At 55.2% G+C, this 57,406-nt stretch carries 57 protein-coding genes (1 of these 57 running past the window's edge); 17 read left to right on the top strand and 40 right to left on the bottom strand.

The genetic code is table 11. From position 1 onward, the window contains the following. On the top strand, nt 1-539 hold the final stretch of the coding sequence (locus CTZ24_RS08075) for a ribosomal protein uL16 3-hydroxylase (protein ID WP_208725260.1). It extends 583 nt beyond the left edge of the window; only the last 539 of its 1,122 coding nucleotides appear in the window; its start codon lies beyond the left edge, outside the window; its stop codon occupies nt 537-539. Between the two features lie 51 nt (nt 540-590). Here CTZ24_RS08075 and pepT read toward each other — a convergent pair whose 3' ends face one another. Beyond that, entirely contained in the window at nt 591-1,817 is a 1,227-nt protein-coding gene (gene pepT, locus CTZ24_RS08070) for a peptidase T (protein ID WP_021185635.1), read from the bottom strand. A 306-nt stretch (nt 1,818-2,123) separates the two neighbouring features. On the opposite strand from pepT, the gene potA reads away from it, so the two are divergent. The 4 genes from potA to potD are packed head-to-tail and all read left to right on the top strand — an operon-like array spanning nt 2,124 to nt 5,907. Further along, nucleotides 2,124-3,239: a spermidine/putrescine ABC transporter ATP-binding protein PotA gene (gene potA, locus CTZ24_RS08065; RefSeq protein ID WP_208725259.1), complete on the top strand. Its 1,116-nt coding sequence runs from the start codon at nt 2,124-2,126 to the stop codon at nt 3,237-3,239. Beyond that, nucleotides 3,232-4,083, top strand: a complete 852-nt coding sequence (potB, locus tag CTZ24_RS08060; RefSeq protein ID WP_200864680.1) for a spermidine/putrescine ABC transporter permease PotB — start codon at nt 3,232-3,234, stop codon at nt 4,081-4,083. Before potA ends, potB begins: the two co-directional genes overlap by 8 nt. Next, the gene (gene potC / locus CTZ24_RS08055; RefSeq protein WP_036627384.1) at nt 4,080-4,853 is read left to right on the top strand and encodes a spermidine/putrescine ABC transporter permease PotC; all 774 of its coding nucleotides are present in this window, start codon (nt 4,080-4,082) and stop codon (nt 4,851-4,853) included. Before potB ends, potC begins: the two co-directional genes overlap by 4 nt. A gap of 10 nt (nt 4,854-4,863) precedes the next feature. Further along, nucleotides 4,864-5,907 carry a spermidine/putrescine ABC transporter substrate-binding protein PotD gene (gene potD / locus CTZ24_RS08050; protein WP_021185631.1) on the top strand — a complete coding sequence of 348 codons (1,044 nt, stop codon included), beginning with the start codon at nt 4,864-4,866 and terminating at the stop codon, nt 5,905-5,907. A gap of 78 nt (nt 5,908-5,985) precedes the next feature. Here the strand turns inward: potD and cobB are convergent, their stop codons facing one another. From cobB to lolC, 4 genes are read right to left on the bottom strand one after another with little or no spacing between them, the layout of a single operon-like run. Continuing rightward, nucleotides 5,986-6,819: a Sir2 family NAD+-dependent deacetylase gene (gene cobB, locus CTZ24_RS08045; protein WP_021185630.1), complete on the bottom strand. Its 834-nt coding sequence runs from the start codon at nt 6,817-6,819 to the stop codon at nt 5,986-5,988. A gap of 52 nt (nt 6,820-6,871) precedes the next feature. Then, nucleotides 6,872-8,116, bottom strand: coding sequence for a lipoprotein-releasing ABC transporter permease subunit LolE (lolE, locus tag CTZ24_RS08040; RefSeq protein ID WP_208725258.1), 1,245 nt, complete (start codon nt 8,114-8,116; stop codon nt 6,872-6,874). Continuing rightward, on the bottom strand, nt 8,116-8,817 hold the full coding sequence (gene lolD, locus CTZ24_RS08035) for a lipoprotein-releasing ABC transporter ATP-binding protein LolD (RefSeq protein WP_021185628.1): 702 nt from the start codon (nt 8,815-8,817) through the stop codon (nt 8,116-8,118). The genes lolE and lolD overlap by 1 nt, the downstream gene beginning before the upstream one ends. Next, the gene (gene lolC, locus CTZ24_RS08030; RefSeq protein ID WP_021185627.1) at nt 8,810-10,009 is read right to left on the bottom strand and encodes a lipoprotein-releasing ABC transporter permease subunit LolC; all 1,200 of its coding nucleotides are present in this window, start codon (nt 10,007-10,009) and stop codon (nt 8,810-8,812) included. Before lolC ends, lolD begins: the two co-directional genes overlap by 8 nt. Nucleotides 10,010-10,239: 230 nt before the next feature. Between lolC and CTZ24_RS08025 the strand changes: the two genes are divergently transcribed. The 5 genes from CTZ24_RS08025 (at nt 10,240) to CTZ24_RS08005 (ending at nt 18,072) form a co-directional block, all read left to right on the top strand. Beyond that, nucleotides 10,240-10,449 carry a hypothetical protein gene (locus CTZ24_RS08025; RefSeq protein ID WP_021185626.1) on the top strand — a complete coding sequence of 70 codons (210 nt, stop codon included), beginning with the start codon at nt 10,240-10,242 and terminating at the stop codon, nt 10,447-10,449. Between the two features lie 94 nt (nt 10,450-10,543). Beyond that, nucleotides 10,544-13,987, top strand: a complete 3,444-nt coding sequence (mfd, locus tag CTZ24_RS08020) for a transcription-repair coupling factor (RefSeq protein WP_208725257.1) — start codon at nt 10,544-10,546, stop codon at nt 13,985-13,987. A gap of 218 nt (nt 13,988-14,205) precedes the next feature. After that, nucleotides 14,206-15,492: an HlyD family secretion protein gene (locus CTZ24_RS08015; protein ID WP_208725256.1), complete on the top strand. Its 1,287-nt coding sequence runs from the start codon at nt 14,206-14,208 to the stop codon at nt 15,490-15,492. After that, complete coding sequence (locus CTZ24_RS08010) at nt 15,479-17,596, top strand: peptidase domain-containing ABC transporter (RefSeq protein ID WP_244634029.1); 2,118 nt, start codon at nt 15,479-15,481, stop codon at nt 17,594-17,596. Before CTZ24_RS08015 ends, CTZ24_RS08010 begins: the two co-directional genes overlap by 14 nt. 260 nt (nt 17,597-17,856) lie before the next feature. Further along, nucleotides 17,857-18,072: a hypothetical protein gene (locus CTZ24_RS08005; RefSeq protein ID WP_021185622.1), complete on the top strand. Its 216-nt coding sequence runs from the start codon at nt 17,857-17,859 to the stop codon at nt 18,070-18,072. Nucleotides 18,073-18,260: 188 nt separating this feature from the next. On the opposite strand, the gene CTZ24_RS08000 is transcribed toward CTZ24_RS08005, so the two are convergent. The 8 genes from CTZ24_RS08000 to hinT all read right to left on the bottom strand — a co-directional run bounded on the left by CTZ24_RS08000 (nt 18,261) and on the right by hinT (nt 24,393). Next, nucleotides 18,261-18,803, bottom strand: coding sequence for a glycine zipper 2TM domain-containing protein (locus CTZ24_RS08000; protein ID WP_021185621.1), 543 nt, complete (start codon nt 18,801-18,803; stop codon nt 18,261-18,263). 283 nt (nt 18,804-19,086) lie between these two features. Further along, entirely contained in the window at nt 19,087-20,391 is a 1,305-nt protein-coding gene (locus CTZ24_RS07995) for an NAD(P)/FAD-dependent oxidoreductase (RefSeq protein ID WP_152521908.1), read from the bottom strand. A gap of 213 nt (nt 20,392-20,604) precedes the next feature. Continuing rightward, nucleotides 20,605-21,147 carry an alpha/beta hydrolase YcfP gene (ycfP, locus tag CTZ24_RS07990; protein ID WP_021185619.1) on the bottom strand — a complete coding sequence of 181 codons (543 nt, stop codon included), beginning with the start codon at nt 21,145-21,147 and terminating at the stop codon, nt 20,605-20,607. Nucleotides 21,148-21,186: 39 nt separating this feature from the next. Then, nucleotides 21,187-22,230: a beta-N-acetylhexosaminidase gene (nagZ, locus tag CTZ24_RS07985; RefSeq protein ID WP_208725519.1), complete on the bottom strand. Its 1,044-nt coding sequence runs from the start codon at nt 22,228-22,230 to the stop codon at nt 21,187-21,189. 18 nt (nt 22,231-22,248) lie between these two features. Next, nucleotides 22,249-23,064, bottom strand: a complete 816-nt coding sequence (thiK, locus tag CTZ24_RS07980; RefSeq protein ID WP_208725254.1) for a thiamine kinase — start codon at nt 23,062-23,064, stop codon at nt 22,249-22,251. Further along, entirely contained in the window at nt 23,051-23,647 is a 597-nt protein-coding gene (gene lpoB / locus CTZ24_RS07975; protein WP_021185616.1) for a penicillin-binding protein activator LpoB, read from the bottom strand. Before lpoB ends, thiK begins: the two co-directional genes overlap by 14 nt. A 10-nt stretch (nt 23,648-23,657) precedes the next feature. Beyond that, nucleotides 23,658-24,023, bottom strand: coding sequence for a YcfL family putative periplasmic lipoprotein (locus tag CTZ24_RS07970; protein WP_021185615.1), 366 nt, complete (start codon nt 24,021-24,023; stop codon nt 23,658-23,660). A 19-nt stretch (nt 24,024-24,042) separates the two neighbouring features. After that, nucleotides 24,043-24,393 (bottom strand): purine nucleoside phosphoramidase, encoded by a 351-nt coding sequence (gene hinT / locus CTZ24_RS07965; protein ID WP_013508671.1) that lies wholly within the window; start codon nt 24,391-24,393, stop codon nt 24,043-24,045. A gap of 352 nt (nt 24,394-24,745) precedes the next feature. Here hinT and CTZ24_RS07960 point away from each other — a divergent pair, with 352 nt between their 5' ends. Together CTZ24_RS07960 and bglB are read left to right on the top strand one after the other, a co-directional pair. After that, nucleotides 24,746-26,338 carry an MFS transporter gene (locus tag CTZ24_RS07960; RefSeq protein WP_208725253.1) on the top strand — a complete coding sequence of 531 codons (1,593 nt, stop codon included), beginning with the start codon at nt 24,746-24,748 and terminating at the stop codon, nt 26,336-26,338. A 9-nt stretch (nt 26,339-26,347) separates the two neighbouring features. Then, nucleotides 26,348-27,487 (top strand): beta-galactosidase BglB, encoded by a 1,140-nt coding sequence (bglB, locus tag CTZ24_RS07955; RefSeq protein WP_208725252.1) that lies wholly within the window; start codon nt 26,348-26,350, stop codon nt 27,485-27,487. 49 nt (nt 27,488-27,536) lie between these two features. Here the strand turns inward: bglB and ptsG are convergent, their stop codons facing one another. The 14 genes from ptsG to yceD all read right to left on the bottom strand — a co-directional run bounded on the left by ptsG (nt 27,537) and on the right by yceD (nt 39,771). After that, nucleotides 27,537-28,970: a PTS glucose transporter subunit IIBC gene (ptsG, locus tag CTZ24_RS07950; RefSeq protein WP_021185612.1), complete on the bottom strand. Its 1,434-nt coding sequence runs from the start codon at nt 28,968-28,970 to the stop codon at nt 27,537-27,539. A gap of 288 nt (nt 28,971-29,258) precedes the next feature. Next, entirely contained in the window at nt 29,259-30,050 is a 792-nt protein-coding gene (locus tag CTZ24_RS07945) for a metal-dependent hydrolase (RefSeq protein WP_021185611.1), read from the bottom strand. An 18-nt stretch (nt 30,051-30,068) separates the two neighbouring features. Beyond that, entirely contained in the window at nt 30,069-31,058 is a 990-nt protein-coding gene (holB, locus tag CTZ24_RS07940) for a DNA polymerase III subunit delta' (RefSeq protein ID WP_208725251.1), read from the bottom strand. Further along, entirely contained in the window at nt 31,055-31,690 is a 636-nt protein-coding gene (gene tmk / locus CTZ24_RS07935) for a dTMP kinase (protein WP_208725250.1), read from the bottom strand. The genes holB and tmk overlap by 4 nt, the downstream gene beginning before the upstream one ends. Next, the gene (gene mltG / locus CTZ24_RS07930; protein WP_208725249.1) at nt 31,680-32,699 is read right to left on the bottom strand and encodes an endolytic transglycosylase MltG; all 1,020 of its coding nucleotides are present in this window, start codon (nt 32,697-32,699) and stop codon (nt 31,680-31,682) included. Before mltG ends, tmk begins: the two co-directional genes overlap by 11 nt. Continuing rightward, nucleotides 32,696-33,511: an aminodeoxychorismate lyase gene (gene pabC, locus CTZ24_RS07925; protein ID WP_208725248.1), complete on the bottom strand. Its 816-nt coding sequence runs from the start codon at nt 33,509-33,511 to the stop codon at nt 32,696-32,698. Before pabC ends, mltG begins: the two co-directional genes overlap by 4 nt. Before the next feature lie 120 nt (nt 33,512-33,631). After that, nucleotides 33,632-34,873: a beta-ketoacyl-ACP synthase II gene (fabF, locus tag CTZ24_RS07920; RefSeq protein WP_208725247.1), complete on the bottom strand. Its 1,242-nt coding sequence runs from the start codon at nt 34,871-34,873 to the stop codon at nt 33,632-33,634. An 87-nt stretch (nt 34,874-34,960) separates the two neighbouring features. Further along, nucleotides 34,961-35,197, bottom strand: a complete 237-nt coding sequence (acpP, locus tag CTZ24_RS07915; RefSeq protein WP_208725246.1) for an acyl carrier protein — start codon at nt 35,195-35,197, stop codon at nt 34,961-34,963. A 153-nt stretch (nt 35,198-35,350) separates the two neighbouring features. Beyond that, complete coding sequence (fabG, locus tag CTZ24_RS07910) at nt 35,351-36,085, bottom strand: 3-oxoacyl-ACP reductase FabG (RefSeq protein WP_021185603.1); 735 nt, start codon at nt 36,083-36,085, stop codon at nt 35,351-35,353. Nucleotides 36,086-36,095: 10 nt separating this feature from the next. Then, nucleotides 36,096-37,028, bottom strand: a complete 933-nt coding sequence (gene fabD / locus CTZ24_RS07905) for an ACP S-malonyltransferase (RefSeq protein ID WP_208725518.1) — start codon at nt 37,026-37,028, stop codon at nt 36,096-36,098. A gap of 15 nt (nt 37,029-37,043) precedes the next feature. Continuing rightward, nucleotides 37,044-37,997 (bottom strand): beta-ketoacyl-ACP synthase III, encoded by a 954-nt coding sequence (locus tag CTZ24_RS07900; protein WP_208725245.1) that lies wholly within the window; start codon nt 37,995-37,997, stop codon nt 37,044-37,046. Continuing rightward, on the bottom strand, nt 37,998-39,038 hold the full coding sequence (gene plsX / locus CTZ24_RS07895) for a phosphate acyltransferase PlsX (protein WP_021185600.1): 1,041 nt from the start codon (nt 39,036-39,038) through the stop codon (nt 37,998-38,000). It abuts the gene before it with no gap. Nucleotides 39,039-39,064: 26 nt separating this feature from the next. Beyond that, nucleotides 39,065-39,235 (bottom strand): 50S ribosomal protein L32, encoded by a 171-nt coding sequence (rpmF, locus tag CTZ24_RS07890; RefSeq protein ID WP_013508656.1) that lies wholly within the window; start codon nt 39,233-39,235, stop codon nt 39,065-39,067. Nucleotides 39,236-39,249: 14 nt separating this feature from the next. Next, on the bottom strand, nt 39,250-39,771 hold the full coding sequence (gene yceD, locus CTZ24_RS07885; RefSeq protein ID WP_208725244.1) for a 23S rRNA accumulation protein YceD: 522 nt from the start codon (nt 39,769-39,771) through the stop codon (nt 39,250-39,252). A 140-nt stretch (nt 39,772-39,911) separates the two neighbouring features. On the opposite strand from yceD, the gene CTZ24_RS07880 reads away from it, so the two are divergent. Continuing rightward, nucleotides 39,912-40,496, top strand: a complete 585-nt coding sequence (locus tag CTZ24_RS07880) for a Maf family protein (RefSeq protein ID WP_208725243.1) — start codon at nt 39,912-39,914, stop codon at nt 40,494-40,496. Nucleotides 40,497-40,507: 11 nt separating this feature from the next. Here the strand turns inward: CTZ24_RS07880 and rluC are convergent, their stop codons facing one another. Continuing rightward, entirely contained in the window at nt 40,508-41,464 is a 957-nt protein-coding gene (rluC, locus tag CTZ24_RS07875) for a 23S rRNA pseudouridine(955/2504/2580) synthase RluC (RefSeq protein ID WP_208725242.1), read from the bottom strand. A 573-nt stretch (nt 41,465-42,037) separates the two neighbouring features. On the opposite strand from rluC, the gene rne reads away from it, so the two are divergent. Continuing rightward, on the top strand, nt 42,038-45,250 hold the full coding sequence (rne, locus tag CTZ24_RS07870; protein ID WP_208725241.1) for a ribonuclease E: 3,213 nt from the start codon (nt 42,038-42,040) through the stop codon (nt 45,248-45,250). 205 nt (nt 45,251-45,455) lie between these two features. Here rne and flgL read toward each other — a convergent pair whose 3' ends face one another. The 11 genes from flgL to flgB form a co-directional block, all read right to left on the bottom strand. Next, a complete protein-coding gene (gene flgL / locus CTZ24_RS07865) occupies nt 45,456-46,418 on the bottom strand; it encodes a flagellar hook-associated protein FlgL (RefSeq protein WP_021186014.1) in 963 nt (320 codons plus the stop codon). Between the two features lie 19 nt (nt 46,419-46,437). After that, nucleotides 46,438-48,081, bottom strand: a complete 1,644-nt coding sequence (flgK, locus tag CTZ24_RS07860; RefSeq protein ID WP_208725240.1) for a flagellar hook-associated protein FlgK — start codon at nt 48,079-48,081, stop codon at nt 46,438-46,440. A 120-nt stretch (nt 48,082-48,201) separates the two neighbouring features. After that, on the bottom strand, nt 48,202-49,143 hold the full coding sequence (gene flgJ, locus CTZ24_RS07855; protein WP_208725239.1) for a flagellar assembly peptidoglycan hydrolase FlgJ: 942 nt from the start codon (nt 49,141-49,143) through the stop codon (nt 48,202-48,204). Next, a complete protein-coding gene (locus CTZ24_RS07850; RefSeq protein WP_021186017.1) occupies nt 49,143-50,249 on the bottom strand; it encodes a flagellar basal body P-ring protein FlgI in 1,107 nt (368 codons plus the stop codon). Before CTZ24_RS07850 ends, flgJ begins: the two co-directional genes overlap by 1 nt. 9 nt (nt 50,250-50,258) lie before the next feature. Beyond that, on the bottom strand, nt 50,259-50,969 hold the full coding sequence (locus CTZ24_RS07845) for a flagellar basal body L-ring protein FlgH (protein WP_021186018.1): 711 nt from the start codon (nt 50,967-50,969) through the stop codon (nt 50,259-50,261). Between the two features lie 62 nt (nt 50,970-51,031). After that, entirely contained in the window at nt 51,032-51,814 is a 783-nt protein-coding gene (flgG, locus tag CTZ24_RS07840) for a flagellar basal-body rod protein FlgG (RefSeq protein ID WP_013508646.1), read from the bottom strand. Nucleotides 51,815-51,830: 16 nt separating this feature from the next. Next, nucleotides 51,831-52,589: a flagellar basal body rod protein FlgF gene (locus tag CTZ24_RS07835; protein ID WP_021186019.1), complete on the bottom strand. Its 759-nt coding sequence runs from the start codon at nt 52,587-52,589 to the stop codon at nt 51,831-51,833. 20 nt (nt 52,590-52,609) lie between these two features. After that, a complete protein-coding gene (gene flgE, locus CTZ24_RS07830) occupies nt 52,610-53,830 on the bottom strand; it encodes a flagellar hook protein FlgE (RefSeq protein WP_021186020.1) in 1,221 nt (406 codons plus the stop codon). 26 nt (nt 53,831-53,856) lie between these two features. Continuing rightward, nucleotides 53,857-54,531, bottom strand: coding sequence for a flagellar hook assembly protein FlgD (gene flgD / locus CTZ24_RS07825; protein ID WP_021186021.1), 675 nt, complete (start codon nt 54,529-54,531; stop codon nt 53,857-53,859). Nucleotides 54,532-54,543: 12 nt separating this feature from the next. Then, nucleotides 54,544-54,948 carry a flagellar basal body rod protein FlgC gene (gene flgC / locus CTZ24_RS07820; protein WP_013508642.1) on the bottom strand — a complete coding sequence of 135 codons (405 nt, stop codon included), beginning with the start codon at nt 54,946-54,948 and terminating at the stop codon, nt 54,544-54,546. Nucleotides 54,949-54,950: 2 nt separating this feature from the next. Continuing rightward, the gene (gene flgB, locus CTZ24_RS07815; RefSeq protein WP_021186022.1) at nt 54,951-55,364 is read right to left on the bottom strand and encodes a flagellar basal body rod protein FlgB; all 414 of its coding nucleotides are present in this window, start codon (nt 55,362-55,364) and stop codon (nt 54,951-54,953) included. A gap of 154 nt (nt 55,365-55,518) precedes the next feature. Here flgB and flgA point away from each other — a divergent pair, with 154 nt between their 5' ends. The 3 genes from flgA (at nt 55,519) to flgN (ending at nt 57,026) form a co-directional block, all read left to right on the top strand. After that, nucleotides 55,519-56,178 carry a flagellar basal body P-ring formation chaperone FlgA gene (gene flgA / locus CTZ24_RS07810; protein WP_021186023.1) on the top strand — a complete coding sequence of 220 codons (660 nt, stop codon included), beginning with the start codon at nt 55,519-55,521 and terminating at the stop codon, nt 56,176-56,178. A gap of 105 nt (nt 56,179-56,283) precedes the next feature. After that, nucleotides 56,284-56,589 carry a flagellar biosynthesis anti-sigma factor FlgM gene (gene flgM, locus CTZ24_RS07805; protein ID WP_021186024.1) on the top strand — a complete coding sequence of 102 codons (306 nt, stop codon included), beginning with the start codon at nt 56,284-56,286 and terminating at the stop codon, nt 56,587-56,589. A 5-nt stretch (nt 56,590-56,594) separates the two neighbouring features. Next, entirely contained in the window at nt 56,595-57,026 is a 432-nt protein-coding gene (flgN, locus tag CTZ24_RS07800) for a flagellar export chaperone FlgN (RefSeq protein WP_021186025.1), read from the top strand. 102 nt (nt 57,027-57,128) lie between these two features. On the opposite strand, the gene CTZ24_RS07795 is transcribed toward flgN, so the two are convergent. After that, a partial coding sequence (locus tag CTZ24_RS07795) for a transposase (RefSeq protein WP_208723593.1) occupies nt 57,129-57,406 on the bottom strand: 278 nt, incomplete at its 5' end.

Genomic DNA, 57,406 nt, shown 5'->3' with positions numbered 1-57,406 from the left:
CGCTGAACTACTCGGTAGGCTTCCGTGCCCCCAGTGGCCGTGAACTGATCAGCGGTTTTGCCGACTATGTGCTGGCGCATGAGCTGGGCAGCTATCGTTATAGCGATCCTGATGTCCCAACGCGTGATTGTCCGTCGCAAATCCTGCCATCAGAAGTGGAAGGCATCCGTGCGGCGATGTTGGATGTGATCAATCAGCCGGAACAATTTAACCAGTGGTTTGGCGAATTTATTTCCCAGTCACGTCACGAACTGGATATCGCGCCACCCGAGCCGCCGTATCAGCCAGATGAGATCTACGACGCCCTGCAACAGGGGGACGCCCTGACCCGTCTTGGCGGTCTGCGTGTGTTGACGCTGGGTGATGTGGTGTTCGTTAACGGTGAAAGCGTGGCTTGTAGCCACCCGGAAGTGCTGGCGGCGCTGGCCAATCGTCAGGTGTTGACGCTGGAAGATTTTGGTACTGCGTTGGATGACCCATCGCTGCTGGCGCAGCTCGCTGCACTGGTCAACAGTGGCTACTGGTTCTTCGCGGACTAACAACAGTATGCACTGAACCGTCACGGCGCGATAAACGCGCCGTGACGGACGTTATTTCTTCTCTGCCACCAGCGCTGCAAGGCGCACAATCACATCCACCGCCTGGGCCATCACGTTGAGTGAAGCAAACTCATGTTTGCCGTGATAGTTGTAGCCACCGGTAAACAGATTCGGGCACGGTAAACCTTTCCACGACAACGCTGAACCGTCAGTACCGCCGCGAATCGGTTTCACGTTTGGCTCGATGCCGCAATCACGCATCGCCTGCAACGCCAGCTCGATAATATGCGGGTGTGGCTCCACCTTCTCCCGCATATTGCGATAGCTGTCGCTGATCTCGACTTTTACCGAACACTCGCCGTGTAATCCCTTGCTGACCCGACGGCCAATCTCTTCCAGCAGCTGTTTACGTTTCGCGTAGTTGTCGGCGTCAAAGTCACGGATGATGTATTGCATCTCGGCATGTTCTACCGTGCCTTTGATGTTGTGCAGATGATAGAAACCTTCATAACCTTCGGTAAACTGGGGTTTTTCCTGCGCCGGGACTTCAGCATGGAAACGCATCGCCAACTCCAGCGCATTCACCATCACGCCTTTCGCGGTGCCGGGATGCACATTGTTACCGACGATTTTCACCACGGCTGACGCGGCATTAAAGTTCTCGAATTCGAATTCGCCAAGGTCGCTACCATCAACGGTATAAGCCCAGTCGGCGGCAAAATTCTCAATGTCGAAGTACGACGTACCACGACCAATCTCTTCATCCGGCGTAAAGGCGACACGAATCGCACCGTGCGGGATATCCCCTTTGGCAAGGCGCGCCATCGCCGTCATAATTTCCGCCACCCCGGCCTTATCATCGGCACCCAGCAGGGTTTTACCGTCGGTAGTAACCAGCGTATGACCAATCAATTTATGCAATATCGGGAACATCACTGGCGAAAGAATTTCGTCCCCATTGCCGAGGGCAATATCCCCGCCACGGTAGTTCTCAATAATCTGCGGATTGACATTCTTCGCGGTGAAATCCGGCGAGGTGTCCATATGCGAGATAAAGCCAATCACCGGGGTCGGCCAGTCAACATTCGCCGGTAAGGTGCCCATCACGCAGCAATGGTCGCTTAAGGTCACATCAACAAAACCCAGAGCCAGCAGTTCTTCCTGTAACTGACGTGCCAGCGTCCACTGCCCTTCGCTGCTTGGCACCTGTCGTGCCTGCGGTTTTGATTGGGTTTCTACCGCCACATAACTGAGAAAGCGCTCAAGTAATTGATCCATCGGTCATCCCTCTAAAGAACCTGCATTATTATCATAGGTCGCTGGTGACGCGATGTTGCGTCAAATCATTATCCATCAGGTTAGTCCCGTCCTGATGATTTGCTTAATCATCAAATAAAGAAAGATGACTTCCCTGCCAGCGTGTGTCCGTACAGCATACTCCGATTTTTTTCAGACTTTTCAAGGTAATTCCTCACTGAAACATGGCATTGGTGCTTTTTTCAGGTATTATCCCGCCCTTCATCACGGCAGGCCGTTACCAACGACTATGCTGTAATCAGATCATTTTCAGACTGAGTGACTAAAATGACGCAAACACGCGCGCAACAGGCGCTGGTTACGCTTTCTGGCATCAGTAAAGCTTTCGATGGTAAATCCATCATCTCCGACTTTCAGCTGACTATCCGCCACGGCGAATTTATCACCCTGCTGGGTCCCTCCGGCTGTGGCAAAACCACGATCCTGCGTCTGATTGCCGGACTGGAAGAGGCCGATAACGGTCGCATCATCCTTGATGGCAACGATATCACCGACACGCCCGCCGAGCACCGCCATATCAACACCGTGTTTCAGAGCTATGCGCTGTTTCCGCATATGTCGGTATTTGAGAACGTGGCTTTTGGCCTGCGGATGCAGAAAACCCCGGCGGATGAGATAACCCGGCGCGTCAACGAGGCGCTGGCGATGGTGCAGCTGGAAAGTTTTGCGCAGCGTCGCCCTCAGCAGCTCTCTGGCGGCCAACAGCAGCGCGTGGCAATCGCCCGTGCGGTGGTGAATCGGCCAAAAGTCTTGCTGCTTGACGAGTCGTTGTCAGCACTGGATTACAAACTGCGTAAGCAGATGCAAAACGAACTGAAAGCGTTGCAGCGTAAGCTGGGTATCACTTTTGTCTTTGTCACCCATGATCAGGAAGAAGCCCTGACCATGTCGGATCGCATCGTGGTGATGCGTGATGGACGGATTGAACAGGATGGCACGCCCCGCGAGATTTATGAAGAACCCGCCAATCTGTTTGTCGCCCGATTTATCGGTGAAATCAACGTGTTTGATGCCGAGGTGTTGAACAGCGATAACGCCCCCGGTGTTCGCGCACGCGTGGAAGGTCGGGAATGTGAGATCCACTGCCCTTTCCCGGTCGTCGCGGGTGATAAATTGCATGTTCTGCTGCGCCCGGAAGATTTACGTGTGGAAGAGATAGCAGACGACAGCCCCAGCGACCAGCTGATCGGCTATGTTCGCGAACGCAACTACAAAGGCATGACGCTGGAATCTACCGTCGAACTGGAAAACGGTAAGTTGCTTACGGTGAGTGAGTTCTTTAATGAGGACGATCCCGATTTTGACCACTCGCTAAACCAAAAAATGGCGGTGAGCTGGGTGCAAAGCTGGGAGGTGGTGCTGCCGTATGAAACTGATGCGTAATCGCCTGCAAAATTTTATTGTGGCAATGATTGTCGGCTGGCTGGCGCTGTTCGTGTTGCTGCCAAACCTGATGATCTTTGTCACCAGCTTTCTGACGCGTGACGATGCGCATTTCGTCAGCATGGTGTTTACCCTCAGTAACTACAGCCGTCTGGTCGACCCGTTATATGCCGAGGTGCTGCTGCATTCGCTGAATATGGCGGTGATTGCCACCCTCTGCTGCTTGCTGCTGGGTTATCCCTTCGCCTGGTGCCTGACCAGGCTGTCGCCCCGCCTGCGGCCGCTGATGTTGTTTCTGCTGATCGTGCCGTTCTGGACCAACTCGTTGATCCGCATCTACGGCCTGAAAATTTTTCTCAGCACCCGCGGCTGGCTGAATGATTTTTTGTTGTGGCTCGGGGTGATCGATGAACCTTTTCGCATTATGTACACGCCGCAAGCGGTGATCCTCGGGCTGATTTATATCCTGCTGCCGTTTATGGTGCTACCACTCTACTCCAGCCTGGAAAAACTGGACCGATCCTGTCTTGAGGCGGCGCGGGATCTCGGCGCGAATACGCTGCAACGCTTTATCCGCATCATTTTGCCGCTTACCATGCCGGGGATTGTTGCCGGTTGCCTGCTGGTGTTGATCCCGGCAATGGGTCTGTTCTACGTCTCCGATTTGATGGGTGGCGCCAGAAATCTGCTGATTGGTAACGTGATTAAAAGCCAGTTTCTCAACATCCGTGACTGGCCGTTTGGGGCCGCCACCAGCATCGTAATGACGCTGCTGATGGGGCTGATGCTGTTGTTTTACTGGCGCGCGGCGCGACTGCTGAATAACAAAGTGGAGCTGCAATAATGGCACGCTGGTTACGCGGCAGCTTTATGGCCGTCATTTACGCCTGGTTTTATATTCCGATCATAATCCTGATCGTCAATTCGTTTAATGCGTCACGCTTCGGCATCAACTGGCAGGGATTCAGTACCCAGTGGTACGGGTTGCTGATCAACAACGACAGTTTGCTCCAGGCGGCACAACATTCGCTGCTGATGGGGGTGCTCTCCGCCAGCTGCGCCACGATTATCGGTTCCCTGACGGCAGTCGCGCTGTATCGTTATCGTTTTCGCGGCAAACCTTTCGTCAGCGGCATGTTGTTCGTGGTAATGATGTCACCCGACATTGTGATGGCGATTTCGCTGCTGGTGCTGTTTATGTTGCTGGGCATCTCACTCGGCTTCTGGTCGCTGTTGTTTTCGCATATCACCTTTTGCCTGCCGTTTGTCGTCATTACCGTGTATTCACGTCTGAAAGGGTTTGATGTGCGTATGCTGGAGGCCGCCAGGGATCTCGGCGCCAGTGAAATCATCATCCTGCGCAAGATATTGCTGCCGCTGGCGCTGCCCGCGGTGGCTGCCGGGTGGCTGTTGAGCTTTACCCTGTCGATGGACGATGTAGTGGTTTCCTCCTTCGTCACCGGCCCAACGTTTGAAATTCTGCCGTTGAAAATTTACTCGATGGTGAAAGTCGGCGTCTCGCCCGAGGTGAACGCGCTGGCGACAATTTTGCTGCTACTGTCGCTGCTGTTGGTGGCAGCCAGTCAGCTGTTATTGCGCGATAAAACTAAATAGAGGACAACCCATGAATAAATGGTCTCACTGGCTGGCGGCTGGGGCGCTGGCACTGGGCATGCAGAGCGCACAGGCTGACGACAGCAACACGCTCTACTTCTACAACTGGACCGAATATGTGCCGCCGGGGCTGCTGGAGCAGTTCACCAAAGAAACTGGCATCAAGGTGATTTACTCCACCTACGAGTCTAACGAGAGCATGTATGCCAAGCTGAAAACCTGGAAAGATGGCGCGTATGACCTGGTGGTGCCCTCCACTTACTTTATCGCCAAAATGCGCAATGAAGGGATGTTGCAGAAAATTGATAAGTCTCAGTTGAGCAACTTTCACAACCTCGATCCGAATCTGCTCAACAAACCGTTCGATCCCAATAACGATTACTCGATCCCCTATATCTGGGGCGCAACCGCGATTGGCATCAATACCGACGCCATTGACCCGAAAAGCGTCAGCGGCTGGGCCGACTTGTGGAAGCCGGAATATAAACAAAGCCTGCTACTGACCGATGATGCACGCGAAGTGTTCCAGATGGCGCTGCTTAAGTTGGGATACTCGGGCAACACCCGTGACCCGAAGGAGATCGACGCGGCTTATGAAGAGTTGAAAAAGCTGATGCCGAACGTGCTGGCCTTCAACTCCGATAACCCAGGCAACCCTTATATGGAAGGGGAAGTGAATCTCGGCATGATCTGGAATGGTTCCGCCTATGTTGCGCGTCAGGCCGGCACACCGTTGCAGGTCATCTGGCCAAAAGAAGGCGGTATTTTCTGGATGGATAACCTGGCGATCCCGGCCAATGCCAAAAACAAGGCCGGCGCGCTGAAGTTGATAAACTTCCTGCTACGCCCGGAAGTCGCCGCAAAAGTGGCGGAAACCATTGGTTATCCGACGCCAAATCTGGCGGCGAAGAAATTGTTGCCAAAAGCGGTGGCGGAAGACCCGTCGCTGTATCCCTCAGCAGACGTGATTAACCACGGCGAGTGGCAGAATGATGTCGGCGATGCCAGCGTGCAGTACGAGACATTGTTCCAGAAACTCAAAGCGGGACGTTAACAAAAATGCGCGATAAATCGCGCCGCTACGAAACATGCACATATGTGTAGCGCCGTGATTTATCGCGCAACTTGTTGTTTATTTATACAACCCACGCAGAAAGGTGTGCACAAACTCCGGCACCACTACGCTCGCCAGGCCGTACTGACCTTCAGCAAATTCGTTACCGATATGGCTGGGTTCCAGATTCAGTTCCACTGTATGCGCGCCCTGTATTTTCGCCTCATGGACAAAACCGGCCGCCGGATAGACATGACCAGAGGTGCCAATCGCGATAAAAAGGTTGGCGCTATCGAGTGCCTGATAAATCTCTTCCATCCCCAGCGGCATTTCGCCAAACCACACCACATGCGGACGCAATGCGGAAGGGAACTGACAGCAGGTACAGCGGTCATCCGGGGTGAGATCGTCGGTCCAGTCAATCACCTGGCCGCTGCTGACACAGCGCACTTTCAGCAATTCACCGTGCATATGCAGCACGCGTTGGCTACCGGCGCGTTCGTGCAAATCATCGATATTTTGCGTCACCAGCAGGAAGTTATCGCCCAATACCTGCTCCAGCTCCGCCAGGGCCAGATGCGCCGCATTGGGTTGGATGTCAGGTTGTTGCAGTTGACGCCGACGTGCATTGTAAAACGCCTGTACCAGCGCCGGATCGCGGTGAAATCCTTCCGGGGTGGCAACATCTTCTACCTGATGTTCTTCCCACAGGCCATCCGCCGCGCGGAAGGTGCGAATGCCCGATTCCGCTGATATTCCCGCCCCGGTTAACACCACCACACGCGGTAAGGGATGCGCGGCCAGCTCGGCTTTACGATCGCGTTCAAAAATACGCTGGCGAAAGCGCTGATGCACTTTACGACGCGTTTTTTTATAGCGGGCGAGTCGTAAGCGACGACGGGGTGTGCGCATAAAGGCTCCTTAATCTGCGCAGCCGCGATACCGCCGCTGCGCCTGTTTGCGGTTACTGCCCGCTCAACACGCGGGCCGGGTCGATGCGGCTGGCGCGACGGGCCGGATACCAACTGGCGAGCAGGCTCAGAATTATAGCCGTGGCCAGGACGGAAATCACATCCAGCCAGTGCAGCTCTGACGGCAGGAAGTCGATAAAGTAGATATCTCCGGCCAGCAATTGATGGCCGGTAAGATGTTCCAGGCCGCGCATAATCGGTGTCAGATTCAGTGCCACCAGCACGCCAACCACCACGCCACTGACGCTGCCCAGCAACCCAGCGAGCAGCCCGTACCAGATAAAGATGGCGCGAATCAGGCCATCCTTCGCCCCGAGCGTGCGCAGCACCGCGATATCGCTACTCTTATCCTTCACCGCCATCACCAGCGTCGAGACGATGTTGAAGCAGGCGACGCCAATCACCAGCACCATCGCCAGATACATAATGGCGCGGATCATCTGAATATCACGGTACATATAACCGTAAGTCCCAATCCAGCTACGGATATAGACGTACGAATGGGTCACTTCACCGGCGTCACGCACCAGTTTCTGCGCCTTGAAGGGATCGCTCATTTTCAGCGCGATACCGCTGACGCTGTCACCCATATCCAGATACGTTTGCGCATCAGCCAGCGGCACCAGCGCCAGGCTGTGATCCAACATGCCGCTGAGTTGCAGAATACCGCTCACCTGCAAACGGATGCGTTTCGGCTGAAGCAGCTTATTTTCGCCATCATTGTTGGGGATCATGATGGTGATCCAGTCACCCTGCTTCACGTTTAGCGACTTAGCGATACCACCGCCCAAAATGATTTGCTGTTTTCCGGCCGCAAATTGTGACCAGGCATCACCAGCAACAAAACGCGGCAGCGCACTGAGGCGCGGCTCCTGTTGCGGATCCACCCCTTTGACCTGGAGCGCCTGTAACTTCGCGCCGCTCTCAATCAAGCCGGTAAAGTTGATGTAAGGGGCGGCGGCGGCAATACCCGGCACCTGCTCGATCGGCGCAATCATCGGCTGCCAGTTGCGAAACGGCTGGTTTACCGGCTCGATTTCACCGTGCGGCACCACCGCCAGAATGCGGTTATTCAATTCCCGTTCGAAGCCGTTCATCGCACTCAGGCCGATGATCAACACCGCCACGCCCAGCGCGATACCGACGGTGGAGATAATCGAAATCAGCGACACCATGCCGCCACGCCGACGGCCACGGCTGAAGCGCAGCCCCAGCAGTAGGGATAACGAAGGCGTCATTACTGCGCTCCCAGCGTTAAATGTTCGCTCAACTGACCGTCGCGCATCTCCATCTGACGGCTGAGACGTTTCGCCAGCTGTAAATCATGTGTCACCACCAGAAATGCGGTGCCCTGGCGGGTATTGAGTTCACCCAGCAACTCAAAGATCGCATCAGCGTTGCGGGCATCGAGGTTGCCGGTTGGCTCATCCGCCATTACCAGACGCGGGCGATTCACCAGCGCACGGGCAATCGCCACACGCTGCCGTTCACCACCGGATAACTCGGAAGGACGGTGCGCAGCGCGTTTCTCCAGCCCAACGGCCGCCAGCATCTCACGGGCGCGCGCTTCCGCTTCACCTTTGGCCGCTTTACCAATCAGCAGCGGCATCGCCACGTTTTCCAGCGCGGTGAAATCCGGCAGCAGGTGATGGAACTGATAAATAAAGCCCAACTCACGGTTGCGCAGCTCAGCTTTGGCCGAAGAGGACATCGCATTCAGGGATTTACCATCAAAGATCACATCGCCAGAGGTTGGCGCATCCAACCCGCCCAGCAGATGCAGCAAAGTACTCTTACCGGAACCGGAGCTGCCGACAATCGCCGTCAGTTCACCGGGTTGCAGGCTGAAAGCCACGTTGCGCAGCACATCGGTCTGCACGCTGCCTTCCTGATAGCGTTTGCACAGGTCACGACACTGCAACAAAGGGGTGTTACTCATAACGTAAGGCCTCAGCGGGTTGAACGGCGGCAGCGCGCCATGACGGATAAAAAGTAGAAAGCAGCGCCACGGCCATCGACACCAGCGCAATGGTGACCACCTGCCAGACATTGATGTCCACCGGCAACGCGGCACCATCGAGGAACAGGCCAATCACCGGCAGCAAATGGTTGAGCTGGCTGGCGAGCAACACCCCCAGCAGCGTGCCGAGCAACGCACCGATAATACCGGCGCTGGCGCCCTGCACCATAAACACCGCCACAATCTGCCGACGGGTTAAGCCCTGGGTTTGCAGAATCGCCACTTCGGCCTGCTTTTCCATAATCAGCAGGCCCAGCGAGGTAATGATGTTAAACGCGGCGACAGCAATGATCAGACTGAGCAGCAGCCCCATCATATTTTTCTCCATGCGTACCGCCTGGAACAGATCGCCTTTGCGCTCGCGCCAGTCTTTCCACACCAGGCCATCGGCCAGTTTTTGCTGGCTGAGGGTATCCACGTCGAGCGGTTTATCCAGCCACAGACGCCAGCCGGTGATGTTGCCAAGCGGATAGCGCATCACGCGTGAGGCATCTTGCTGATTCACCAGGATCTGGTAGCCGTCCACTTCGCTGTTGGCGGCATAGGTACCCGCCACGGTAAAGATACGCTGGCTCGGCACACGGCCTACCGGCGTAAACTGGCTGACTGACGGCACCATCAGACGCAGCTGGTCGCCACGTTTGACGCCCAACTGCCCGGCCAGTTGCTCACCGAGAATCACGTTGTATTGTCCGGCTTGCAGCACGCTCTGCGGGGTATTGACCAGATAAGGGGTTAAGGGGTCTTTTTCGTCCGGGTTGATGCCAAGCATCACCCCGACTGAAACATTGTGGGCGCTTTGCAGCACCACATCGGCGGTGGTCAATGGCGCGACACGGCTGACGCCCTGCAAATTAAGGCTTTGCGCCGTGAGTTGCTGCGGATTGATGCTGCCTTTATCGCTGGTCACCAGCGCCTGCGGCATCAGACCGAGGATATTGCCCTCCAGCTCTCGCTCGAAGCCGTTCATCACCGACAGCACTGTCACCAGCGCCAGCACTCCCAGCGTAATGCCGATAGTGGAGAGCCAGGAGACGAAGCGACCGAAGCGGTCTGAAGCGCGGCCACGCATGTAGCGCAGGCCGATGAATAACGCGACTGGTTGATACATGAGATCCGTCTTGGCAGTAGCCTGAAAATAAGTAGTGGGATGATAAAGGAGCCGCCTGCTTTATGAAACCTCTAACCCTCTGAGTCTGCGGCAAAGTTGCGTCAAAATGCGTCGCATAGCGACCTCATGCACAAAAAAGCGACAAAATAATGACGTTAATTGTACGTTTATTGGTCAGCCGCTGCGGTAAACTACACTAAGTAGTGATGTTGAGTGTGGGGGTACAACATATGCTCAAGTTTCCCAAAGGCAGTATCGTTAAACACAAATCGGGTGAAATTAAAGGCGTGATCGTCAACGTGTTCGAGCAGGGTGATGCGCCAACCGGTTATTACGTGAAGTGGGACGACGGTAACCACAGTTATCATCTGGAACAGGAACTCTCCTGGGCCAACGTCGATCGACCGCGTATGCATTATACGCAGCAATCAATTAAGTAACGGAACCGGGAAAAAAGCACCGCGACAGGTGATCCTCAGGGCGGATTGTGGAATGATGACGCCCTGGAATAAAAGGAGAGAATGTCGAGACCCCATGTCCGAACAGAGTCGTTATACCCTGCCAGTCAAAGCCGGTGACCACCGTCAACTCGGTCAACTGGTGGGAGCCGCCCAGGCGGTTGAGTGTGCCAGCATCACCGAACATCATCAGGGTCCGGTGCTGATGATTACCCCGGATATGCAATCTGCCCTGCGACTACAGGAAGAGATTCGCCAGTTCACCGATCTGCCGGTCAGTAACCTCGCCGACTGGGAAACGCTGCCCTACGACAGCTTCTCCCCGCATCAGGACATTATCTCCTCCCGTTTGTCCACCTTGTATCAATTGCCGACCCTGACTCAGGGCATGCTGATCATGCCGGTGAACACGCTGATGCAGCGCGTTTGCCCGCACAGCTTTTTACACGGCCATGCGCTGGTGATGCGTAAAGGGCAACAGCTTTCGCGCGATGCCCTGCGCGACCAACTGGAACAAGCCGGTTATCGCCATGTCGACCAGGTGATGGAGCACGGGGAATATGCCACGCGTGGCGCGCTGCTCGACCTGTTCCCGATGGGGAGCGATCAGCCGTACCGCATTGACTTCTTTGATGATGAAATCGATAGCCTGCGCCTGTTTGATGTCGACAGCCAACGCACGCTGGAAGCGGTCGACGCCATCAATCTACTACCAGCCCATGAATTCCCGACCGATAAAGCCGCCATTGAACAGTTTCGCACCCGCTGGCGCGAAACCTTTGATGTGCGCCGCGAAGCGGAACACGTTTATCAGCAGGTGAGCAAAGGCACCCTGCCCGCCGGGATTGAATACTGGCAGCCGCTGTTTTTCGAGCAGGCGCTGCCGACGTTATTCAGCTACCTACCTGCCAACACTTTGATTGTTAACAGCGGCGACCTGGAAAGCAGCGCGCAGCGCTTCTGGCAAGACGTCAATGCGCGTTTTGAAAACCGCCGTATCGACCCGATGCGCCCACTGCTGGAGCCGGTGGCGTTGTGGCTGCGTCCGGATGCGTTATTCAGTGAGCTGAAAGCCTGGCCACGCGTCCAGTTAAGCAGCGAAACGCTGGCTGACAAGGCCGCCAATACCAACCTCGGCTATCAACCGCTGCCGGAACTGACGGTGCAGGCTCAGGCCAAAGCGCCACTCGATCTGCTGCGTCAGTTCCTGGAACAGTTCAACGGTCCGGTGGTGTTCTCAGTCGAGAGCGAAGGCCGGCGTGAAAGCTTGCAGGAACTGCTGGCGCGCATCAAATTGCGTCCACAGCCCATCAGCCGCCTGGCGGACGCCAGCGCACAACCGCACAGCCTGATGATTGGTGCCAGCGAACGCGGTTTTATCGATAACGCACGCCAGCTGGCGTTTATCTGTGAAAGCGACCTGCTGGGCGAGCGTGTCAGCCGCCGCCGTCAGGACAACCGCCGCACCATTAACCCGGATGTGCTGATCCGCAACCTCGCCGAGTTGCATCCCGGTCAGCCGGTGGTGCATCTGGAACACGGCGTGGGACGTTATATTGGCCTGACCCGACTGGAAGCCGGGGGGATTGAAGCCGAATATCTGATGCTCTCCTACGCTGGCGACGCCAAACTGTATGTGCCGGTCTCGTCGTTGCATCTGATCAGCCGTTACGCCGGGGGCGCTGACGAAAACGCGCCGCTGCACAAGCTGGGAAGCGATGCCTGGTCCCGCGCCCGTCAGAAAGCGGCAGAAAAAGTGCGCGACGTGGCAGCAGAACTGCTGGATATCTATGCCCAGCGCGCCGCCAAAGCCGGTTTTGCCTTTAAGCACGACCGCGATCAATACCAATTGTTCTGTGAAGGCTTCCCGTTTGAAACCACGCCGGATCAGGCCCAGGCGATCAACGCCGTACTGAGCGATATGTGTCAGCCGCTGGCCATGGATCGTCTGGTGTGCGGTGACGTGGGCTTCGGTAAAACCGAGGTTGCGATGCGCGCCGCCTTCCTGGCGGTGGAGAACAGCAAACAGGTGGCGGTACTGGTGCCCACCACCCTGCTGGCTCAGCAGCACTACGATAATTTCCGCGATCGTTTTGCCAACTGGCCCATCCGCATTGAGATGCTGTCACGCTTCCGCAGTGCCAAAGAGCAAAACCAGATACTGGAGCAGGCGGCAGAGGGCAAAGTTGATATCCTGATCGGCACGCACAAGCTACTGATGAGTGACCTGAAGTGGCACGATCTCGGGCTGTTAATTGTCGATGAAGAACACCGCTTTGGTGTGCGTCACAAGGAGCGCATCAAGGCGATGCGCGCCGATGTCGATATTCTGACGCTGACCGCGACCCCGATCCCGCGTACCCTGAATATGGCGATGAGCGGCATGCGCGATCTGTCGATTATCGCTACGCCACCGGCACGCCGTCTGGCGGTGAAAACCTTTGTGCGCGAGTACGATAGCCTGGTGGTGCGTGAAGCAATTCTGCGTGAAGTGCTGCGCGGCGGCCAGGTTTACTATCTGTACAACGATGTGGAAAACATCGAAAAGGCGGCCCAACGGCTGGCGGAACTGGTGCCGGAAGCCCGCATCGCCATTGGTCACGGCCAGATGCGTGAGCGCGATCTGGAACGGGTGATGAACGATTTCCACCACCAGCGCTTCAACGTGCTGGTGTGTACCACCATCATCGAAACTGGTATCGACGTGCCAAGCGCCAATACCATCATCATCGAACGCGCCGACCATTTTGGCCTGGCGCAGTTGCATCAGTTGCGTGGTCGTGTCGGCCGTTCGCACCACCAGGCGTATGCCTGGTTGCTGACCCCACATCCGAAAGCCATGACCACCGACGCACAAAAGCGACTGGAAGCTATCGCCTCACTGGAGGATTTGGGTGCCGGTTTTGCGCTGGCGACCCACGATCTGGAGATTCGCGGGGCCGGTGAATTGCTGGGTGAAGATCAGAGCGGCCAGATGGAAACCATCGGGTTTACCTTGTATATGGAGCTGCTGGAAAGCGCGGTCGATGCGCTGAAGGCCGGACGTGAACCCTCGCTGGAAGACCTCACCAGTAACCAGACGGACATTGAGCTGCGTATGCCAGCGCTGCTGCCGGATGATTTTATCCCTGATGTGAACACCCGTCTGTCATTGTACAAACGCATCGCCAGCGCCAGCGATGACGGCGAACTGGCTGAGCTTAAGGTGGAGATGATTGACCGCTTTGGCTCCCTGCCTGATGCAGCACGTAATCTGCTGGATATTGCAGCGTTGCGTTTAGTTGCGCGTCAGCTGGGTGTGCGCCGCATCGAGGCCAGTGAAAAAGGCGGTTTCTTTGAGTTCGCGCCGCAGAATCACGTCGATCCTGGCTGGTTGATTGGTCTGCTGCAAAAAGACCCGCGCCAGTGGAAGCTGGATGGTCCGACACGCCTGAAATTCACCCGCGATTTAGCCGAGCGCAAAACGCGCATGGAGTGGGTGCAGAATTTCGTCAGTGACCTGATGAAAAATCGAGTGTAAGGCTTATTGCTGGTGCGCAGCAATGCGCATCAGCTTAAATTAAATTAATGGTTTTATCATTCCATTGAAAACACCATAAATTGATTGTCTTTATATATCATAAAATTAAACATGACTCTTTTTAACCCCGCCCACGTAAAATATCAGCCCTGATACTGGATAAGCCCAGGGTTGCTGACTATCTTTCTCATCAGTCCATTTTATGCGCTGGTGTGTTTATGCTGTTTCGCAAGGAAGTCAGTGAACATTTGCAGTCACGTTACGCCGGACCGATTCTGCTTATCACGGGCTGGCCCGTATGGATAACGTTGTGCATCACCTTACTGTTTCTTGCCGCACTGTTGCTTTTTCTGTGGCAGGGCAGCTACACACGCCGGGCCAATGTCAGTGGCGAAGTCATCACCTGGCCCCACACCATCAATCTGTTTGCACCTGAACAAGGGGTGATTTCCCGTTTATTAGTCTCCCCCGGCCAACAGGTCAATGCCGGTACGCCGCTGTATGCGCTGGATATCAGCCGCGTGTCCTCTTCCGGCAACCTCAGCGCCACCACCCGTGCCCTGCTGAAAAAACAGCAGCAGCAGATGGGAGAAATGCAGCATCAGTTGGAACAAAATCGACGCGCCACCCTGACCAGCATTCAGCAGCAACTTGATCAGTTACGCAGCGCCCGCGAAAAAACCCAACAGATGGTGGATTCTGCCACTGAAGGGTTGAACGTGATGCGCAGCAGTATGAACGACTATAGCCGTTTCATGCGTAAGGGGTTGATCACCACCGACCAGCAAAACAATCAACGCTATCTTTTTTATCAACAGCTTAGTGTCTGGCATAGCCTGAACTCGCAGCGGGTACAACAGGATATGCAGATTGCAGAGCTGCTCAGCCAGCAGGTGACCCGTGCCGCCGATTTTGACGCCCAGCAGGCGCAGTACCACATTCGTCAGGCCGATATCGAGCGGCAGTTGGCGGAAGCTGACGCAGGCAGTGAGCGCCTGATTTCCGCCCCCTCAGCCGGACGTATCTCGTCATTAAGCGTCACTGAAGGTGAGATGGTTAGCGACGGCGATAGCCTGGCGCAACTGGTACCGACCGGCGATAGCACCCCCAGCCTGGTGATCTGGCTACCGAACGACAGCGTCCCCTACGTCAAACCCGGTGACATGATTAATATCAGCTATGCCGCGTACCCGGCGGAGAAATATGGTCAGTTTCCGGGCAAGGTGCTGTCGATATCCTCCGCGCCGGTTTCACCGCGTGAACTCAACAACTATGGCAGCGCGCCACGGTTAGCGGATGGGCAGATCGCCGGAGCCTGGTTTAAAGCCAATGTAGCGCTGAATCACCAGGGATTGCGCTGGCAGGGAAAAACGCTGCCATTAGCCAGTGGTATGCAGCTTCAGGCCACGGTGTTTCTTGAAAAGCGGCCACTGTGGCAGTGGATGCTCTCCCCTTACTATTTCCTGAAAAACAGCATCACGGGGCCAGTCAGTGACGAACGGTGAAATGAAAGAACTCTTCTCCCGCCTGCATATCCGCCTGCGACGTCGCATACCGGTGCTGTTGCAAACTGAAGCGGCTGAATGTGGGCTGGTTAGTCTGGCGATGATCGCCAGTTGGTATCAGTTACCGGCAGATCTGAGACTGCTGCGCCAACAATCCGGCATCTCATCCCGGGGGGCGACCCTGCGTACCGTGATCGATACCGCAGCGATGGCCGGTCTGAAATCGCGCGCACTACGGCTGGAGATGGATAATCTGCGAGCGCTGAAGTTGCCCTGTATCCTGCACTGGGATCTTAACCATTTTGTAGTGCTGGTTGCGGTTAAGCGTAACCGCGTCGTTATTCATGATCCGGCTACAGGCCATCGTGTGCTGGGGATGCAGGAAGTTTCGCTGCATTTTACCGGCGTGGCGCTGGAATTATGGCCCTCGGGTGAGATACCGAAAAATTCCCCTGCCCGCCCACGCATACCTCTCTGGTCACTGACGGGACGCATTGCTGGCCTGGGAACTACGCTCACCAAATTATTCTGTTACTCGGTGCTGATAGAATCCGTCAGTCTGCTGCTGCCCGTGGGGATGCAGATGGTGCTGGACCATGCCATCCCCGCCAGCGATGCCGGACTACTGACGTTGATTTGTCTCGGATTAGTGTTTTTTGTGCTGTTTCGCACCGGTGCCAGCATGCTCAGAGGCTGGACTTCGCTGGTCATGAGCACCCTGATTACGGTGCAAGGCAAAGCGCGGCTGTTTGATCATCTGCTCGCGTTGCCAACCGAATGGTTTGAAAAGCGCAAGCTTGGCGATATTCAGTCGCGCTTTACCTCGCTGGAGACGCTACAAACCACTCTGACCAGTAATGTGGTCAGCGGCATTATCGACAGCATTATGACCGTAGGTCTGATTATCATGATGCTGTTGTATGGCGGCAGTTTATTATGGGTAGTGCTGGCGTTTACCCTGCTGTGGATCCTGTTTCGTCTGGGTACCTACCAGGCATGGCGACAAAGCTCAGAAGAACAAATTGTCAAAAATGCCCGTTCCGGTTCCCATTTTATGGAAACCTTGTATGGCATCCACACCATCAAAGCGCTGGGATTAGCGGCACTACGGGCGCAGCATTGGTTAAACCTGAATGTCGAAAGCGCTAATACCACCATCCGCAAGACCCGCTTTGAGATGCTGTTTTCAGGCGGCAATACCCTGATTGCCACGCTGCAACAAATTACCCTGTTGTGGCTGGGGGCGAATGCGGTGATTGCCGGGCATATGACGCTGGGGATGTTTGTCGCCTTCAGCACCTATCGTGGACTCTTTGCCGATCGCACTGCGGCCCTGCTGGATAATGTGCTCCAGCTCCGCATGCTGTCTGTGCATAAGGACCGCGTGGCCGATATCGTCCTTGCGACACCTGAAACGACACCTGGCGCGCCTGTCCATCCGCTTCTGCACCACGAGGAGCCAGCGGCATTATCCGTCAGAAAATTGACCTTCCGGCACGACCCGTTCAGCCCCTTGCTGTTCAATGAGCTGGATTTGGATATTCATGCCAGAGAATGTGTGGCGATCACCGGCCCCTCCGGTAGAGGAAAAACCACCCTGCTGAAGATTATGGCCGGATTGCTGAAGCCGACAGGCGGAGAGGTGTATGTCAATGGCATCGACATTCGTGCCAGCGGGATCGCCAACTGGCAGGCCTGTATCGCCTGCGTACTTCAGGAGGACACGCTACTGGCCGGTTCCGTGGCGGAGAACATTTGCTCCTTTGATACCCAGCCAGATGATGCGTGGATACAGGAATGCGCCAGACTCAGCCAAATTCACGATGATATTCTGGCAATGCCGATGGGGTATCAAACGTTGATTAGTGAGTTAGGGGGAAGTCTCTCTGGCGGGCAAAAGCAGCGGCTGCTGATCGCCCGCGCACTGTATCGTCGCCCCCAGGTGTTATTTCTGGATGAGGCAACCAGCCACCTTGATGTCGATAACGAGAGCCGAATCAATGCAGCCATCCGCGGGCTGAACATCACCCGTATCCTGATCGCCCACCGCCCTTCAACTATCGCCTCGGCAGACCGGGTGATCGATATGGCTGAGTGGTCATAACCTATTTAGGACAGAACTGAGTTTATTACGGAATTATTCTTTTCCGTATTGATGGTTATATAAAATAATCCGGAAAAATACCGGAGACTTATTTTCGCCAGTAAAAATAACTTTCTTTTTTAGGGCCAATTATTTTTCAAAAATATTCTTTTCATTCATCCAATGCCGTCTATCCTGAATAAGGGCTTTCAAAAAACAAGGCCCGATTCAAATATCGTTATCATCCAGTCAACCATTTTTTGATAATCTGGAGTCCAACTATGAATGAATCAATGCGTGAACTCTCTGAGCAGGAAATTTCACAGGTTAGCGGCGGCGCGGTATCACTTCCCGGTGTCGCGGATGTGAGCGGAGTCGTGGGTAACCTCACCTCAACTGTCACGGGCTTACTCGGTTCGGTACTATCGACCGTCGGTGGCGTGGTGAGTGGCCTTGGCTCAGCATTGAGTGGGTTAACCAATAACTCAGGTATTTGATGGTTGTAGTTTTCATATATCTGTAGCGCCTCAGGGATGAGGCGATAATTAGCCATGAAAAATGACTTTAATTTGTATCGTCGCGATTTATCGCGCTATTTTTTATAAAAATCCGCGCGATATATGCCAGAAATGATTAGGGGGCGATCCCTGAGGATCGCCCCCTGCTGTGATGTGTCTTTGCCCAATCAGGCCTGATTTGAATTCAGGATCAACTGACCATTACGGTCAAGCGGAATGCGGGTGCCAGGGTCTTTTTCCATACGGATTTTGCCCTGCTGGTCGCCTATTTTATAGGTCACGTCATAACCCAGCATTTTTTCCTGTTTGTCATACACCGTTTTGCAACGTTGTTCTGAAGTGGTGTAGGTATCACGTTCCTGCATACCTGCCTGTACCTGATTACCGGCGTAGCCACCCGCCAGTGCGCCTGCGACTGTCGCCACATCCCTGCCGCGTCCACCACCGAACTGGTGACCCAGCACACCGCCAGCCACCGCACCCAATACGGAACCGGTCAAACGATTCTCATCCTGCACCGGACGGCGATGGGTTGATGTCACATTGCGACACTCCTGTCGCGGTTGCTTGATACTCTCTTTAATCGGTGTTGCGGAGAGAACCTGAGCGTATTGCGGGCCACGGTCAAAGACATCCATGCTGGCAACTGCAGCAACCCCTAATGCGGCCGCTACGCCAATACCGATACCCGCTAACATTGATTTGTTCACAGGAATGTCCTCCTGAAGTTGTTACCGCGCAATCCTGAAACTCACAGCATCCTGTGTAGCCGGGACATAACCGGCGTGCGCGACGCGCCGTGTCTGTGAGATAAGTTTTACAGATGGCCCGATTTTGCAACATCAGATTAATGGAGGAAACGCAGCGCCGGGCCGTCAGGGCCAGCTTTTCGGAGAGTTCTTAGTTCAGAAAAACGCCAGACGGCGCTGCGGGCCGGTCTGAACGTTTTCAATCAGTTAGCAGATTCGGGCGGCTGAAACCGCCCGGAATGGCTTAGTGCAGCTTGAGGCGAGGACGCAGCACGCGGTTCAGGCTACCGACCAACATCATCAGGCCCGTTTTGAAGTAACCGTGCAGGGCGATCTGGTGCATACGATACAGAGAAATGTAGACGAAACGGGCGATACGCCCTTCGACCATCATCGAACCACGCATCAGGTTGCCCATCAGGCTGCCGACGGTACTGAAGCGCGACAGCGACACCAGCGAGCCGTGATCTTTATAGACATAGGCTTTCAGCGGCTTGCCCTTCATCTGCGCCAGGATGTTCTCCAGCGCGCGCGAGGCCATCTGATGAGCAGACTGCGCACGCGGCGGCACGAAACCACCAGACGGCAGCGCACAGGAGGCGCAGTCGCCGATGGCATAGATGTCATCATCCAGGGTGGTCTGCAACGTGTCCTTCACCACCAGTTGGTTGATGCGGTTGGTTTCCAGCCCGCCGATCTCTTTCATGAAATCAGGTGCCTTGATACCGGCCGCCCACACCATCAGGTCGGCTTCGATAAACTCGCCACCTTTGGTGTTCAGGCCGTTGGCTGCGGCGCTGGTGACCATGGTTTGCGTCAGCACGCGCACGCCGAGTTTGGTCAACTCCTGATGCGCCGCGGCAGAAATACGTGGCGGCAGCGCAGGCAAAATACGCTCACCGGCTTCCACCAGCGTGACATTCAGCGCGGAGCTATCCAGACCTTTGTAGCCGTAGCTGTGCAACTGTTTCACCGCATTATGCAGTTCCGCTGACAGCTCAACGCCGGTCGCACCGGCGCCGACAATGGCGATGTTCACTTTATCCAGGCGGCCTTCGCTGGCCGAGAATTTCAGGAACAGGTTGAGCATTTCGTTATGGAAACGACGCGCCTGATGTGGGTTGTCGAGGAAAATGCAGTGATCTTTCACACCCGGAGTGCCGAAATCATTCGAGGTACTGCCCAGCGCCATCACCAGCGTGTCATAGGCCAACTCACGCTGCGGCACCAACACTTCACCTTCCGCATCGAGAATCTCTGCCAGCTCGATGGTTTTGTTCTCACGGTTGATCTGCGTCAGGGACCCCAACTGGAACTGAAAACCGTGATTACGTGCGTGGGCCAGATAGCTCAGCGCATCAATACCTTCATCCAGTGAACCGGTAGCGACTTCATGCAGCAGCGGTTTCCACAGATGGCTGTGGTTACGATCAACCAGAATCACCTCAGCTTTCTTTTTCCGGCCCAGCTTGTGTCCGAGCTGGGTGGCCAGCTCTAAGCCGCCGGCACCACCGCCGACAATCACAATTTTTTTCATAGATGTAGTCAACAAAGACCCCCTCAAAGTTGTAAACCAAAAGTTAATTAATGGTTAATAAAAAACCTTAATAAACATAGGGTTGGCGAAATTAAATCGCGAGCTGAGGGCAGAATATCATGGCGGGATCGGGATATCACAACAAAATTGATGTACATCAATCTTTCAGCGGCATTATCAGAATGTTACACAAACATTGCGCCGCATCACACGGCGCAGGCAGGATTAAACCAAGGTTTTGAAGGCTTTGATGCGTTGAAGATGCGGTGCGATGTTCCTGAATTTATGGCTGGCTTCTTCGTCCCAGACAATTTCATAGAAGTGATGCAGCTGTGCGGCACTGCGTTGATTATCCAGCGCTTCATCATGGCGTGATAAAATGGCGAGGCAGTGATCGCGGTTCTTCTCGCGAAAATTGTTGACGCATTTGGTGGCGATATCGGCGTACTCTTCCGGGCGATCGATCTTGCCCTCCATATTCTCTTCCGGGAACAGGTTAGGATTAAAGATCACCTGGCGAATGCCACACAGAAAGCCGATACGTTCGGCCCAATACCCCCCCAAGCCGACACCACAAATCAGCGGCCGATCATCGGCAGCCTGATGCAGCAGCTTGTCACACTCTTTCAGCAAAAACTGCATATCGTGTTTTGGGTGGCGGGTGCTGTAACTGATCAGCCTGACGTCCGGGTCAATAAACTGCAATTGCAGCACCTTTTCATGGTTGCCCGGACTGTTGGAATCGAAACCGTGCAAATAGATGATCATGATTATCCTCAGCGTGGTGAACGTTCCGGGCAGCGGCCGTTATCTGCCCGACGCTTTGTGTGCCAGCCAGCGGTGTTGCAGCTCACTGAGCTGGCGCTGATTCTGCTGCCAGCGCGTGCTCGCCTGTAGCATATCGCGCGTGAATCGTCCCTGATGGTATAACTGCGCCACCCGCGTCGCCCCGATCGGGATCAAATTATCCAGCACGCTGATCGCCCCCTGACGATGGTTACATACCAGAATCATGTCACATCCGGCGTTCAGCGACTGTTGCGCGCGTTCAGCGTAGCTACCCATGACGGCGGCACCTTCCATCGACAAATCATCGGAGAAAATCACCCCGTCGAAGCCCAGCTCCTCACGCAACACGGTTTTCAACCAGTAAGGCGAACCGCTGGCAGGTAACGGGTCCACCTCAGTATAGATAACGTGGGCGGGCATCACCGCATCTAACGCACGCTCGTCAATCAGTTGCTGGAAGATCGCCATATCATGCTGACGCAGGGTGCCGGCATCACGCGGATCGCGTGGCGTCTCTTTATGCGAATCGGCGCTCACCGCACCGTGTCCGGGAAAATGTTTGCCGGTGGTTTTCATACCCGCTTCATGCATGCCCGCGATAAAGCGACGCGCCACTTGTAAAGCGATGTGCGGATCGGCATGGAACGAACGATCGCCAATCGCCGCGCTGATATGACCAATATCCAGCACCGGAGCAAAGCTGATGTCGATATCCAGCGCAATCATCTCCGCCGCCATTTGCCAGCCTGCCTGCTGCGCCACGTCTCCTGCGGTCGGCAGATCATGCAACGCCGCGAACGACTGCATCGCCGGTAACGTGGTGAATCCTTCACGGAAACGTTGTACCCGCCCACCTTCCTGATCCACCGCGACCACCAGGCGGCTATGCGATGCCGCACGAATCTGCCGCACCAGTTCAGCCAACTGCGCCGGGTCATGATAGTTGCGGGCAAACAGAATCAGGCCACCTACCAACGGATGTTGCAAAATTTCCCGCTCCTCGGCGTCAAGCTCATAGCTTTCGACGTCGAGCATCAGTGGTCCGGGGGTATTCATCGTCATCATATCAATCCTGTAAAATCAAAGGTCTTGCCAGCTGGCACGCGCCAGTTGCTCCAGCGTGTCATCCTGGCTCTGCTCGGCGCGGAGTTGGTACCAACTGGCCATCAACACCTGTAGCCACGGCTGCCATTGCTGAATTTGCCGCTGCAATACGGCGGGAATCAGCTGCGTCGCCTCGGCATAAGTCGCGATCCATTCCTGTTGCTGTGCTGGATTGACCGCGCAAATTGCCGCGAGTTCCAGCGCGACGTCCCCGTCGGCCGCATACTCCCAGTCAATCAGACGCAGTCCCGCATCGGTCATGATCAGGTTCCCGGCGTGAACATCCATATGGATGGGAGCCAGACGTAATGGACGCGGCTCACCCACTTTCGCCAACCGCTGCAATCGCCGCTGCCAGCGCCAGTGTTTCTGCTGACAAAGCTGCCAGTAACGCTGCAACAGCGGCGTAAGGGAGAGCCGATAGCCGGTCAGCGGCTGTTGATGCAGACGTTGCAGTAACGCCACCACCGCCTCACGCTGTTGGCTGAATTCGGCGTCTGACAACACCTCTCCCGTTATCCACGGCAACAGCAGCCAGGGCTCGCGCCAGCCCAGGGGGCGAGGTGCCAGTTGGGAGGCCTGGAGTTTGTTCAGCAGACGATATTCACGCTGACGGTCGACAAAGGGAATCGGTGAGCCAGGTGCGCGCCGCGCCAGCAATGAACCCTGCCCACTATCGATGCGTACACTCTGTCCACTCAGACCTGGCAACGTGAAAAAATGACCGCCAGCTTGCGCCGTCGGCCATTGTTGTTCAATCAGATAATTCAGCTGAATATCAGGGCTGTGCAACACCGTTTCCTGACCAGATAATTTCGCCGGTCTGCACCAACATCAGCTGCATTTGTAACGTCGGGGATTTCACATCACCCGCGGCGTTGCTGTACAACACATATTGCGCGTTCACGTTACGTGCCAGGCCAATCGCCTTGCTGCGCGAGTTGAGGCTGTCGTCCGCCGATAAACCCAGCGCCTGTTTCGCTTGCGCCAGTTGCTCCGGCGTTACCAGGGTAAACTTGCCGTTGTTCGCCAGCGCATTCTGGATAGCATCGGTGGCTTTGTCGCTCTGCAACGCGCCATTGGTGCTGTTCTTGATGCGATCCACCATCAGCACGCTGCCCGGATTGACCCCGGCTGATTGCACCATGTTGGCCACCAGCGGTTGTACGCTGGCGCTCCAGTTGATGGTTTTCAACTTAGGCGGCTGTGGCACCGTTTCCGGTGGCTGTTGCGGCTGGGTTGGCGGCGGAACAGGCTGAGTCGGTGTCGTCGGTTGGGTCGGTTCTACCGGAGCCGGTGTTTGCTGTTTAATCACACAGCCGGTCAGCATCAGCGCAAATAACAGCGCGCCGGAACGTTGTAAACTGCGAATCACGGATTACTCCTCAGAGATAAAGATAGAGACGCACCTTGCTGGCGGTCAGATTGCCGATTTGCGATGCGGCTTCCACGCTGCCATGCGCGGGAACCGTTAGCGTTTGCGCCGGTTCGCGCGGCGTGATTTCCAGCCCCTTATCGTCGTACCAATAATAACGATAGTGTACAGTGACCGGCGTTTCGCGTTGATTGTAAAGCACGCTGGCAGCGCGCAGTTGCCCATCATTACCCGCCAGCTTCGGCTCATCGGTGATGATACCGGCCGACAGCACTGACGATTCCATCACCAGCGATTGCGAAGTATTGATCATCGGCTTATCACTGCTGCAACCCGCCAGGGTCAGCAATAACAGGCCGCTCAGCCATTGACGCATAGCAAGTCCTGCCTGAGGTTTAGTCAACCAACATCGGTCCAAGCGGTTTGCCGCCGACCAGATGCATATGAATGTGGTAAACCTCCTGGCCGCCATGACGGTTGCAGTTCATGATCAGACGATAGCCATCTTCGGCGATCCCTTCATCACGGGCGATTTTCGCTGCGACGGTAATCATGCGCCCCAATGCCTGCTCGTGTGCGGCCTGCACATCATTCGCGGTGGGAATCAGCACGTTAGGGATGATCAGAATATGCGTAGGTGCTTTGGGTGCGATATCACGGAAGGCGGTAACCAGTTCGTCCTGATAAACCACGTCAGCGGGGATTTCGCGACGGATGATTTTACTGAAAATGGTTTCTTCAGCCATGGTGCATTTCCTTAAACCTGGAGTTTAGTCAGGCAGTATGCGGGAGGAATTCTGTTTCTTTCAACCTCGGGACCACTTTTCTTACATTAAATGGCTGCGTTTACATCACTTTTCCGCGCAATAAATCGCGTCGCGACACAATTCTGACATTTTTCCCACCACGAAAATGAAACGCTGTTTTATAAATTAGATTTATCACCATCGTTTCTTTGCGATTTTGCCACTTGTGCAGGGAAGCTTGCCAAATCGCGAAGGTTTAGCACCGCTTCCCGCTCTACTTTCTAACCAATCCGAGCCAGCTGTCCGGAAGGATGAGGGATGTACACCACATTTGTCTCAGGGAGTACCTGCAATGCGCTCACGTAAGATTGGTTTGGGCCACTATCTGGCATATGGCTCCGGGGATTTCCTCGGCGCAGGCACCACGGCGCTGACTGCCGCCTGGCTGCTGTATTTCTACACCACGTTTTGTGGACTGACCCCTATCGAAGCCACCTTTATCTTTGCTGCCGCGCGCGTGCTGGATGCGCTGGTCAGTCCGTTAATGGGTTTTCTCACCGATAACTTCGGCTCCACCTGGCTGGGTAAACGCTTTGGTCGCCGCAAGTTCTTTATCATGCTCGGTATCCCCTGCGTCTTCAGCTATAGCCTGATGTGGATCGCCGACATGAGTTTCTGGTGGTATCTGCTGACCTATTTGTTGTTCGATATTGTCTACACCATGATTCTGGTGCCCTACGAAACGCTGGTGCCGGAGATGACCGATGATTTCAAACAGAAAACTCGCTTCTCGGGCGCACGCATCGCCCTGGCGCAGCTGTCGGCGATTTTGGCGGCGTTTCTGCCGGGTATCCTGATTGGCTGGTTCGGCAAAGAAAATCCGCTGTCGTTCTTCTATGCCAGCCTGGTGTTCGCGGTGATTTGCGCCCTGGTGCTGACGCTGGTGTGGCGCTTTACCTGGGAGCGCCACCCGGATGATTTTTCAGCGGAATCCCTGCGTGCCGAGCAGGAGAAATCCGGCCTGTCGCTGTGGCAAAGTCTGAAACGCCTCTACATCGAACTCGGTTCGACGCTGCGCATTCGTATCTTCCGTCAGCATCTCGGCATGTATCTCGGTGGCTACATCGCGCAGGACGTGTTTAACGCGGTCTTCACCTGGTACGTGGTATTCGTGTTAATGCAAAGCGCGCAGATTGCTTCCAGCCTGATGGGCACCATGGCGGTGCTGCAATTTATCGCGGTGATGGCGATGATCCCACTGTGCATCCGCCTGGGACCGGCACCGGCGTATCGTCTGGTGGTGATACTGTTCGGCCTGAGCGCCCTCTCCTATGCAGGCCTGTGGTACACCGGCATGAATAACAACATGGCGCTGCTGGTGCTGATTTCCGGCCTGGCCGGACTGGGACGGGGTGGCATCAACTATGTGCCCTGGAATACCTACACCTATATCGCCGATGTGGATGAAGTGGTCACCGGTCAGCGCCGTGAAGGGATCTTTGCCGGCATTATGACGCTGACCCGCAAAGCCTCTCAGGCCGGAGCCGTCATGCTGGTTGGCATCGTGTTGCAACTGGCGGGATTTGTTTCCGGGCATACCACGCAGGTACCGGCGGTAAGCCACACCATTCTGGCGATCCTCAGTATCGGCACCGTCTGCGTACTGACCTGCGGTTTTCTGGTGTCGCTGCGCTTTAAACTCAATCTGCATACCCACACCGTGTTGCGTGAAGAGACGCTGAAGATGCGTGATGCCGGGCGTCCAGTGCCGGAGCGTATCACCCCGGAAGCACGCGAGATTGTCGAAACGCTGGCGGGGATGCCCTACGAACATTTATGGGGTAACAACAACGTTGGCTACCTCAATCGCCTTAAGCCCGCGGCACCGCCTTTACCGCGAAAAGCCAGCGCGCTACATCCTCTCCCTGCCCCTTCAAAACGATAGGAATAGATCATGACCGTATTTCCGGTAAAACATAGCGACTTGTTACGTCAGCCCGAGTATCTGCTGCCGCGTAAGGAATTGGTGCAGCTGATCCATCAGTTAACGCAAAATCTGGTCAATATCCGCGACGAAAGCGGCGAATTTCTGCTGCGCCTCGATGATGGCCGCGTAATTGATACCAAAGGCTGGGCAGGTTGGGAGTGGACGCACGGTATCGGGCTGTATGGCATGCTGCATTTTTATCAGCAGACAGGCGACCTGGGCACGTTGCAGATCATCGATGACTGGTTCAGCACCCGCCTGGCAGAAGGCACCCCCACCAAGAACGTCAACACCGTCTGTCCGTTTTTGACGCTGGCATACCGCTATGAAGAGACGCGCAATGCAGCCTGGCGACCGGTACTGGAGCGCTGGGCGGAATGGGTAATGTATGAGATGCCACGTACCGAAAACGGTGGATTGCAGCACATCGTCTATAACAACGAAAATACCCAGCAGTTGTGGGACGATACCCTGATGATGAGCGTGATGGCGCTGGCGAAGATTGGTCAGTTGCTGGAACGGCCGGAATTTGTTGAAGAAGCGAGTTTCCAGTTTCTTCTCCATACCCAATACCTGATGGATCGTCAGACCGGTTTATGGTTCCACGGCTGGAATTTCGCCGGCCGCCACAACTTTGCCGCCGCGCGCTGGGCGCGCGGCAACAGTTGGGTCACCATTGTCATCCCGGATTTCCTCGAACTGATGAACTGGCCGGAGCAGCACGCCACGCGTCGTTTCCTGCTTCAGGTGCTGGAAAGCCAGGTCAAAGCGCTGGCCGACTGCCAGCACAGCAGCGGCCTGTGGCATACCCTCCTGGACGATCCACACAGTTACCCCGAAGCCTCCGCCACTGCCGGTTTTGCCTATGGCATCCTGAAAGCGGTGCGCAAACGCTATCTGTCACGCGACTATTTGCCTGTCGCGGAAAAGGCGTTACGTGGCGTGATTGCCAATATTGATGACGATGGCGAGCTGAAGCAGGTGTCGTTTGGTACGGCGATGGGTAACGATTTGGACTATTACCGTCAGGTGCCCCTGACGTCGATGCCTTATGGTCAGGCGATGGCGCTGCTGTGCCTGACAGAGTATTTACGGGTGTATTTATAACAAAACGGCCCCCACATTGGGGGCCGTTGTTTATCACTCGTCGGAGTGATTACATATTACGGATATAGTCATCCATTTCAGTTTTCAGGTTATCGGACTTGGTGCCGAAAATCGCCTGAACACCGGAACCTGCCACCACCACGCCACGCGCGCCGAGGCTTTTCAGTTCAGTCTGGTCAACTTTGCCCACATCAGCCACGCTGACGCGCAGACGGGTAATACAGGCATCAAGGTTTGTGATGTTCTCTTTACCACCGAATGCAGTAACCAACTTACCCGCCATTTCACTACCGGTCGCGCTGCTCTGCTCAACGGCGTTATCTTCACGACCCGGCGTTTTCAGGTTCAGCTTGGCAATCAGCACGCGGAATACGGTGTAGTAGATCAGACCGTAGATGATACCGACAATCGGGAACAGCCAGATTTTGCTGCTGTTGCCGCTCAGCACGATAAAGTCGATCAGACCGTGTGAGAAGCTGGTGCCATCACGCATACCGAGCAGAATACAGATCGGGAATGCCAGACCAGCCAGAATGGCGTGAATCACATACAGGATCGGTGCCACGAACATAAAGGAGAACTCGATCGGCTCGGTGATACCGGTCAGGAACGAGGTCAGCGCAGCGGAGATCATGATACCGCCCACTTTGGCGCGGTTTTCTGGTTTAGCTGAATGCCAGATAGCGATAGCAGCGGCTGGCAGACCATACATTTTGAACAGGAAGCCGCCAGACAGTTTGCCCGCAGTCGGGTCACCGGCCATATAACGCGGAATGTCACCGTGGAACACCTGGCCTGCCGCGTTGGTGAATTCACCAATCTGCATCTGGAAAGGTACGTTCCAGATATGGTGCAGACCAAACGGCACCAGCGCACGTTCAACCACGCCATAGATACCGAAAGCAACCACCGGGTTCTGATAAGCCGCCCATTGCGAGAAGTCCTGAATCGCGGTACCCACCGGTGGCCAGATGAAGGACAGCAGCACACCCAGTACGATAGCCGCCAGGCCAGAGATAATCGGCACAAAGCGTTTACCGGCAAAGAAGCCAAGGTATTCCGGCAGCTTGATACGGTAGAAGCGGTTAAACATATACGCCGCGATCGCACCGGCGATAATCCCGCCTAGTACGCCGGTATCGGCCAGATGTTTCGCCTCGATTTCAGCCGCAGGCAGATGCAGCACCAACGGGGCCACGACTGCCATGGTTTTCACCATAATGCCGTAAGCCACCACCGCCGCCAGCGCAGAGACGCCGTCGTTGTTGGTAAAGCCGAGCGCCACACCGATGGCAAAAATCAGCGGCATGTTGGCAAACACCGAACCGCCAGCCTCGGCCATCACATGCGATACCACCGCAGGTAACCAGCTGAAGTTGGCAGAACCAACACCTAATAAAATACCGGCGATCGGCAATACCGACACCGGTAACATCAGCGATTTACCTACCTTTTGCAGGTTCGCAAATGCGTTCTTGAACATAGCGTGAAGCTCCTGAGTATGAGTGCATTTCGCGCAGTGCGCGTGGCAGAGGGGGGAGGCCCCTCTACCGGGATGACGCTGAGCGTCTTTTGATTTATTACGAAGAGTAAAATAAATAGAATTTTCTTACTTTGACGGCTATCACGTTTCGCTCATGCCACTGTTCGGCTTTCAGGTAATTCTGACTGACTTGCTGCTATTTACGACAATAAATGACTGGCTGTGCCCTTTCAGGCACAGCCAGTCTGATGAATTTCTGATTAATTACAGAGTTTGAAATAAAGTGTCTTAACCGCCCAAGCGGCTCATCGGGACATGAAACAGGCGGGAGAAATTTTCGGTGGTTGCGGCTGCCAGCGTTTCAATATCGACGCCCTTCAGTACCGCCATATAATCAGCGACATCGCGGGTAAACGCCGGTTGGTTCTCTTTGCCACGATGCGGCACCGGTGCCAGATAAGGTGAATCGGTTTCGACCAGCATCCGGTCGAGCGGCACATAACGCGCCGCATCGCGGATCTGCTCGGCATTACGGAACGTCAAAATTCCGGAAAAGGAGATATAGAAGCCCATATCCAGCAGTTTCTCTGCTGTTTCCCGATCTTCGGTGAAACAGTGCAACACGCCGCCGCACTTCTCCACCTGTTCCTCGCGCAGGATTGCCAGCGTGTCTTCACGCGCGTCGCGGGTATGAACGATAATCGGCTTGTTAAGCGCAATCCCGGTACGGATATGCTCACGGAATGAAGCCTGCTGCTGCGCTTTGGTTTCCTGCTGATAGAAATAATCGAGGCCGGTTTCACCCAACGCGATCACCTGATCTTCCGCCGCCAGACGACGAAACTCTTCAACATCGTACGGCGTTTCCTGATTAAGCGGATGCACCCCGCAGGCCAGCGCAATGTTGTCGCGCTCACCCACCAGCGCTTTCAGGGTGTGGTAATCCGGTAAGGTGGTGGCAATTGCCAGCATAAATTTCACATCGCGTGCCGCCGCTTTGGCGATCACATCATCCAGGTCACGATGCTGCTTTTCATAATCCAGGCCATCGAGATGGCAGTGGGAATCAACAATAAACATACTTCTCTCTTTTTAGCGTTATCCGAAGGTGGCCGGGCTGAGCAGACGACTCCAGCTCAACAGGCGATCGGTCAACATTAATTCACGATTGAGCGCCGCCACCTGTTGCAGTTGCTCGCGGCACTGCATCCACAACTGCACGCTGGCATTCAGGGCGTTGCTGTTTAATTGCTGCGCCAGTAACGTCACCACATCGGGACGATCGCCATTGCTCAGCCAGCGACTCGCGCCTTGTTGCACCTTCATCGCATCGACCAGCAACGAGAGGAGCCAGGCGAGACGGTCAGCAACGTCATCGCTATTCAGGCATGGCAACAGTTGCAGGATGTCCTGCTGCAACGCACCCGCCAGCGCATTACACAACGTCTCGCGGGTCTGCCAGCGCTCAGGCTGCAACAAGGTCAACGCCGCCGCAGGCGCACCGTTACTTAAACGCAACGCCGCACGCAACGTCTCTTCCGGCTGCGAAATCTGCTTTTGCAGCCATTGCAGGCTGTGGATTTCATCGGGTGGCGACAGATGCCAGGTCATACAACGGCTACGCAGCGTGGCAAGCAGGCGCGAGGGTTCGCGGGTACTGAGGAAAAACCAGGTATTGGCGGGTGGCTCCTCCAGGGTCTTCAACAAGGCATTGGCCGCCGCTTCGGTCAACTGCGCCGCATCCGGCAACCACACCACTTTGGCCCCACCCTGCTGGGCAAAATGGTAGAGTTTTTCCGTCACATCACGCACTGCATCTATCCCCAACGAGGATTTGCCTTTCTCGGCTTCGAGTCGATACCAATCCGGGTGCGTCTGCGCCTGCATCAACTGACAGCCGTGGCAGTGTCCACAACTCTTCAACCCTTCCGGTTGCTGGCACATCAGCCAGCGGCTGACACCCCATACCAGAGCATCATCACCCATCCCTTCAATCGCCTGAATCAGCAGCGCATGGTGCGCCTGGCCGCTCTGATGCCGGGTAATGATGCGCCGATAGGGTTGATTCAGCCACGGATACCAGTTCATGCCGTCTGACCCACCAGCCAGCGCTGCACCGCCGCTTTGATTGACGCGGTCACCTGCGGCAATGTTTGAGTGGCATCGATGGTGATAATGGTTGGATCCTCGGCCGCCAGGGCCAGATAACGCTCGCGGGTGCGCTCAAAAAAGCGCAGCGATTCCTGTTCAATCCTGTCTAGTTCACCGCGCGCACGCGCACGCTGCAAACCAATTTCCGGTGTGACATCGAGGTACAGCGTGCAGTCCGGGCGAAACTCGCCCAGCACCGCATCACGCAGCGTCGTCATCAATTGCGTGTCGAGGCCGCGTCCACCGCCCTGATAGGCCTGCGACGAGAGATCATGACGGTCGCCGATCACCCAGGCACCCCGTGCCAGAGCTGGCTTAATCACGTTTTCCACCAGTTGCACGCGTGCCGCATACAACATCAACAATTCGGCTTTGTCCGTCACCTGCTCGTCATCAATGCCCTGCTTAACCAGCACGCGCAACTGCTCCGCCAGCGGCGTGCCGCCCGGCTCACGGGTAAACACCAGATCATCAATGCCCTGCTCGCGCAGTACCTCGACCACCGCATCACGCGCGGTGGTTTTGCCTGCCCCTTCAAGGCCTTCAATGACGATAAACTTACTTTTCATTTTTTTCCTTCATTGCCAGCCGATACGCCTGCACGGCTTTATTATGGCTGACCAGATTGGTGGTGAAGGTGTGACCACCTTTGCCATCCGCAACAAAATAGAGGTAATTGGTTTTTTCCGGGTGTGCTGCCGCTTCAAGTGAAGCCCGGCCCGGCATCGCAATCGGCCCCGGCGGCATACCGCTGATGGTATAGGTATTGTAATCGGTTGGCGTGTCGAGATCTTTACGCGTGATAGTACCGGTGTAGTTATCACCCAGGCCATAAATCACCGTGGGATCCGTCTGCAACTTCATGCCAATCCGCAGACGGTTGATAAACACCGAGGCGACGCGTGCACGTTCTTCACTGACGCCGGTTTCTTTCTCGATGATCGACGCCATCGTCACCAGATCCTGCTCCTTTTTATAGGGCAGATTATCCATGCGACCTTGCCAGATCTCATCCACCAGTTTGTTCATCCGCGCATGGGCGCGCTCCAGCAACGCGACGTCACTGGTGTTGGCGGTATACAGATAAGTATCAGGATAGAATCCGCCTTCAAGCTGGTTAGCATCGAGTTTCAGTGCCGCAGCCACCGTCGCGAACTGGTCATCTTTCAGGGTGTGCTTCAGATAAGGTGCGGCACGCAACTGCGCCAGCCACTCCTTGAGGCGAGAACCTTCCACAAAACGGACCGGGAACTGCGCTTCTTTACCACTCGCCAGCAATTCCAGCAATTGACGGACGGTCATATTGCTTTCCAGTCGATAAGTACCGGCCTTAAAGCGCGCCAGTTCCGGCTCCAGCTTTAATAAGGGACCAAACCACAGGCTCGGCGCGATAACATGTTCGCTCTCCAGTTGCGCTTCCAGCGCCACCCGGCCAGTGCCCGCAGGCAGGGTGAAAATGGTTTCCTGGTGCAACGTCAAAGGTGTATCGGCGAAACGTTCAATCTGCCAATAGCTAAAGGCCGCAGCGAGGCCAATAATCACCGTGGCGCCGGCGATAATTTTTTTCATTCGAGTCATGATGCTTCCATTTTCTGGCAACTGGCGAGCAGTTGCTGGTACAGCGAACGTGCGCTAAACGTAATGTCGTCAATGCTACGCACGGGTAAAACTGGCATCAGGGCATTGCATATCACCACTTCATCTGCGGCGAGTAGCCTCTCTCTGCTGCCATCAATCAACTGACAATCCTGACCTGCGGCTGCCATCTGCGCCATCAGATAACGCCGCATAATCCCGGCAACGCCAGCCTGTTCAAGTCGCGGCGTGAAGACGGTGTCGCCCTCACGCCAGAATAAATTGGCCGCACAGCATTCCACCACCGTCCCCTCAGTGTCAAGCACCAGCGCCTCGTCGGCGTCGGTCTGGTCAAGATGATGGCGAATCAGCACTTGCTCCAGTCGGTTGAGGTGTTTGATCCCCGCCAACAGCGGGTTACGTCCCAGTCGTACCGGGCTGGTTACCAGACGTACGCCCTGCTGTTGTAGCGCCTGATAATGCTGCGGCCAGGGGGAAAGTGAGAGAATACGTGTTGGGGCGCTGCATCCTGCACGGCTATAACCGCGTCCACCTGCGCCTGGGGTCAATATGACTTTTAACACCGCCTGTTGTTGGTTGTGCGCGGCAACGCGCATTTCCGCTTCGAGCTGCTGCCAGTCAGGTTCAGCCATCAGCAACCGCTCACAACCCTGTTTCAGACGTTGCAAATGCGCCGCAAACAGTTGGATCTCGCCCTGCTGTACCGCCGCCGTGGTAAAACAGCCATCACCGAATTGCACCGCCCGATCGCGCGCGGTCAGTTGCGTCTGTTCTGCGCCATTTATCCACATCATAACGACCTCAATCAATTGACCTTGCTTTGAATAGCATTGAAGGCCGTAAGATTCTATGCAACTGCGTGACAAAATATAAAAAAGGCCCGCATTGCGGGCCTCTGTCTGGAACGATGTGACTTACACTTTGCGGAAAATCAGTGAACCGTTGGTTCCACCGAAACCGAAGGAGTTACACAGCGTGTATTCCAGACCACTCACCTGACGCGCCGTGTGTGGCACGAAGTCCAGATCACAGCCTTCATCAGGGTTATCGAGGTTGATGGTCGGTGGAATTGCCTGATCGCGCAATGCCAGGATTGAGTAGATAGATTCTACCGCGCCCGCAGCACCCAACAGGTGACCCGTCATCGATTTGGTTGAGCTGACCATCACAGAGCTGGCTGCCGTACCAAAGACCGATTTCACCGCCTGCGCTTCCGCTTTATCACCGGCTGGCGTTGAGGTGCCATGCGCGTTGACGTAACCGATCTGTTCCGGATTCAACTGTGCATCACGCAGAGCGTTGACCATAGCCAGCGCCGCGCCTGCGCCGTTTTCCGGCGGAGAGGTCATGTGGTAAGCATCGCTGCTCATGCCGAAACCGACAATTTCAGCATAAATCTTCGCACCGCGTTTCTTCGCGTGCTCATACTCTTCCAGCACCACAATGCCTGCTCCGTCACCCAGCACAAAACCATCACGATCTTTGTCCCACGGACGGCTTGCCGCCTGCGGATTATCGTTACGGGTGGAGAGTGCACGCGCCGCACCAAAGCCACCGACACCCAGAGGGGTACTGGCTTTTTCTGCACCACCGGCCAGCATGACATCAGCATCGTTGTAAGCAATGATGCGTGCCGCATGACCAATGTTATGTACACCCGAAGTACAGGCCGTGGCGATAGAGATGCTCGGACCTTTCAGGCCATACATAATCGTAAGATGACCCGCGACCATGTTTACAATGGTAGAAGGCACAAAGAACGGGCTGATTTTGCGGGGACCGCCATTGACCAGCGAGGAATGGTTTTCTTCAATCAAACCCAATCCGCCGATGCCGGAACCAATCGCCGCACCAAAACGACCAGCATTTTCTTCAGTTACGACCAGACCGGAGTCCTGCATAGCCTGTATGCCAGCAACGATGCCATATTGGATGAAATCATCCATCTTGCGCTGATCTTTGCGCGAGATGAATTCATCACAATCAAAATCTCTTACCAAACCTGCAAAACGTGTTGCATAGGCACTGGTATCAAAATGGTCGATCAGGGTAATGCCGCTCTGACCGGCAAGGAGAGCACTCCAGGTAGACTCTACGGTATTGCCGACAGGAGACAACATGCCAAGACCGGTCACAACTACACGACGCTTAGACACGTTCGTCCTCCAGGGAGGGATAAAAAAAAGCTATGTGGGACAAACTATAAAACTCAGGCGGTCGAGCGACCGCCTGAAGGATATTCATTAGCCTTGGTGGCTAGTGATGTAGTCGATCGCTGCCTGAACGGTAGTGATTTTCTCAGCTTCTTCGTCTGGAATCTCGGTATCGAACTCTTCTTCCAGAGCCATAACCAGTTCAACGGTGTCAAGAGAATCAGCACCCAGGTCGTCAACGAAAGACTTTTCATTAGTCACTTCTTCCGGTTTCACGCCCAACTGCTCGATGATGATCTTCTTAACTCTATCCTGAATGTCGCTCATGCTATTAAATTTCCTATCAAAACTCGCTTTCGCGATGGTTTTCGTAGTGTATAAAATGTTGAAAAAGATGCAACAAAATCCCGGCTGGTCGAACCACGATTTTACGCTATTCTGCGGTTTTTACCGCGAATAATGCAAATTATTTCGTGATTATCAGACCATGTACATACCGCCATTGACGTGTAGCGTCTCACCCGTGATATAGGCGGCTTCGTCAGAGGCTAAGAATGCAACAGCATTGGCGATTTCCTGCGGATCACCTAAGCGACCTGCTGGAACTTCCGCCAGAATGCCCGAGCGCTGATCTTCGTTCAGTGCACGCGTCATGTCCGTTTCAATAAAGCCCGGAGCCACGACGTTTACGGTAATGCCACGGGACGCGACTTCTCGCGCCAGTGATTTGCTAAAGCCAATCAAACCTGCTTTTGCTGCTGCATAGTTTGCCTGGCCCGCGTTACCCATGGTTCCAACTACAGAACCGATGGTAATGATACGGCCCACACGTTTCTTCATCATGGCACGCATAACCGCCTTCGAGAGACGGAAAACTGACGTCAGGTTGGTATCGAGGATATCCGCCCATTCATCGTCTTTCATGCGCATCAGTAAATTATCACGCGTAATGCCTGCATTATTGACTAAAATGTCCACTTCGCCAAATTCTGCGCGCACTTTCTCGAGCACACTCTCAATGGAAGCAGGATCGGTCACGTTCAACAGCAGACCTTTACCACTGTCGCCGAGGTAAGCACTGATTGCCTCCGCGCCGCTCTCACTGGTCGCAGTTCCCACCACTTTGGCACCGCGTGCCGCCAGCGTTTCCGCAATGGCGCGACCAATACCGCGGCTCGCGCCGGTAACCAGCGCAACTTTACCTTCAAAGCCCATGATTTTCCTCTTATTCCTGGCTAAGCGCAGCAGTCAATGAAGCAGGATCGTTCACTGCGGCTGCGGTCAGGGTATCCACAATACGTTTAGTGAGACCGGTCAACACTTTACCCGGACCAATCTCCAGCAACTGAGTCACGCCTTGCGCGGCCATAAACTCAACCGCTTCTGTCCAGCGTACCGGACTGTACAATTGACGCACCAGCGCGCTACGAATCGCCTCGTCTGAGGTTTCACACTGCACATCAACGTTGTTAACCACCGGGACTGACGGGCTATTAAAGTTGATCGCTTCCAGTGCCACCGCCAGTTTCTCTGCCGCTGGCTTCATCAGCGCGCAGTGAGATGGCACGCTGACAGGTAACGGCAGCGCACGTTTCGCCCCTGCGGCTTTACAGGCAGCGCCTGCACGCTCAACGGCTTCTTTGTTACCCGCAATCACCACCTGGCCTGGCGAGTTAAAGTTAACCGGCGACACCACCTGGCCTTGCGCACTCTCTTCACAGGCTTTACGAATGGCGGCATCATCAAGTCCGATAATCGCCTGCATCGCGCCAGTGCCTTCCGGCACCGCTTCCTGCATCAGTTTGCCACGCAGCTCAACCAGTTTGATGGCATCGGCAAAATTCAGTACGCCCGCACAGACCAGCGCTGAGTATTCACCCAGACTGTGGCCAGCCATGATGGCAGGTTGAGGCGCATTTTTGCTCTGCCAGACGCGATAAATCGCAACTGAAGCCGCCAGCAACGCGGGCTGTGTCTGCCAGGTTTTGTTCAGTTCCTCAGCCGGCCCCTGCTGAACCAACTGCCATAAGTCATAACCCAGTGCGTCTGAAGCTTCACGGAAAGTAGCCTCTACCTGCGGGTATTCAGTGGCCAGGTCAGCCAGCATGCCCACAGTCTGTGATCCCTGTCCGGGGAACACAAAAGCAAATTGCGTCATCATTCGTTCCTGTAATCAAAAGCGAACCAGCGAGGAACCCCAGGTGAAACCACCACCAAAGGCCTCCAGCAGAATCAGTTGTCCCGGTTTGATGCGACCATCACGTACCGCTTCATCCAGCGCACTGGGTACAGAAGCCGCAGAGGTGTTACCGTGACGATCCAGCGTCACCACCACTTTGTCCATGCCCATACCGAGTTTTTTCGCCGTGGCGCTGATAATGCGCAGATTAGCCTGATGCGGCACCAGCCAATCGAGCATTTCGCGATCGAGATTGTTGGCCTGCAAGGTTTCATCCACAATATGCGCCAGTTCAGTAACCGCCACTTTGAAGACTTCGTTGCCTGCCATCGTCAGGTAAGCAGGTTGATCCTGTTGCTCGCGGTCCTGATATGGCAGCGTCAGCAGTTTACCGTAACGACCATCCGCATGCAGATGGGTAGAAAGAATGCCCGGTTCGCTGCTCTGGCCCAGAACCACCGCACCCGCGCCATCACCGAACAGAATGATGGTGCCACGATCGGCGGGATCAAGCGTGCGTGCCAGTGCATCCGCACCGATCACCAGCGCATGTTTCACTGCGCCATTTTTGATGTACTGATCGGCTACGCTCAGGGCATAGGTAAAACCTGCGCACGCGGCTGCAAGGTCAAACGCAGCACAGTCGTTGATCTCCAGCATTTGCTGGATCATGCAGGCCGAGCTTGGGAATGCGTGGCTCGAAGAGGTGGTCGCCACAATAATCAGACCCACGTCACTCGCCGCAACGCCCGCCATTTCCAGCGCGCGCTGTGCTGCCGAAAAGCCCATTGTGGCGACAGTTTCATCCGGCGCAGCAATGCGGCGTTCACGGATGCCGGTACGGGTGACAATCCACTCGTCCGAAGTTTCCACCATTTTTTCCAGATCCGCGTTGGTACGTACCTGGCTGGGCAAATAACTGCCCGTACCGAGAATTTTGGTAAACATCTACGCTTTGTCACTCCTGGCTAATACAGTGTCCAGGCGCGCAGCAATCCGTTCCGGGACTTGCCGCCGCACCGCCTGCTCTGCCTGTTCTATCGCTACGGCAAACGCACGTTGATTCGCCGCGCCGTGGCTCTTGATCACCGTTCCGCGCAATCCTAACAGACAAGCGCCATTATACTGGTCGGGGTTGAGGTGACCGAAACGCTTCGCCAGACGCTTTTGGATCCAGCGCCCCAGCCACTTCAGCCACCAGGCCCGTTTTTTTCCTTCCCCTGACGATTTAAGCAGCGAAAGAAACATTCTTACCACACCTTCCATCGTTTTCAGCGTGACGTTGCCAACAAAGCCATCGCAAACCAGCACATCCGTTTTGCCGGTGAGGAGATCATTCCCCTCAAGGTAACCAATATAGTTGATCTGCGGGGATTCCCGCAGCACCGCCGCTGCTGTGCGGATGGCTTCCAGACCTTTGGTCTCTTCCTGGCCGATATTGAGCAACGCAACGCGCGGCTGGTTAATGGCAAGCACTTCTTCGGCGACCACCGCACCCATCACCGCAAATTGCACCAACATTTCACTGTCGGACTCTACGTTGGCGCCCAAATCCAGCACCACCGTTTTGCCGTGCTGCTGATGTGGCAGAACGGTCATCAGCGCCGGGCGCTCAATGCCATCCAGCGGCTTGAGCAACAATTTGGCTAACCCCATCAGCGCGCCGGTGTTCCCCGCGCTGACACAGGCTTGTGCCTTACCCTCTTTCACCAGCTCCAACGCGATACGCATGGAACTGCCGCGACTGTTACGAATCGCCTGTGAGGGTCTGGCATCACTTGCAATAACCGATTCGGCAGGGATCACCTGCACACGCCCCGCTACAGAGGAATCCGCTTTGGCAAGTAATGGCATGATTGTGTCGGGATTACCGACCAGAAGGAGAACCAGGTGCGAATGAGAGGCCAGTGCCTGCAAGGCTGCAGGCACTGTCACGCAGGGACCGAAATCCCCGCCCATGGCATCTATCGCCAGGGTCAAACGTGTCAAAGTATCGCCTTGCGTAACCGCAAGAATTACTTAGCGATAACCTTGCGACCGCGGTAGTAACCATCCGCAGTGATGTGGTGACGCAGATGAGTTTCGCCAGAAACTTTATCTACAGACAGAGTGGTGGTGGTCAGAGCATCATGAGAACGACGCATACCACGCTTAGAACGGGTGGGTTTATTCTGTTGTACGGCCATGGACCTTACTCCTATTACTTACGCTTTAAACTGGCTAATACGGCAAATGGATTTGGTTTTTCTGCCTCTTCAGGCAACTTACCAAAAACCATGTCCGCGTCGGACACTTCACAGTGTTCAGAATCATGCACCGGAACCACCGGCAGTGCGAGGATGATTTCATCTTCAATCACCGCCAACAGATCGATTTCGCCAAAATCATCGACATCGATCGGTTCGTAGGCTTCCGGCAGTGCTTCGGCCTGCTCTTCAGTAGAGACAGGACTGAAGCAATAGCTTACGTGAACCTGATGCGGAAACGGCTGGTTGCAGCGCTGACATAACAACGTTACCAGCACATCCGCTGTTCCTTGCAGAACCGCGAGGCGCTGGTTGTCAACCGCAAACGACATGGCACATTCCACATCACTGTCCACACTCACGACCGAGTCGGCCACGCGCGCCACCAATTCAGGCGAATAAACACCATGATAATCAAGGCGTTTTTGCGCAGCGCGTACCGGATCGAGCGTCAGGGGTAATTTTACCTTTTGCATAGGGCGCGAATATTAACTTTGTAACGTCATAGAGTCAAAGAAAAAGGCCGTTTTACAGCATCTTTCACCCGTTAGTCGCATCCAGTGCGGCGCACAGTTTAAAATGACTGTCTCCTTTACGCTATCTATTCTGCAAAAAAATGACGACATCGCTGGTTTTAGCTTCAACCTCACCCTTCCGCCAGGCTTTATTAAGTAAGCTTGGCCTGCCTTTTCTCTGCGCGGCACCGCACACCGATGAGACGCCGCAGCCCGGTGAAGCGGCAGATGCGTTGGTACAACGCCTCGCGCTGGCGAAAGCCAGGGCGCTGGCGGCCGACTATCCGGATCGCTGGATCATCGGTTCCGATCAAGTCTGCGTGCTGGACGGACAGATCACCGGTAAGCCGCACACGGAAGAAAACGCGCGCAAGCAACTGTCTGCCGCCAGTGGCAAAGCCATCACCTTCTATACCGGCCTGGCGCTCATCCAACCGCAAAGCGGGCAGCAATTTCTCTGCTGTGAACCCTTCACCGTCCATTTTCGCACGCTGAGTGCAGCCGAAATTGCCGGATATGTTGCCAAAGAACAGCCACTGCAATGTGCAGGCAGCTTCAAAAGCGAAGGCCTTGGCATTTGTCTGTTTGAACGGCTGGAAGGACGCGATCCCAATACCTTGATTGGGTTGCCGCTGATTGCGCTGAATGGGATGTTACGAGAAGCGGGCATCAACCCCTTGTGTTGATGCCCGTGACGTTACGCCTTTTTCTGGCGTAACTGCGACAGGCAATGCTTCAAAGCGCCGTCCAGCGGCGCTTCCATCCGCAACATCTCACCGGTATTGGGATGGGTAAACGTCAACGCCGCCGCATGAAGGAACAGACGGGAAAGTCCGGTCGGTGCCAACTGGCGTTCAAATTCCCGATCGCCATAACGATCGTCAAACGCGATGGGATGGCCCGCATGCAAAGTATGCACACGAATTTGGTGAGTGCGGCCAGTGACCGGGCTGGCTTTTACCAGGGTGGCAAAGCCAAAACGCTCTTCCACTTTAAACCGTGTCTCCGAAGGTTTACCTTCCGCGCTGACGCGCACCACGCGCTCACCGCTTTGCAGGATATTCTTCAGCAACGGTGCCTGTACCACTTTCAGGTGGGATGGCCAGTCGCCACGCACCAGCGCCAGGTAATCTTTTTGCATGCCTTTGTCGCGAAGCTGTTCGTGCAGGGAACGCAGTGCCGAGCGTTTCTTCGCAACCAGCAAGATACCCGAGGTGTCGCGATCGAGACGATGCACCAATTCGAGAAAACGCGCTTCCGGGCGCAACGCACGCAAACCTTCAATCACGCCAAAACTTAAACCGCTGCCGCCATGTACGGCGGTGCCGGAAGGCTTGTTCAGGACCAGCAGATAATCATCCTCATACAGGATGGCGTCAGCCAGTGAAGCCACTTTCTCCAGCTTCGGCGAGACAGTCTGCTCTTCACGTTCCGCAACCCGTACGGGTGGAATACGGATCTCATCGCCCTCTTCCAGCTTATATTCAGGTTTGATGCGTTTTTTATTTACCCGCACTTCCCCTTTACGCAGGATGCGATAAATCATACTTTTCGGCACACCCTTCAATTGGGTGCGCAAAAAGTTATCGATACGTTGTCCGGCATTTTCAGCCGTAATGGCGACAAATTGTACGCCGGGATTCTCAGTTTTCATGGCGGCGATTCTAAATAGTGTCCCCGGATAGCGCCACCCCTTTTTCTGTGCTTAACTCTCTGGTTGTCGCGGCGCTAAAGAGTCGAAATGCTGACTTTTTCAACAATGCGATGATAACCCCTGCAAATGAACAGGTTAAGGATGAATAAACTTCACAGCTCGGCAAAAGTCGCCTTGCTATATGTTGGTGAGCAATGGAATAATGCAGGGGTTTCTGTCCTGGAAAGATTCAGGCAGAAAAAAGAGCGAAATAAGTCATTTTGCCGGATTAAACGGACACGCAGCAATGGCGTAAGACGTAATGTTAAATCAGGCACTTAGCGGGCTGCGGGTTGCAGCCAGGACGACAGACTGGGATGTGTGGATTTTTGAATACTCTGTAGCACTTCCACCTTCAGGCGCTGGATTTCCTTATGAAAAACAGGCCACCGACAAGATTTGCGCCCCTTTAGCCGCCGACAACCGTGAGGTTGACGTCTGTGCATTAAAGACACGGGGCCATCGGTTGATTCTCGTCCAGGGTAACGATGCCCGCAGCTTTGTCACTCATGAGAGAATAACGAGTAAGTCACGATGAAAAGAATGTTAATTAACGCAACTCAGCAGGAGGAGTTGCGCGTTGCCCTGGTTGATGGACAACGTCTGTACGATCTGGATATCGAAAGCCCCGGACACGAACAGAAAAAAGCCAACATCTACAAAGGTAAAATCACCCGTATTGAACCCAGCCTGGAAGCTGCGTTTGTTGATTACGGTGCTGAGCGTCACGGTTTTCTCCCTCTGAAAGAAATTTCCCGCGAATATTTCCCCGCCAGTTACAACGCGCACGGACGTCCCAATATTAAAGATGTTCTGCGTGAAGGTCAGGAAGTCATCGTTCAAATTGATAAAGAGGAGCGTGGTAATAAAGGAGCAGCACTGACCACCTTTATTTCACTGGCCGGTAGCTACCTGGTGCTGATGCCGAACAACCCGCGTGCGGGTGGCATTTCGCGCCGTATTGAAGGCGATGATCGCACCGAACTGAAAGAAGCCCTGTCAGCGCTGGAACTGCCGGAAGGCATGGGCCTGATTGTGCGCACCGCTGGCGTTGGCAAATCCGCCGAGTCGTTACAGTGGGACCTTAGCTTCCGTCTGAAACACTGGGAAGCGATCAAAAAAGCCGCTGAAAGCCGCCCGGCACCTTTCCTGATCCATCAGGAAAGTAATGTGATCGTGCGCGCCTTCCGCGACTATCTGCGTCAGGATATCGGTGAAATCCTCATCGATAACCCGAAAGTCCTCGAACTGGCGCGTCAGCATATCGCTGCGCTCGGTCGTCCGGACTTCAGCAGCAAAATCAAGTTGTACACCGGTGAAATCCCGCTGTTCAGCCACTACCAAATCGAATCGCAGATTGAATCTGCTTTCCAGCGTGAAGTGCGTCTGCCATCTGGCGGCTCTATCGTCATTGACAGCACTGAAGCACTGACGGCGATTGATATCAACTCAGCACGCGCGACGCGCGGTGGTGATATCGAAGAGACGGCGTTCAATACCAACCTCGAAGCGGCAGACGAAATCGCTCGTCAGCTGCGTCTGCGTGACCTCGGTGGTCTGATTGTTATCGACTTCATCGATATGACGCCGGTACGCCACCAGCGTGCCGTGGAAAACCGTCTGCGTGAAGCGGTACGTCAGGATCGTGCACGTATTCAAATCAGCCATATTTCACGCTTTGGTCTGCTGGAGATGTCACGTCAGCGCCTCAGCCCATCACTGGGCGAGTCCAGTCATCACGTCTGCCCACGCTGTAGCGGCACCGGCACCATCCGTGATAACGAATCGCTGTCGCTGTCTATTCTGCGTCTGATTGAAGAAGAAGCGCTGAAGGACAACACCAAAGAAGTCCACGCCATTGTGCCGGTTCCGGTCGCTTCCTACCTGCTGAACGAAAAACGTGATGCAGTCAGCGCCATTGAGAAGCGTCAGGGTGGCGTGCGCGCCATCATCGTACCGAACGATCAGATGGAAACGCCGCACTACTCCGTGTTGCGCGTGCGCAAAGGCGAAGAGACGCAAACGCTGAGCTACCACCTGCCGAAACTGCATGAAGCAGAAATGGCACTGCCTTCCGAAGAAGAGCAGTCAGAACGTCGTCGTCCTGAGCAACCTGCCCTCGCCGCCTTTGTGATGCCGGATGCACCGCCTGCACCGGTTGAAGTGGCAGAAGAGAGCAAGCCTGCGGTGAAAGCTGAGCCGAAGAAGGCCAGGACAACCGACACCGTCGCAGCACCGGCTGCGTCAACCGGCTTTATGGCACGTCTGTTGGGTGGATTGAAAAAACTGTTTGTTGGTGATGCACCGGCGACTACGCCGGAAGCCAGCGAGAAACAGGAAAGCAAAGCAAACGCTGATGAAAACGGTCAACAGCGTGGCGATCGTCGCAACAACCGCCGCAATAACCGTCGTGAACGCACTCCGCGTAACGCTGAAAATGCGCCGGTACGTGAAGCACGCGAGCCGCGTGAGCCACGCGAAGCGCGTGAAACCACCGAAAACCGCCGCAATAAACGCCAGAACGAGCCGCGTGAAGAACGCAGCCCGGCACAAAGCGAAGAAGCACGCCAGCAACGCGAAGAGCAGCAACAACAGCGTCGCGAACAACGTGCGGAACGCCAGCGTCGTCGTCAGGAAGAGAAACGCGCCCAGCAGCAGGAACAGAAAGCCGCTGAGCCGGTGGTGCAGGCTGAAATCGTTGATGAGGCAGCGCAGGAAGAAGAACGTGTTCAGGTCATGCCGCGTCGTAAACAACGCCAACTGAGCCAGAAAGTGCGTTTTGGTGATGAAAGCGAAGCGACAACCGAGAACGTTATCGCTCCGGTTGAAACTGCGCCGCGTGCAGTCGCTAATGAAGAACCGGAAGCGGTCAATGATGATCAGGATGACGTTGATAACCGTGACAGCGCCAATATGCCGCGCCGTTCACGTCGTTCACCGCGCCACCTGCGTGTCAGCGGTCAGCGTCGTCGCCGTTACCGTGATGAGCGCTATCCGACCCAATCTGCAATGCCTCTGGCTGCGGCTTCGGCTTCACCGGAAATGGCCTCTGGCAAAGTCTGGGTACGTTATCCGGTTGCACAAACCAATGAAGAACTGGTCACACAGGATGCACTGAACGAGACGCCGGATTACAGCCGCGAAGAGACGGCCGCTGCCGTTGCTCTGCCTGCCAGCGTTGAGCCAGCCCAGGAAGTGGTTGCTGAGCCAGTCGTCGAAGTAGTGGAACCGCAGGCACACACCGACGTTCCGGTAGTGAACACCGATGACACCCGTCCGATTGAATCTCCGGTCAATGAAGAACCGACCGTGATTTCAGCGGCGGATGAAGCGGTTGCCGAAGTAACCGCCGCGCAGGCCGAACCGGTGGTTGATGTTGCTGCTGAGGTCAACGAAGCCGTAACCGCTGCCATCGAAGCACCTGCTCAGGTGGCACCGGAAGTGACTGCGCCAGTGGAAGAGGTCCTGTCCACGCCGGTTGCCGCAGAAGCGCAGCCAGCGCCAGTTGCGGAACCTGATGCGCCAGTCGCCGCTCACGCTACCGTGGCCAACAACGCAGAAACCCGCTGGAAGCATTATGCTTCGGCACCGATGACCAAAGCACCGGCACCGGCATGGGAACCTGAACCGGCTCGCCATAGCGATTGGGTACGTCCACCGTTTGCCTTTGCGGGCCGTGGATCGGCTGGCGGTCATAGCGCCACACAGCAGGCGACCGCACCGGCAACCAAGCCAGAAAGCGTCTAAGTTAGCGCTACGTCACACAGCAAACCCCGGCCAGTCCGGGGTTTTTTATTTGTATCTATCCGTAGCGGCGCGATTTATCGCGCGGATTTTTCACGCATTGCGCGCTAAATCGCGCCGCTGCGGGCAAAAAAAATCCCACGGCCTGTGAGGGCAGTGGGAAAAAGCAAGCGCACCCGGTTTAAGTACGCTCAAATCTTCAGGTCAGTTACGAATTCAATTGGAACAGTGACATCTTCGACATCTGGGTAAAGACCGTGTAGGAGGCTTGCAACGCCGTCTGCTGCATGGTGTAGCTGGAGATAGCCGAGGTGTAATCCACATCCACCAGGTCACTCATTTGTGACGCCATAATGGTATCGCGGTCATCACCCTGCGCATCCAGCGTGTCCAGCTCAGACATTTTTGAGCCCACCGCAGAACGCACGCTCAGCACGTTGTTCAGTGAGTTGCTCAAACCACGGTTGGTCTTATCCATCGCATCCTGGAACGTTTGTTTGGTGGCATCGTCAGCGTTGTCCTGTGGCACTTTCAACGCGGCAATCGCACTGTCGAGCATATTGAACAGGTTAGTTTCACTGGCGCTACCGTCCGGCTCTGCTTTGGCGTTGCTGGTGATCGACATAAACACCGAAGTACCGGTATCGCCAACCGACATGGTGCGGCTGTCATCCACTTTTTGCGTAATCGGATCACTGCCGCCGACATAGGTCACGCCAGTGCCATCATCAGTGAATGGCTCGGTATCGGTTTGATAGCCGGCGAAAATATAGTTGCCGTTACCGTCTTTACTGTTAGCCAGCCCCAGCAATTGCGAGCGGATCCCTTCCAGTGACGTGGCGATCGAGGCACGGTCATCATCACTCAACGTACCGGTTGAACCCTGAACAATCAGGGTCTGCGCATCCTGAATGCTGCTGGTGACGCTGGAAAGCGTATTTTCTTCCATTGACAGACTCTGGTTGGCAAAGCTACGCGCAGTGGCGTACTGAGCGCTTTTGGCCTGAGTCTGCGACAACACCACAGCGCGCGAAGCCGCAATCGGGTCATCAGAGGGGTTAGTCACGCGGCGACCGCTGGAAAGCTGTTCACCGACTTTGAGCCAGGAAGCTTGCGAATCCGTGATACCGCGCACCTGCTGGTTAAAAATCATATTGGTACTAAGACGCATGGTTTTTTATCCTCTCTGCTTAGCCGAGGCTATCGATCAACGCGTTGAAAATGGTGCTGGCGGTTTGCAGCACCTGCGCGTTAGCCGTGTAATATTGCTGATATTTAGTCAGGTTGGCGTACTCTTCATCGAGGTTGACGCCCGAAATTGACTGCTGGCGATCACTTAACTGACTCACCACACTTTCCTGAGTGGTACTGGTGGTTTCCAGCGTGCTGGTTTTGTTACCCACCGTACTGACGATGCTGGCATACGCCTCGGCCAGGGTGGCGTTACCGTTCACCAGTTTGCTGTCCTGCAAATCCAGCAGTTTTTGCGCATTGGTATTATCGCTGGCACCATCTACGGCACCTGCCGCCGCAATCTGCGACTCATCGGTGATCGCCACTGACATATCACCAATCACGTTCTGCACCGGTTTTACCAGGAAGCTGTCTTTCGCCGCCGGCGTACCACTTACGGTTAACTGAAGACCATCAAAGCTCAGCGTGGTGTTACCATCGGCATCGGTTCCCTGCGTCGCCGTCACGCTAACGTTGTCCGACTGACGAGTCACCGACCAGTTGGTGCCGTCGTAGCTGACGGTGTAGTTTGAGGCTTTCAGCGCGCTGGTGTCGGTCCATTCCGCTGACAGTGAGGCACTGGAGGTATTCTTGGTGTTGCTCAGGACTTCCGGGCTGCCGATGTTAAAGAAATCAGTGCCCTGATCACCGTTGCTGTCATACCCTTCTTTATGGATGGTATTGAAGCTGGTAGCAAAGGCAGCGGCAAGCTGGCCGAGCTGGTTCTGAGCGGTATCCAAATCCTGGGTACGGAACGCCAGCAGACCACCCAACGAACCGGTTGTCAGGGTTTTCTCAGCAATTTCTACGTTACCCGCCTGCTTATCAACATAACCGACGGTGATACGTGAAGGGTCGCTGCTGGAAGGCATCGCCACCAGCGAAGTGGTTTTGCTGCCATTGACCAGCGTGGTGCTGCCCATTGAAACGATATAGCTGCCATCCTGCTGCGACACCGTGACACCGACGATATCATTCAGGCTGCTCACCAGTTGGTCGCGCTGATCCAGCAGGTCATTCGGCGCAGTGCCATCACCGGTAGTCAGTTTGGCAATCTGGGTGTTGAGGTTGGCAATCTGGCTGGTGTAGGTATTGATCTGGTCAACGCTGGAGGTGATATCGGTGTTGACGCTGGTCTGCATATTGGTCAGATATTGTGCTGTCGTCTGGAACTGGTTGACCAATCCCTGAGCATTACTCAGCATTGACTGACGCGCTGACGGATCGTCGGCGTTACTGACCACGTTTTGTACGTTGGTGAAGAAGTCCTGAATCGACGTTGACAGGCTGGTGGTCGAGGTTGATAACAGATCGTCAATATTTGAGATCTGAGAATATTGGGTATTTTGCGCATTATAGGTCGCACTGGCACTGCGTAACTGCGCAGTGATGAATTCATCATATTCACGCTGCACAGTCGTCACATTCACACCGTTACCGTAATAGCTGCCACCAGACAGGGTGCTGTTTGCCTGCCCCAGGATCGTCGTCTGGCGTGTATAACCCGCCACGGTATAGTTACTGATGTTGTTACTGGTGGTACTTAATGCGGCCTGTGCGGCGCTCAGCCCGCTCATCGCTGAGTTGATTATACTGGACATCTCGGTTCCTTAATTTCCCGTTCACCGGGCTGGCTGTCATCAGTGCGGTTACCGGGGCGATGAAACGCCCGGGTTGTATGAAGGTTATCGGCGTGCTTAAGTGAAACTTGAGGCAAAAAATCAGAACAAATCGGTCAAATCGTGGCTGTACGCTTTCACAACTTTTTCGCCCATGTTTTTGAATTGCTGGATCATTCCCACCAATTTCTGAGCATATCTCGGGTCAGTCGCATAACCGGCAGCCTGCAACGCTTGTGCCCCCTGCTCCGCCGTCTGCGCGTTGGCGACCGCGGCATAACGTGGGTTGTTTGACAGCAGTTTGACGTAGTCCGTCAGCGCCTCCAGATAGGAGCCGTAAACACGGAAGGTTGCGCGTACTTTTTTCGCTTCGCCGTGTTCATATTCGGTGGTCATGATATCGGTGGTTTCACCTTTCCAGTCACCGCTGGCCTTGATACCGAACACGTTGTAGCTCGGTTTACCGTCACGCGTCAGAATCTGACGCTGCCCCCAGCCGGACTCCAGCGCCGCTTGCGCCAGAATCAGATGGTGTGGAATACCGCTCTCGTCACTCGCCACTTTGGCAGGCTGCGTCAGTTGAGCAATAAAGTCGCTGCTGTCGCCGGATAAACTGCCGGGTGATACCGGCAGTCGCGGCATCGCTTTACGTACCATTTGTTCCAGCTGCATCGGCGCCATGCTGCTGTAAATGAAGCTGTTATCCAGCTTCATCGGTACGGTACCCGCACGCTCATCCGGTTCCTGTGCGGGTTGCATCTGTTTGACGATGGTTTCAGCCAGGCCAAGTCCGCGTTTGCCCATCTCCTGCGCAATCTGCTGGTCGTACATTGAGGTAAAAAGCCGCGTCTGGTCGTTGCTCAACAGGCCATCTTTTGGCAACGCTTCACGCATACTTTTCAGCATCATCTGCACGAACATGCCTTCAACCTGCTTCGCCACCTGTAAGGCTTTACCTTTCGGGTCCTGACTGGCTTCGCGTTTCAGGTCATTGAGCGAGCGGCTGTCATAAGCCGCATTCATCAGCGATTGCGTATCACTCATCAGATAATTTCCAGTTTGGCGCGCAGACAGCCCGCACTCTGCATTGATTGCAGAATTGACATCAGGTCAATCGGTGTTGCACCCAGCGCATTCAGCGCACGCACCACATTATTGAGGTTGGCGCTGGCGTTGACGTGTTGCAGCGCCCCACCACTCTGGCGCATATCGATCTGCGTCTGATTGGTCGTCACGGTTTGACCACCTGCGAACGGCGTATTCGGCTGATTGACGTTCTGCTGCTGATTGACGGTGACCGACAGGTTGCCCTGCGCGACCGCACAGGTACTCAGCGTCACTTCGCGGTTCATTACCACCGAACCGGTACGTGAGTTGATGATCACTTTGGCGTCTTCCAGCGGTACGGAAACATCCAGATTCTGGATATCCGACAGCAGGCGCACCTGCGAACTATTATTCGGCGACACACGAATTTGCACGGTACGCGCATCCAGCGGCTGGGCATAACCATAGCCACCACGATTGATGGCATCCGCAATACGCTGCGCCATAGTGAAATCTTCGTTGTTCAGTTGCAGGTTGATGGTGCTCTGGCTACCAAAGTTGCTTTGCAGCTCACGTTCCACCGTGGCCCCACCGGTAATGCGACCACCGTTCAACTGGTTTACCTGGACGCTGCTGCCACCCGCAGCGGCACCGGCACCACCGACCAGAATGTTACCCTGCGCCAGCGCATAGACCTGGTTATCCACGCCTTTCATCGGCGTCATCAGCAGCGTACCGCCACGCAGGCTTTTGGCGTTACCCAGTGACGACACCACCACATCAATGGTTTGTCCCTGACGCGCAAAGGCCGGCAGTGAGGCGGTGACCATCACCGCCGCCACGTTTTTCAGCTGCATGTTGGTGCCGGTCGGTACGGTGATCCCCAGCTGCGACAGCATGTTGCTGACGGTTTGTGTGGTAAACGGCGTTTGCGTGGTCTGGTCACCGGTGCCGTCCAGCCCCACCACCAGGCCATAACCGATCAACTGGTTGTCGCGCACGCCCTGTACCGTGGTCAGATCGCGGATGCGGTCAGCATGAGCGATAAGGCTGAATCCGAGCAGGAAGCTCAGGCTCAAACGCAGCAGAGTGTTCATTTTCATCGTAACCTCTTACATCGGCGAAACGTTCAGGAAGAAACGCTGGAACCAACCCATCGTCTGCGCCTCATTGATATAACCATTGCCGACATACTCAATACGTGCGTCGGCCACTGCGGTTGACAGCACCGCGTTACTGGCGCTGATGGTGCGGGGGTTAACCACACCGGAGAAACGAATAAATTCGGTTCCCTGATTAATCTCGATCTGTTTTTCACCCACTACGCGCAGGTTGCCGTTGGACAGCACCTGATTCACGGTGACGGTGATGGTGCCGGTAAAGGTATTATTTGCCGTAGCACCGCCTTTGCCGGTGAAGTCGTTTTTGCCTTCGCCATCAAGACCGACCTTCTCCCCACTCGCGCCGACCAAACCATTCAACGCGGTTGGCACGGTAGTCAGCCCAAAGCTTCCACTGCCATCACGACTGGCATTGGCAGACGAACTTTTGCTGGCGCTGACGTTTTCCTGCAAGGTAATGGTCAGGGTGTCGCCGATATTGCGTGGACGACGATCCTCAAACAGCGGCTGATAGCCGTAGTTCAGCGGCGCAACGCCCTGAAAAATGGAACCATTCACCACCGGTGGCGCAGAAGGCGTTGGCTCAGCCGTTGTCGAGCCTTGTACCAGTGGCGTGCGTGGAACCAGCGCACAACCGTTTAATGTCAGTAGTGATAACGCTACTAACCAATGACCAGGCTTGAGAATCACTTGCTTCGCCACGGAGTTCTGACCTTTTTCATGTTCTTAATCAGGCCAGCCAGGCTGGCCCAACGACACCAGATTTATAACTGGGTTAACTTCGCTAACATCTGATCGGACGTGCTGACCGCTTTACTGTTGATCTCATAAGCGCGCTGCGTCTGGATCATGGAAACCAGTTCTTCCGCCACGTTGACGTTCGAGGTTTCCACATAACCCTGATACAACAAACCGGCACCGTTCTGGCCAGGCGTGCTCTGGGTAGCCGCACCCGATGCCTGGGTTTCCTGATAGAGGTTTTCACCCAGGCTATCGAGACCGGCGTCGTTCATAAAAGTACTGAGTGTTAACTGGCCCACCTGGGTCGGGTTGGTCTGACCCTGCTGCGTCACACTCACGATGCCATCACGCGAAACAGTGATGCTGGTGGCGTTGGCAGGAATGGTGATACCTGGCTGCACGGTATAACCTGAGTTGGTCACCAGCTGACCATTCTGATCCACCTGGAATGAACCATCGCGGGTATAGGCGGACGTGCCATCCGGCATCTGCACTTCAAAGTAACCCTGACCGTTAATCGCCAGGTCTTTTGAGTTACTGGTTTGCGACAGGTTGCCCTGAGTATGCAGACGTTCAGTGGTCACCGGACGCACACCGGTACCAATCTGCATACCAGACGGTAACGTGGTTTGCTCGGATGACTGCGTGCCCGGCTGGCGCACGGTCTGGTACATCAGGTCTTCAAAAACCGCACGCGAACGCTTAAAACCGTTGGTGCTGACGTTCGCCAGGTTGTTGGCGATGACGTCCATATTGGTTTGTTGGGCATCAAGGCCGGTTTTCGCAATCCATAAGGAACGAATCATTGTTTTGTCCTCAGCCTTAGCTGCTCATGTTGAGCAACTGATTGGCTTTTTGTTCGTTTTCATCGACGTTCGAGATCACTTTCATCTGCATCTCAAAACGCCGGGCGTTGGCGATCATATCGACCATGGTTTCCACGGGCTTAACGTTACTGCCCTCCAGCACCCCCGGCGACACCTGCACGTTGGCGTCCTGCGCCAGCGTCGCACCGCGTGTAGCCTGAGTTTGTGCGGTAGGACGGAACATCCCGTCGTCACTGCGTTGCAGTTCCTGGCCGGTCGCCGTGACCAGCTTCAGACGACCAATCTGCACCGTGGCATTGGGTGCATCACCCGGGTTACGAGAGGTGATGGAGCCATCCGTTGCAATAGTCAGTTCAGCGCCTTGCGGCACGGCAATCGGCCCGCCATCGCCCATCACGGGATTGCCCTGGATTGTCAGGATGCCGGTGGAGCTGATTTGAATGTTACCGTTGCGGGTGTAAGCCTCGCTGCCGTCGGCGGTACGTACCGCCAGCCAGCCGTCCTGCCCCACCGCCACGTCGAGTGCGCGACCGGTGTTGTCCATCGCCCCTGCACTCATATCGGCACCCGGCGTAGAGGCCGTCACCAGGGTACGCGTCGGCAGCGACCAGCCATTGACCGGCACCGCGCGGTACGCTTCCAGCTGAGCACGGAAACCCGGCGTGGAGGCGTTGGCGAGGTTGCTGGCCGTGACGGACTGCTGCTCCAGCGTCTGGCTGGCGGCTCCCATCGCGGTATATATCGCGTGATCCATAATGCAATCCCGTTAGTGAATTAGCGTAAGTTGACCAGGGTATTGAGGATCTGGTCCTGGGTTTTGATGGTCTGCGCGTTCGCCTGATAGTTGCGCTGCGCGACGATCATGTTGACCAGTTCCTGACTCAAATCCACGTTGGAGGCTTCCAGCGCGCCTGCGGTCAGTGAACCGAAGGTGCCGGTGCCTGCGGTACCGATCGCCGCCTGACCAGAAGAACTGGTGGCGCTCCACACGTTGTCACCTTCAGACTGCAACCCTTCCGGGTTAGAGAAGCTCGCCAGCACGATCTGACCCAACAGCTGCGTTTGCTGGTTGGAGTAGGTACCGGTGATGGTGCCGTCATCGTTGATGGTGTAGGTGGTCAGATCGCCCGGCGCATAGCCATCCTGAGTCGGGTTACCGAAGGTGGTGGTGCCGGTGTTCTGTTGCAGGCTGCCTTGCATGCTCAGGGTAATGGACTGACCTGCGGCTGCACCGTTGGTCCCGTCAATACTCAGGGCTACGGTGGTGGCACCGGTCACGCCGCCCACGCTGGTCAGGTTACCGCTACTGTCAAACGTCAGGTCGAAATCACCCGCAGAAGTCCCGGTGGTGGAGTCGATAGCATGGACGGTCCAGGCGTTATCACCGGTTTTGACGTAGTACATGTCGAGGGTGTGATCGTTACCCTGAGAGTCGTACACCGTCATGGTGCTTTTGGCGTTGTAGCTGTCAACGTCCGACGCATCAAAGGTGGTGACCGTCGGGATATCACTGGTGGAGTTAAGGTTCGCCACCTGCGTTGCCGTGGAGGTCGCTTTTGCTGACATCTGGGTGGTTGGAATGCTCAGCGCCACCGGGTTGGCACCGGTCTGAATGGTAGCCGGGGAGCCGCTGGCCGGATAGCCGGTCACGTACAGGCCCTGCGTGTTGACCAGGTTACGGTTTTCATCCAGCGTAAACTGACCGTTACGCGAGTAGTACACCGCGCCGCTGCTGTCAGTCATACGGAAGAAACCGTTGCCGCTCAGCGCCACGTCCAGACCACGGCTGGTGGTGGTGGTGGTGCCGTCGTTAAAGTTCTGGATCACCGCTGCAACTTTAGTCCCCAGACCAACGTCTGAACCGGCGAACAGGTCAGCGAAGGCGATGGTGCTGGATTTAAAACCCGCTGTCGCGGAGTTGGCGATGTTGTTACCAATGACGTCGAGGTTGCTTGAAGCAGCGCCCAGGCCGCTCACCGCTTGGGAAAAAGACATGTTAATTTCTCCGGGTTACAGGTTAATTAGAGAATCTGACGTACTTCATCAAGGGTCGCGGTGCCCATGGTGCCGAGGTCCAGTGTCGAGGTGTCATCCGTTGTACTGACGCCACTGACGTAGGCGTAATTCAACGGCTGAGCCACCAGTTGGGTGCTGCCATTGCTGGCGGCAATCGAAACGGTATATTTGCCATCCGGGGCAGTTGAGCCGTCGGTCAGGGTGCCATCCCACGAGAAGGTATGAACGCCTGACGACAATGCGCCGAGATCAATGGTGCGCACGGTTGCACCGGTTGAATCTTTGATGGTGGCGGTGGTGGCGGTTGACGCGGTGGTCAGCTCCACACCAAATGGCGTGGTGGTGCCACTGCCTACCAAAATCTGGCTGCCATCCACCATCACGCCATGACCAATCAGCGTGGTACTTTGCAGGTTCTGGCTGGTGCTGATCTGCCCGGAGATCGAACCCAGCGTGGTATTGAGTTTTTCAATGCCGCTCAGGGTGTTGATCTGTGCCAACTGCGTGGTGAGCTGGCTGTTATCCATCGGGTTAGTCGGATCCTGGTTCTGCAACTGCGTCACCAGCATGGTCAGAAACTGGTTTTGTAAGTCTTCTGCGCTGTTACCGGTGCTGCTACTGCTGGAGGAGCTGAGGACCGTGGGGTCCAGGTTTTCGTTAACGCCTACCGCGATACCCATTGTGTTTCTCCGTTACTGACCCATGGTCAGCGTTTTCATCATCATTGATTTCACGGTGTTCAGGACCTCAACGTTGGCCTGGTAACTGCGTGAGGCCGACATGGTGTTCACCGTCTCTGCCACCACATCCACATTGGGCATCTTGACGTAACCTTTCTGGTCAGCCATCGGATTGCCCGGGTCATACACCAGTTTCGCCGGGGAAGGATCGTCCACCACCCCCGCCACCTTGACGCCACCGGTCGCCATACCCGGCGCGGCATCGGTCTGAAACACGACTTGCTTCGCCACGTAGGGCTGACCATCCGGCCCGGTGACGCTGTCGGCGTTAGCCAGGTTACTGGCGCTGACGTTGAGGCGCTGCGACTGCGCCGTCATAGCCGACCCGGCGATATCAAAGATATTTAGCAATGCCATTGTTATTGCCCCTGCAGAACGCTCATCATGCCTTTGATTTGGCTACTGATAAGGGTGAGATCGGTTTGATATTTCAGGCTGTTGTCGGCGAACTGCGTACGTTCCCGGTCCATATCCACGGTGTTGCCATCCGCGGCAGGCTGATCGGGAATGCGGTACAGCAGATCCATCGACGGCTGAGCGTCGCTCTGCGCTTCAATGTGGCGGGCAGACGTTACTTTGAGCGCCAAACTGCTGCCCTCCGAGCGACCGTTTTCCATCACCTTGCTGAGCTGGCTGGCAAAGTCGATATCCCGAGCCTGGTAACCCGGGGTATCGGCGTTGGCAATGTTGGATGCCAGGATCTCCTGACGCTCCGCTCGCAAGTTAAGGGCTTCTGTACCAAATCGCAGCGCGGCATCGAGTTTGTCGAGCATGCTTCCTCCGCGAATGAGAATTTCGAGCTGACAGCTTAATTGGGGAAAAGCAAGGGCTATCGTCTGAATAGCGCCAAAAACATTGGCTATTTTTGACATTGATTTTTTTGCGCGAGGAGTAGACTCAGTGCCATCTTCAGTCAGGAGGCGTGTTATGCGCAGATTTACAACCTTACTGGCCCCAATTTTGCTGGCCCTGGCGCTGCCCGGTCAGGCGGCCGATCTCCAGGCCCAGCTGACGCAGTACTTTAAAGCGCGCGATCCGCAACACGCGGCAGGGATGAATGTGGTGATTCGAACGCCACAAGCGCAGTGGCCAGACTGCGCTGCGCCACAAATTGTGTTGCCCGGCAACAGTCGCCAGTGGGGCAACATGAGCATCGCCACCAATTGCGGGCAGAATCGCCGTTATTTGCAGGTTCAGGTGCAGGTCACCGGTGTTTATCTGGTGGCAAATCATCAGTTAATGCGTGGCAGCAACGTCACGGCCAGCGATTTTCGTTTACAATCCGGGCGGCTGGATACGCTGCCCGCGCGAACCCTGTTCTCCACCGATAACGTGGCCGATGCCATCGCCATGCGCGATATCACCCCCGGGCAGCCGGTAACCGCCACTATGGTGCGTCTGCCCTGGCGGGTAAAAGCAGGACAAAATGTGATTGTGGTGGCCAGCGGTAACGGGTTTGATGCCAGTAGCGAAGGCAAGGCATTAAATAATGCGACCACCGCGCAGATGGTCAGAGTACGGATGGGTAATGGTCAGGTCGTCAGCGGCCGGGTCGGCGAGGATGGGAATATTCTTATATCGCTATAAAGCGCTAAAGAACCCTGTTTTTCTGCCGATAGTGAAAGCAACAAAGAAATTACCCTATGCTGACTCAGTTGGCTTATCCCCAACTGACCTTACAGGAGCAAGACCATGAGCATCGACAGAACCCAGCCTATTCAGCCGCCGAGCACTGTTCAGACCCGTGAAAATACGGACAACGGCAGCAAAGTGCGCCAGAGCAGCACCGCAGCCACGACCAGCACCAGCGAAAGTGGTGCGCAGGTGAAACTGAGCGCTGCCCAGGCGCAGCTGACACAACCCGGCAGCAGCGACATCAATACTGCGCGCGTTGAGCAACTGAAAACCGCCATTCGCAATGGCGAACTGAAAATGGATACCGGCAAGATCGCCGACGCGTTGATTGCTGATACTAAGGCGTATTTAGAGGGTAATTAATCCCGATGAACAATCTGTTGACCACATTAGATAAGATGCAGGAAGTGCTCTCTTCACTCCGCGAAGTGATGAATGAAGAACAGCAGCAACTTGCTTCCGGCCTGATTAACGGCAACCTGTTGCAGCGCATCACCGAAGATAAAAGCGCGCTGCTCTCGACGCTGAATTATCTTGACGAGATGCGCCGGACTACCGAGCAAAGCACCGGTACGCAGGCGCCTTATCGTGGCAACAGCGATATGTCACGCCGCTGGACGTCTATCCAGAAACATACGCGTCAACTGCGTGACGCCAATACGCATAATGGTTTGCTGCTACAGCAGCAGATCCGTTTTACCGATGATGCGTTAGCGGTGTTGAAGCCCCATCAAACGCAGGCATTTTATGGTCCGGACGGATTAGGTAAAGGTCAGTCAACACTGAGCCGCAAAGGGTAACCGTCCGCGTTCCAGATGTAAAAAAACCGCCATCGCTGATAACGAGGCGGTTTTTTTGTGCGTTAAATCGCGCCCGGATTTTTGTAGCTACCGTCTTGAACGTCAAGCGGTAGCTGCGTAATTTTCATCCCACTTCATCCGCGTTTTCAGCACCCCGAAGCACTGATGAACCAGCTTGCGCATCACCGCTCCAAGCGCGGCCTTGCTGGCTTTGCCCTTCGCGATTAGCCTCTGGTACAGCGCCTTCGCCGGGGCATTCCACCTGATCGCTACGATCGCCGCCATATACAGTTTCGCCCTTACGTCTGCCGGGCCTGTTTTTGACATCCGCGCACGCCCCCTGACTGAGCTCCCGGACGTTTTTTCCACCGGTACCACAC

This window comes from Pantoea phytobeneficialis, assembly GCF_009728735.1.
Taxonomy (GTDB): domain Bacteria; phylum Pseudomonadota; class Gammaproteobacteria; order Enterobacterales; family Enterobacteriaceae; genus Pantoea; species Pantoea phytobeneficialis.
Note: the sequence above shows the minus strand (reverse complement) of the source record. Positions and strands in the feature narration are given on the sequence as shown.

What these genes read in the sequence shown, in the direction of transcription:
- rluC (WP_208725242.1), bottom strand. Translation starts at nt 41,464, where the DNA reads ATGAAAACTGAGAATCCCGGCGTACAATTTGTCGCCATTACGGCTGAA.
- CTZ24_RS07960 (WP_208725253.1), top strand. Translation starts at nt 24,746, where the DNA reads ATGCGCTCACGTAAGATTGGTTTGGGCCACTATCTGGCATATGGCTCC.
- flgJ (WP_208725239.1), bottom strand. Translation starts at nt 49,143, where the DNA reads ATGAGTGATACGCAATCGCTGATGAATGCGGCTTATGACAGCCGCTCG.
- flgD (WP_021186021.1), bottom strand. Translation starts at nt 54,531, where the DNA reads ATGGGTATCGCGGTAGGCGTTAACGAAAACCTGGACCCCACGGTCCTC.
- CTZ24_RS07970 (WP_021185615.1), bottom strand. Translation starts at nt 24,023, where the DNA reads ATGCGTCAATGGCTGAGCGGCCTGTTATTGCTGACCCTGGCGGGTTGC.
- tmk (WP_208725250.1), bottom strand. Translation starts at nt 31,690, where the DNA reads ATGAAAAGTAAGTTTATCGTCATTGAAGGCCTTGAAGGGGCAGGCAAA.
- fabD (WP_208725518.1), bottom strand. Translation starts at nt 37,028, where the DNA reads ATGACGCAATTTGCTTTTGTGTTCCCCGGACAGGGATCACAGACTGTG.
- acpP (WP_208725246.1), bottom strand. Translation starts at nt 35,197, where the DNA reads ATGAGCGACATTCAGGATAGAGTTAAGAAGATCATCATCGAGCAGTTG.
- bglB (WP_208725252.1), top strand. Translation starts at nt 26,348, where the DNA reads ATGACCGTATTTCCGGTAAAACATAGCGACTTGTTACGTCAGCCCGAG.
- CTZ24_RS07880 (WP_208725243.1), top strand. Translation starts at nt 39,912, where the DNA reads ATGACGACATCGCTGGTTTTAGCTTCAACCTCACCCTTCCGCCAGGCT.
- potA (WP_208725259.1), top strand. Translation starts at nt 2,124, where the DNA reads ATGACGCAAACACGCGCGCAACAGGCGCTGGTTACGCTTTCTGGCATC.
- cobB (WP_021185630.1), bottom strand. Translation starts at nt 6,819, where the DNA reads ATGCGCACACCCCGTCGTCGCTTACGACTCGCCCGCTATAAAAAAACG.
- CTZ24_RS07900 (WP_208725245.1), bottom strand. Translation starts at nt 37,997, where the DNA reads ATGTTTACCAAAATTCTCGGTACGGGCAGTTATTTGCCCAGCCAGGTA.
- lolD (WP_021185628.1), bottom strand. Translation starts at nt 8,817, where the DNA reads ATGAGTAACACCCCTTTGTTGCAGTGTCGTGACCTGTGCAAACGCTAT.
- CTZ24_RS08025 (WP_021185626.1), top strand. Translation starts at nt 10,240, where the DNA reads ATGCTCAAGTTTCCCAAAGGCAGTATCGTTAAACACAAATCGGGTGAA.
- flgA (WP_021186023.1), top strand. Translation starts at nt 55,519, where the DNA reads ATGCGCAGATTTACAACCTTACTGGCCCCAATTTTGCTGGCCCTGGCG.
- mltG (WP_208725249.1), bottom strand. Translation starts at nt 32,699, where the DNA reads ATGACTCGAATGAAAAAAATTATCGCCGGCGCCACGGTGATTATTGGC.
- CTZ24_RS08005 (WP_021185622.1), top strand. Translation starts at nt 17,857, where the DNA reads ATGAATGAATCAATGCGTGAACTCTCTGAGCAGGAAATTTCACAGGTT.
- flgL (WP_021186014.1), bottom strand. Translation starts at nt 46,418, where the DNA reads ATGCGTCTTAGTACCAATATGATTTTTAACCAGCAGGTGCGCGGTATC.
- hinT (WP_013508671.1), bottom strand. Translation starts at nt 24,393, where the DNA reads ATGGCTGAAGAAACCATTTTCAGTAAAATCATCCGTCGCGAAATCCCC.
- rpmF (WP_013508656.1), bottom strand. Translation starts at nt 39,235, where the DNA reads ATGGCCGTACAACAGAATAAACCCACCCGTTCTAAGCGTGGTATGCGT.
- flgN (WP_021186025.1), top strand. Translation starts at nt 56,595, where the DNA reads ATGAACAATCTGTTGACCACATTAGATAAGATGCAGGAAGTGCTCTCT.
- lolC (WP_021185627.1), bottom strand. Translation starts at nt 10,009, where the DNA reads ATGTATCAACCAGTCGCGTTATTCATCGGCCTGCGCTACATGCGTGGC.
- CTZ24_RS07835 (WP_021186019.1), bottom strand. Translation starts at nt 52,589, where the DNA reads ATGGATCACGCGATATATACCGCGATGGGAGCCGCCAGCCAGACGCTG.
- CTZ24_RS07850 (WP_021186017.1), bottom strand. Translation starts at nt 50,249, where the DNA reads ATGAAAATGAACACTCTGCTGCGTTTGAGCCTGAGCTTCCTGCTCGGA.
- lolE (WP_208725258.1), bottom strand. Translation starts at nt 8,116, where the DNA reads ATGACGCCTTCGTTATCCCTACTGCTGGGGCTGCGCTTCAGCCGTGGC.
- flgG (WP_013508646.1), bottom strand. Translation starts at nt 51,814, where the DNA reads ATGATTCGTTCCTTATGGATTGCGAAAACCGGCCTTGATGCCCAACAA.
- yceD (WP_208725244.1), bottom strand. Translation starts at nt 39,771, where the DNA reads ATGCAAAAGGTAAAATTACCCCTGACGCTCGATCCGGTACGCGCTGCG.
- holB (WP_208725251.1), bottom strand. Translation starts at nt 31,058, where the DNA reads ATGAACTGGTATCCGTGGCTGAATCAACCCTATCGGCGCATCATTACC.
- CTZ24_RS07945 (WP_021185611.1), bottom strand. Translation starts at nt 30,050, where the DNA reads ATGTTTATTGTTGATTCCCACTGCCATCTCGATGGCCTGGATTATGAA.
- potB (WP_200864680.1), top strand. Translation starts at nt 3,232, where the DNA reads ATGCGTAATCGCCTGCAAAATTTTATTGTGGCAATGATTGTCGGCTGG.
- nagZ (WP_208725519.1), bottom strand. Translation starts at nt 22,230, where the DNA reads ATGACGATGAATACCCCCGGACCACTGATGCTCGACGTCGAAAGCTAT.
- fabG (WP_021185603.1), bottom strand. Translation starts at nt 36,085, where the DNA reads ATGGGCTTTGAAGGTAAAGTTGCGCTGGTTACCGGCGCGAGCCGCGGT.
- flgB (WP_021186022.1), bottom strand. Translation starts at nt 55,364, where the DNA reads ATGCTCGACAAACTCGATGCCGCGCTGCGATTTGGTACAGAAGCCCTT.
- flgM (WP_021186024.1), top strand. Translation starts at nt 56,284, where the DNA reads ATGAGCATCGACAGAACCCAGCCTATTCAGCCGCCGAGCACTGTTCAG.
- flgE (WP_021186020.1), bottom strand. Translation starts at nt 53,830, where the DNA reads ATGTCTTTTTCCCAAGCGGTGAGCGGCCTGGGCGCTGCTTCAAGCAAC.
- rne (WP_208725241.1), top strand. Translation starts at nt 42,038, where the DNA reads ATGAAAAGAATGTTAATTAACGCAACTCAGCAGGAGGAGTTGCGCGTT.
- potD (WP_021185631.1), top strand. Translation starts at nt 4,864, where the DNA reads ATGAATAAATGGTCTCACTGGCTGGCGGCTGGGGCGCTGGCACTGGGC.
- mfd (WP_208725257.1), top strand. Translation starts at nt 10,544, where the DNA reads ATGTCCGAACAGAGTCGTTATACCCTGCCAGTCAAAGCCGGTGACCAC.
- flgC (WP_013508642.1), bottom strand. Translation starts at nt 54,948, where the DNA reads ATGGCATTGCTAAATATCTTTGATATCGCCGGGTCGGCTATGACGGCG.
- flgK (WP_208725240.1), bottom strand. Translation starts at nt 48,081, where the DNA reads ATGTCCAGTATAATCAACTCAGCGATGAGCGGGCTGAGCGCCGCACAG.
- CTZ24_RS08015 (WP_208725256.1), top strand. Translation starts at nt 14,206, where the DNA reads ATGCTGTTTCGCAAGGAAGTCAGTGAACATTTGCAGTCACGTTACGCC.
- ycfP (WP_021185619.1), bottom strand. Translation starts at nt 21,147, where the DNA reads ATGATCATCTATTTGCACGGTTTCGATTCCAACAGTCCGGGCAACCAT.
- pabC (WP_208725248.1), bottom strand. Translation starts at nt 33,511, where the DNA reads ATGATGTGGATAAATGGCGCAGAACAGACGCAACTGACCGCGCGCGAT.
- ptsG (WP_021185612.1), bottom strand. Translation starts at nt 28,970, where the DNA reads ATGTTCAAGAACGCATTTGCGAACCTGCAAAAGGTAGGTAAATCGCTG.
- pepT (WP_021185635.1), bottom strand. Translation starts at nt 1,817, where the DNA reads ATGGATCAATTACTTGAGCGCTTTCTCAGTTATGTGGCGGTAGAAACC.